Genomic DNA, 57233 nt, shown 5'->3' on the forward strand with positions numbered 1-57233 from the left:
TCGAGCTGGTTCTGATCGACGGGCCAGTGACTCCGGTTCAGCAGCGCAATCTGGAAAAGGCGTGGAAGGTCAAAATCCTCGACCGGACCGGTTTGATTCTGGAAATATTCAGCGACCGTGCGCGTACCCGTGAAGGTGTGCTGCAAGTTGAGATGGCCGCGCTTAGCTATCAGCGTACGCGACTGGTTCGGGCCTGGACCCACCTGGAACGTCAGCGCGGTGGCCTTGGGTTTGTGGGTGGTCCCGGTGAAACTCAGATCGAGGCCGACCGGCGTGCCATTGATGAACAACTGGTCCGCCTGCGCCGCCAATTGCAAAAAGTGGTGAAGACCCGCACCTTACACCGCGCAGCGCGCGCGAAGGTTCCATACCCGATTGTTGCACTTGTTGGCTATACAAACGCCGGGAAATCCACGCTGTTCAACAGCCTAACCGGGGCCGAGGTGATGGCAAAAGACATGCTGTTCGCCACGTTGGACCCAACCATGCGACGGGTTGAGCTGCCGGATGGCCCCGAGGTGATCCTGTCCGATACCGTGGGTTTCATCTCGAACCTGCCCACGGAACTGGTTGCGGCCTTCCGCGCCACGCTGGAAGAGGTTCTGGGGGCTGATCTGGTCGTGCATGTCCGCGATATCAGCCACGAAGAAACCGAGGCACAGGCACGGGATGTTGAGGCGATCCTGAACTCTTTGGGTGTTGAGGACAGTCGCCCCCGGTTGGAGGTTTGGAACAAGATCGATCTGCTGAGCCCGGAAGACCGCGAAGCCGCGCTTGCCCGGGCCGAGCGTGATCCGGCGATCTTTGCCATATCGGCCGTAACGGGCGAAGGTGTTGATCCGCTGCTGTCTGAAATCGCCACGATCCTGCAGGGCGCGCGGCATGAGACTATCCTGAAACTGGGCTTTGCCGATGGTGACAAACGCGCGTGGCTCTATCGTCAGGATGTGGTCAGGTCTGAAGATCAGACCGAAGAGGGGTTCGAGATCACGGTGCTCTGGACTGACAAGCAGGCGTCCCGCTTCGCGGCGTTCTAGGTACCGTCTATCTGGCGCTGGTAATCCTCTGCATCGAACCACCCAAGCGACGATAGCACCTTGTTGTCCTTTGAAAGCTCCCACTCTTCCCAGCCGCGTGTAACGACACGGTTGCCGGTCTCGGCGTGATGGCCTTCGAGGGTCCAGACAAAAATGGCATGCCCTCCGGCCCAACGCATCATATCGCAACGCACCTCAAGATCGGGGAATTCTGCATAGAACCCGCGAGCCATTTCGGCGATTGCGGCATGGCCACGCAAGGGCTCACCGCGATTGATGCTGATCTGACCTTCGGGGGCGAAAAAACTGGCGACCAAGTCGGGATCGCCCGAGCTCCAGGCGATCGCATAATCGCGTGCGAGATTGTTTAAGGTGTCTCGAAAGCTGCCCATGCATTTTCCCCCTTCGTGCAATGCGACGGCCAGACGAGTTTAGGCGATAACGAAGGGGTGCGCCACGCGAGGTTCAAAAAGGGGCGGGGATTTGCCGATCAGATCAGCGCGGGTTCAGGACAGTCGCACCAACCGCCGCTGCACGGGCAAGCCCGATATCCAGCGACATAGGGATGTATTCTCCGCGCCGCCATAGTTGGGCCTGATCGTCATAATAGCGGGATAGGAAATGGCCTGACTGGCCAGTTGCGGTGATGAAAACCGAACTATCGGGGTCCGCAAAATCGTAGACGCCACGATAACCTGCGCCATGCACATTCTGGAACGGGTCCGGTCCTTCGCCTGACGTGCGCCCGCGCAGCAGGGTGTTATCGCCGCCGCTGGTGGATTGGCGGATGTTGACGAAAAACCGCAGCACCGGAACCTGGCCCAGCGCAGGGTGGTCCTGGGTGGCCTGATGCGCATCGCCCCAGCGTAAAGATTCGAGTGCGGGGCCATAGCGCTCGGAAATCCAAATGATCGCGTCATCCAGGGCCAGTCGTGCCATGTCGGTGCAGTTTTCAACGGGCGCGCTCTGAACCACGTCGCACCAGACCGAGGCACCGTCGATATCGCGATACACCCGTTCGATAAACAGCGGCTCGACATGCTTGTATTCGGCAGCCAGCGGGCCAAGTTCGTCCGAGATCAGGCGGATTTGCAGCGCGCGCAACCATGCGGCGTAGATCAGGGGTTCCGGCAGATGCTCGTTCATCTCACCGTTCCAGTTGGCCAGCAGATCCAGCGCGATCTGACGCTGCCGTTCGGGCGTGCCATCGGGTGCCGACTCACCGGTAAACCAGAGGTCGGCGCCGATCAGAGGAAGCAGTGATCGCGCTGTAAAGCTAACCGTGTCCAACTGCGCTTCGATAAAACTGTCACGCGTATGTACCTCGCGCGATTGCATCAGGCGTTCCCAGCGATTGACCCGCTGGGTGTCGCCCCACTCGTACGACACATGGCGCGGGAAGGGCCGGTCGATAATCTTGTTGTTGGTGTTACCCAGAACTCCGCCGACCGGGGCCACGAATTCAGGATTGTCTGAATAGGGCAGGCGGCCCTGCCAACGGTTCCGTTCCAGCCAGCCGGGGGTGGGAATGCGGCCTCGGCTTTGATTGTTCAGATCGCGCCGGGGCATTGCGCCGACCAGTTTCATGCCGATCGTGTCTTTATCGACAAGCGACAAGTTTTGCGAAGGGGCAATATAGTCCTCGGCCGCGTCGATGGCGTGTCGAACTGAATCGGCATTCATCAGCGCCAAAGAGGCGCTCATGGATGTATCGCGGGGGCTTAGCGCGCTCCACGACAGAGACGCGACATGGCCCGGTGGTGTGATGGTTTCCAGATCATAATGCGTGCCCGGCAGAACCGGGCCATTCTCGGTCCAGCGCAGGGTCAGGGTAATTGGGGCGGCGTCTTTGATCTCGATAATCGAAGGGCGGGTCTGAAAGCGTTTGTAGCCGTCTGGGGTAAGGTATTCTTCGGGATTGTCGGGGTTCAGTTGTTCGATGTGAACGTCCTGATCGTCCAGATAGGAGGAGGTAAGGCCCCAGCCCAGGCGCTCACTCCGTCCGGCTGAGATTGCCGGTACGCCTGGAATCGTTGCACCGATAACGCCGCCTTTGGCCAGTTCCAGCCGCGCCAGATACCAGATACCCGGGGCGGTGAGGCCCAGATGCGGATCGTTTGCCAGCAACGTGCCACCGCTGGCCGAGCGGGACGGCGCGGCGGTCCACGCGTTTGACGCACCTGCCAGCCCGCGCTGCGGGAAAGGCGACAGCGGCGTGTCGGGCATCGGGGTGCCTTGGGCATAGCGCGGAAGGTCTGGAAACAGATCAGCATACTCGGGCAGCGCGGCAATACCGGGACCGGGGACGTCGGGCAGAATGTCGGCCAGCCGTGCGGGATTATCCAGCATCAGCGATGTGCGTGCGCGCAACACTTCATCAGCAAGATGGCCGGAAAGCTGCAGGCTCATCAGCTTGATAATCGCTACGCTGTCGCCCGGCTGCCATGGGGGAACGGGGGCGTTGAACAGGAACATCTCGGGGGCGCCACGTCCAAGCGCCTGTTCGTTGATCTCGGTAAGCCGGGCGTTGATCCCTGCGGAATAAGCGCGAAGCGCGGCCTTGGTATAGTCGTCCTGAAACTCGACTGAGCGATGGGCGAGTCCGTAAAGATCGAAACGACGCAGTAATTTGTCGATGGCTACCGTGCGCTGGCCGAACACTTCGGACAAGCGGCCCTGTGCGGTCCGACGCAGAATGGTCATCTGCCACAGCCTGTCTTGTGCATGGGCATAGCCCAGACCAAAGAACACGTCCGGGTCGGACTGGCCCAGTATATGCGGCACATTTGCAGTGTCGCGAACGATCTCGACAGGGGCAGTTATTCCTTCAACTTCAAGGGTTTGATTGTATTCAGGCAGGGATTGGCTGGCCAGAAAGTAGACCAACCCCACAGCAGCGATTGCCAGCAGGATCAGGCCTGTCGTAAGTCTCACCAGCCAGCGAAAAACCAGACCCATCTGTCCCCCGAGAATTCTATGCGGTCATTTGCGCCAAGGTTACTGGAACCTCCGCCCGACCGAAAGAGGAATGCCACTGGAATTTGTGGAAATCCGCGAAAACTCGGAGCCCCGCCACAAGATGTAGCGGGGCTCGTCAGAGGGGGGAGGGTGGTATCTTGGGTCTTAGGGGATGATGCGCGTATATTTGGTGCCTTCGACCGTCGCGCCGAACTTCAGACCCGCTTGTCCAAAGACTGCGGCCAGCACGGGTTTGCGCAACTGAGTGGTGTCGGTCGACAAGGATTCTCCGGTCGCGTCGACGACGTATCCGATATCTGCACCGGCCGTCCAACCGCTGGAGCGGCGGAAATCGTTCAAGGCCTCTTCGGTCATAAAGAACAGAACATGCGCATATTGCTGTGCGCCGATCTGCAGGCCCGCAGTACCGGAGATGGCGGAATAATAGTCGACCGTCGCGCCCTGAATACGCAGTGCACCCTGACCATAGGCGCCACCAAAGATAAATCCGGCATCTGTAATCAGTGGCATGACCAACATTCCGTTGGCCTTGTTGGCAATCTCAACGGTGTTGGGATACTTGCTGTACATCTCGTTCAGCGTCGCGTCGACGCGCGCGTCGAGTGTGACTGCGTTGGAGTTGCCAACGCCGTTGCCGCAGGCGGCGGTCAGCGTCAGTCCGGCCATGCCAAAAGCAAAACCGCGACGGCTAAGTCGGGGGGAGTTTGAACTGCTCATGTTTCTCTGTCTCTGTGTATGTGCCTGAAATGTCGGGTGTTCCCGATCTTGTCTGCAAGAATACGCCGATTGCACCGGCCTGTCACGGGAAAGCTGTGCTGCGCACGCAGCAAATCGGCGAAAAATTGCGACAATCTGAGGTGTTAGCCCTGCAGGATGCGCGCGGCTTCGGGTGCAAAATAGGTCAGGATGCCGTCACACCCTGCGCGCTTGAAGGCCAGTAGGCTTTCCAGCATCACCCTTTCGCCGTCGATCCAACCGTTTTGTGCAGCGGCTTGGATCATCGCATATTCGCCAGACACCTGATAGGCATAGGTCGGCGCACCGAAGCTGTCTTTGACCCGTCGGCAGATATCCAAGTATGGCATCCCCGGTTTGATCATGACCATATCTGCACCCTCGGTCAGATCACGCTCGATCAGACGGAGGGCCTCGTCCGAGTTGGCAGGGTCCATCTGATAGGTCTTCTTGTCACCGGTCAGAGCGCCCGATGCCCCAACGGCGTCGCGGAAAGGGCCGTAGAAAGCGCTGGCATATTTGGCGGCATAACTCAGGATCATGACATTGTGGTGACCCGCCGACTCAAGTGCGCTGCGCATGGCGCCGATACGGCCATCCATCATGTCGGACGGGCCGATGATGTCAGCTCCGGCTTCGGCCTGCGCCAGCGTCATGTTCACCAGCGCCTCAACAGTCTGGTCATTCACAATCTCGCCATCGACCACATAGCCGTCATGGCCGTTGATGTTGTAGGGGTCCAGGGCCACATCCGTCATCACCGCGATTTCGGGCGCAGCAGTCTTAATTGCACGAATGGCGCGGTTGGACAGGTTGTCGGGGTTCCAGGCCTCGGCACAATCTTCGGTTTTCAGGCTCGGATCGGTGTACGGGAAAATACATATTGCAGGAATACCAAGGGCTTGCGCTTCAACCGCGGCTTTGGCGATCAGGTCGACCGAGCGTCGCACGACCCCGGGCATCGACGGGACGGGTTCTTCGATGTTTTCACCGTCGCGCACAAAAACAGGCCAAATAAAGTCATTCACGGTCAATGTGTTCTCGCGCACCAGACCCCGGATCGCCTCAGATTGGCGGGCCCGGCGGAAACGGGTCCGGGGATATGGGGCGATGGTCGGTTTCATGGCGCACTCTCCTTGAACAATTGCGCATTGGGTGGCATGAATTCCCGGTGGTCTCAAGGGTAACAATGGACGCATCGCTACGATGACGGTCCCTGCGGACGTTGAACAAAGGGCAGACGCTTGGACATATACTCTTCGATTTTCGAACTCATCGACATGCGGAGTTTTTCGAATCTGTGGTACTGGATCGGTCTGGCCGTTCTTTGGTCATCTGCCAGCCACTGGACGATGGGGGTGCCCTATGATCTGGTGATGCGCGCCCGTCGTGTAGGTGGTCAATCAGAACAAGACCTTCTCGATGTCGCGCGGATCAACTCGAACAGAGTGTTGTACATCGTCGAAACCTCGGGTCTGGTATTGATGGCAATTTGCTGTTTTGTTTTGACAGGCCTTGCAACGTTGGGATTCTTCTACGACGTGGAATTTGCACAGGCCGTATTCCTTCTTCTGCTCCCGATGTGTTTTGTCATGATGATCAGTATTGCGGCAGCGCGTCGATTGCAGACTCAAGAAGCGACCGTAGAAAATGTTTCCAATACGCTGACGCGCAGTCGGACCTTTACTCAGATCATCGGTATGTTCTCGATCTTGATCACTGCGTTCTGGGGAATGTATCAGAACATTTCGATTGGTGTCCTGGGTTAGTAGTCCCTGAAAGGCAAGGTAATGACGGCTCCGAACCACGTAACAGTCGGCGGCGGCCCCGAGGGGTTTGATGCACAGCTTGTGCTGAATGAGATCGCGCGCTCGGGCGGTCCAGTCTGTCATATCGCCCGCGATGACAAACGGATGGAGGCGATGCGGGCAGCGTTGGCATTCTTTGCGCCGGACATGCCCGTATTTGTATTCCCCGGATGGGACTGCTTGCCCTATGATCGGGTGTCGCCCAACGCCGACATTTCTGCTGCCCGCGTGGCAACACTGGCTGCTTTGGTGCATCAGATGCCGCAGCGGTTCGTGCTGCTGACCACGCTCAATGCCGCGACCCAACGGGTACCCGCGCGTGCAGTATTGCGAGAGGCCGCATTCACCGCTCGCGTAGATCAGCGCATCGACGAAGATGCCCTACGCAACTTTCTGGTGCGCATGGGCTTTACCCAAAGCCCCACGGTGATGGAGCCCGGAGACTACGCTATCCGAGGCGGTATCATCGACATCTTCCCACCCGGTGAGAGCGGTCCCGTGCGGCTGGACTTGTTCGGGGATGTTCTGGATGGTGCACGCCGGTTTGATCCTGTCTCGCAGCGAACGACTGAAAAACTTGATGTGGTCGAGCTTGCCCCGGTGTCCGAGGTCATACTGGACGAAGCCGCCATCACCCGATTCCGTCAGAACTATCGCATCGAATTCGGCGCGGCGGGTACGGATGATCCCTTATACGAAGCTGTCAGCGCAGGTCGCAAGCACCAGGGGATTGAGCATTGGCTGCCGTTTTTCCATGAAAAACTGGAAACCCTGTTCGACTATCTTCCGGGGGCCTCAATCTCGCTTGACGATCAAGTCACGCCTGCTCGGCTGGCGCGCTGGGATACGATTGCGGATCAGTATGAGACGCGAAAGCTCGCTTTGGAAAACCGCTCGCGCATGGATACGGTTTATAAACCGACGCCTCCCGGTCTGCTCTATATGGACGATGCTGCATGGGAAGATGCAGTGGGCGATCGTCGCGTTTTGCAGTTCAGCCCGCTGCCGCAGGCGAGTGGTCCGGGCGTGATCGATGCAGGCGGACGGATCGGGCGCAACTTTGCACCCGAACGTCAGCAGGAAAGCATCAGCCTGTTTGGCGCTCTGGCGGCGCATATCACCGAAAAGATGGACAAGGGGCCGGTCCTCATTGCCTCTTACTCCGAAGGCGCTCGTGAACGACTGACCGGCTTGATCGAAGATGAAGGCCTGGCCGAGGCGATCCCGGTGACCGACGGAACCCGGGTTGGAAAGCGCGGCCTGCATCTTGCGGTTTGGGCATTGGAACACGGGTTTGAAGCGCCCAATCTGACCGTGATCTCGGAACAGGACGTTCTGGGCGACCGTCTGATCCGCCAACCCAAGAAACGCCGCAAGGCCGAGAACTTCCTGACTGAAACGCAGTCGCTGTCGCCCGGTGATCTGGTGGTGCATGTTGACCACGGGATCGGGCGGTATCAGGGGATGGAGGTCGTTACGGCTGCGGGGGCCGCGCATGAATGCCTGCTGCTGGAATATGCTGAACAGTCCAAACTCTACCTGCCGGTCGAAAACATCGAACTGCTTTCGAAATATGGCCATGACGAAGGTCTGCTTGATCGCTTGGGTGGTGGCGCTTGGCAGGCCAAGAAGGCCAAGCTGAAAGAGCGCATCCGCGAAATGGCGGACAAGCTGATCCGCATCGCCGCCGAACGAGCCCTGCGGAAAGCTCCTGTCATGGACCCACCGCCGCATGCATGGGAAGAGTTCAGCGCGCGTTTCCCATATCAGGAGACCGACGATCAGTTGCGCGCCATCTCCGAAGTGATGGAGGATATGCATTCCGGCGCGCCGATGGATCGCCTGATCTGTGGGGATGTAGGCTTTGGCAAGACCGAGGTCGCCATGCGCGCAGCCTTTGTCGCCGCGATGTCGGGCGTACAGGTTGCCATTGTGGCACCGACCACGTTGCTCGCGCGGCAACACGCGGCGTCCTTCAAGGAACGCTTCCGGGGTTTCCCACTTGAAGTCCGGCAACTGTCGCGCTTTGTCTCGGCCAAAGAGGCGCAGCAAACCCGCGATGGGTTGGCGCGAGGCACTGTAGATATCGTGATCGGCACCCATGCGTTGCTGGCGAAAGGGATACGGTTCAATAATCTAGGCCTGCTGATCATCGACGAGGAACAGCATTTCGGCGTGGGCCACAAAGAACGGCTGAAACAGCTGCGTTCAGATGTACACGTCCTGACCCTGACAGCGACACCGATCCCACGAACTCTGCAACTGTCCCTGACAGGCGTGCGTGATCTGTCGATCATAGGCACGCCCCCCATCGACCGGCTTGCGATCCGCACCTATGTCAGCGAATTCGACGCGGTAACGATCCGTGAGGCGCTGCTGCGCGAGCATTATCGTGGCGGGCAGAGCTTCTATGTGGTGCCACGCATCTCTGACCTGCCTGAGATCGAGGAATTCCTGAAAGAGCAGTTGCCTGAATTATCCTACGTGGTCGCACACGGGCAGATGGCTGCGGGTGAGCTTGATGACCGGATGAACGCGTTCTACGACGGTAAATACGACGTTCTGCTGGCCACGACGATTGTGGAAAGCGGGCTGGATATTCCAACTGCCAACACGATGGTTGTGCATCGGGCGGATATGTTTGGCCTAGCGCAGCTCTATCAGATCCGGGGGCGGGTGGGGCGCTCAAAAACCCGCGCCTATGCCTATCTGACCACCAAACCGCGCCAGCGCCTGACGGCGACGGCTGAGAAACGGCTGCGGGTTCTGGGCTCGCTGGATACGCTCGGGGCCGGGTTCACACTGGCATCGCAAGATCTCGACATTCGTGGTGCGGGCAACCTGCTGGGTGAGGAACAGTCCGGCCAGATGCGTGATGTGGGCTACGAACTCTACCAATCGATGCTGGAAGAGGCGATTGCCAAGATCAAAGCCGGCGAGATGGAGGGGCTATCGGATGCCGATGACCAATGGGCGCCGCAGATCAATCTGGGTGTCCCGGTTCTGATCCCCGAGGATTATGTGCCCGATCTGGACGTGCGTCTGGGCCTCTACCGCCGCCTGTCGTCACTGTCGACGAAAGTGGAACTGGAAGGATTCGCTGCCGAGTTGATCGACCGCTTCGGCAGCCTGCCGAAAGAGGTGAATACCCTGATGCTTGTCGTGCGCATTAAGGCGATGTGCAAACGTGCCGGGATCGCCAAGCTGGACGGCGGGCCAAAGGGCGCAACGATACAGTTCCACAATGATAAGTTCGCCTCACCCGAGGGGTTGGTCGAGTTCATTCAGAACCAACGCGGGCTGGCCAAGGTCAAGGACAACAAGATCGTTGTGCGGCGCGACTGGAAGAAGGACAGCGACAAGATCAAAGGTGCGTTTGCCATCGCCCGTGATCTGGCCGAAAAGGTCGTGGCTGTGAAGAAAAAGGCGAAAGCCTAGTCCCCTGTCACAAAAGTGCAGAGCTGCCAGTCACCCGCTTCGGATTTTACAAACGCAGCGCGGTAACCGACCATTGATGCCAGAAAATCGCTGAGTAAGTAGCCCGATGTCCCATCGGTCAGTCTGATTTTCTGGTATTCCTCATCAGGTTGATAGTCAGGGACGATCACGATTTCATGACTGATCAGCGCGAGGATGGGCGCGCCACGAGACGGTGCTTGACGCAGTGTGATGCTTTCGCCCGAAACGTAGAAGGCGGTGAAAGGGTCCACTGTAGCGGGAAGAATGATCCGCCAATAGTGCGGCATCCAGAATTCACCCTGATCGTCAAAATATCCCGGTTGGGAAACCGTTTGCTGCAATTGCGACCAGTAAAAATCACGTAGCTCCGCAGCCTCGTCCTTAAATTCTTCACCAAGCGTTTCCGGAGGCACAGTCAAGTTGGTGCGAAACTCTTCCGGTCCACCTGCTGTACCGTGGCTGAGATAGATGTCGGGACAAGCGGCGGCGACAACTGCATCGGTATCGCGTGCCTCGATTTTCGCCAGCAAGTCAGCTCGGAATGCGACCAGTGATGGATTTTGACCTGCCTCGTCGATAGGTGGAAAGGTCTGGCGCTGTGCCAGCGCTGGAGTGGCAAGCAGCAGGCCTGCCACCAAAAGGAATAGCTTCATTCCGCAGCCCTCATAGCGGCTTGGGCACAGAAGCATGACGCGCCGACGGTGCGGTCCGCGCGCGCCAAGGCAAGATCAAGGCGTTGCTTGATTTGGCGGATTTCTACTGTCTCGCCGCGTGCTTTCAGGCAATCATGCAAACCCTTCAAACTCCAGACATTGTCAGGGTGGATCGAGGCGCGGCTGAGCGTGCCACCCAAGCCTAGATCTTCACGATAGACTGCCTCGGCCTCGTTCACATGCCCTTGTTCGAACAACAACGCACCAAGCGCATGGCGTGTTGGTTGCATCCAACCCCATGGCTCGTCATAGGGCAGCGTGTCATCCAACTCGACCGAGCGGCGTAGATGTGCATAGGCAATCTCGTAGTTGCCTTTGCGATACTCGATTTCTCCGCGCAGCATTTCCGCTGCGATCTCCAGAAGGTCGATGACCCGATTGTTGTGCAGGCGGCGGGTCTCGGGCACGCAGGTTTTTGCGGCAAGGAACAACTGCTCTTCGGCCTCGGCTTGCGCCACCTCATCAGTGGCCGCATGGGCGATGGCGCGAGCATAATGTGTTGTTGCTGTCAAAGTGCGATAAAGGTCAGGGTCGTCTGGCAAATTCAGTGCCTTGGCCTCTTCCCAGCGGCCAAAGCGGATCAGGATATGCGGGCCCATGGACATGTAGCTTTCAAAATAATCCGCCATCGGCGGGCTTTCGATCCGAAGCATATCTTCGGGGGTGGTATCCCACAGGCCCTGATTGGCACGCAGGGCTGGTTCCATCTGACCGAGAAACAGAGCGCCATAGATGGTGAAGTGATAGTTGTGCTGACGATAGCCGGTATAAATGTTGAACGCGCCTTCACGCTCATAATATTTCAGATCGGCCTCGGTGGCCTTTTCGTTCCAGTAGGCAACGTTGTGATAGTGGCCGCACAGCACGTCGATATGGGTCGGCATATGCACCAGGTGACCGGCATCGGGTACGAGTGTACGCAGGATGTCTCCGGCCTGCAGCGCCTTTTCTGGCGTCGGCGACATCTCCATCAGGTGCACATATAGGTGAAGTAGACCGGGATGAGACATCGACGCCGGGTTATTGACCATAGCGCTCTCCAAAGCGTCTTGCGCTTCAAGGGTCGCGGCACCCTCGGCCGGTTGGCCCGTTTTCAGGTCCCACATCTGCCACGGGGTGAGGTTCATCAGCGCCTCAACATGGATCGTGCGCAGGTCCAGATCATCAGGCTGTTCGGCAAATGCGGCGCGCATGGCGTCCGCATAGTCATAGTCCCACTGGTGCATGTTTTCGGTGGGCGCGCGCTGAGGGTATCGGGCGGGTAGGGCGCGGATCAACGCTTGCTCAACCGCTGTGCACCCGTCGAGCAGCGACAGCGCCTTCTGTGTTGCATCATAGGCGATGGCCAGTGATTTGGCCCGGCCCTGATCGTCCCGCAATTCCCAAGGCAGGTTATAGTTTGGGCCTGCTGCATAGGCGACGCCCCAATGGGCCATGGCGCAATCCGGGTCAATCTCGGCAGCTTTCTGAAAGCACGTGACCGCTTCGTCGTGGTTATAGCCATACGTCCAGACCAATCCGCGATCGAACCAAAGCTGTGCTTCGGGTGATGCTGTGGTGACGGCACAGGAATACGTGCCCAGATCATAATAGTCGCTCATGGCGCCCCCCCACGATTTGCGGGAAGGTTAACGTGTTTCAGCGGCTCTGCACAGATCAGGCGGGCAGTCTGTTTTCAATCCGGCCCATATGTAGCATCAGGCCAAAGCCAAGGATGCACATCGTTAGCACACCGGTCGTCAGCGGTGTGATCGACCCGTCAAATAACAGCCCAATAGGGGCCGCGATGGCAGCCGCCAGAATTGTGGCGATCGAGCCAATGACCGAGGCAGCCATTCCCGCGATATGACCCATAGGTTCCATGGCAATGGCGTTCAGGTTGCCCATGGTTACACCGGCCATAAAGAAGATCGAGGTCTGCCATGCCACGAACATAGCAAAGGATGCGCCCGGTGATAGCGGTGTCAAGTTCAGGATTATCACAATGCTTGTTATCAGAATTTGCCCGCCCAAGGCCCAGGTCACCATGCGGCGCATGCCAACGCGCACGACCACGGCAGCGTTCAAAAGGCTGGCCGAACCCGAGATCAGCGCCACGAAGGCGAACCAGAAGGGAAAGCTGTCTGCCCGATCATGGATGACGTCAAAAACCGGCTGAACCATCGTTAGCATGGTGAACAGCAACCCCATGCACAGCGTCTGCACCAGGATCGAGAGGCGCACGGTGGGGTGTGCGAACATCTCATGCACTGCCGCAATCATCAGGGGCAGGCGGAAGGGGCGCCGGTTTTCGGGCGCCAAAGATTCAGGCAGGCGCGTGGCCATCCAGATCACGATGATCGTGGCGAATATGATGAAGGACACAAAGATGCCGCGCCAGCCGACCAGTGCAATAACGCCTGCGCCTAGCAGCGGTGCCACGGCGGGGACCAGAGTAAAGATCATCATCGCAATCGAGATGATGCGCGCCATCTCGCGCCCTGAAAACAAGTCACGAATGATCGCCATAGCCACAACGCGCGGCCCGGCCGCCCCGAGGCCCTGCGCGATGCGCGCAGCCAGCACCAGTTCAAGCGATGAGCTGGACCACGCAACAGCGCAGGCAAGTATATAGAGAGCGGCACCACCATAAATCACCGGCTTGCGCCCGACCGCATCGGAAATTGGCCCGGTAAAGAATGTGCCGATCCCCATGCCCAGCACAAAAGAGGTCAGGATCAACTGTGCTTTGTTCAGATCGTAGGGGCTGAGCTCTGCGCCGATCTCGGGCAGGGCTGGCAGCATTGAATCGATCGAAAAGGCTATCGTGGCGAACATCATCGCGATCAACGCAATGAATTCGCCCCGGGACATGCGGTCGGCCATGGGGAACTCCTTCCCGAATGCGCTATCACGGCGTTTCGGGTTGGACTAGATCAGAAATGCACAGAGGTATGTGCTATTCTGCAGGGGAAGCCTCAATCTGAGACATGATCTCGGAGATCACTTTTGCCCACAATTCAGGAGGTTGCGCGCCCGGAACGGCGTGCTGGTTTGCAACGATGTATGTGGGAACCGAATTTACGCCCATTTCGCGTGAATGGCTGTCGCGGTTACGGATATCTTCGCGGTCGGCGTCTGACTGCAGCAGTTTCAGTACGACCGCTGCGTCCATGCCGACGCTGTCCGCGACATCAGCCAACACCTCATGATCACCAATATCACGCGCCTCGACGAAGTAAGCATTAAAGAGTGCATCGACCACGGCATCCTGCTTGCCCTCAATCCCCGCCCAGTGGATCAGGCGGTGGGCATCCAGCGTGTTGGGCGTGCGTTTCATGCCTTCGAAATCGATATTCAAACCTGCGTTTTCGGCATGTTCGACAACGGGAGCGTATGCGCGAATTGCTCCGTCCTTACCGCCGAACTTCCGTTCAAGGTATTCGCGCCGATCCATGCCCTCGTCGGGCATATCGGGGTTCAGCTGAAAGGGGTGCCACTCGATCATAAAGGGGTGGTCTGGCACTTCGGCGAGCGCTTTGTCCAGATGGGTCTTGCCGATATAGCACCAGGGGCAAATCGGATCGGACATGATGTCGAGCTTTACAGTGTGTGTCATTCGGACGTCGCCTTGAAATAGGCCGGCAGGGCGCGGCGCAGAAGTTTGCCGTTGCCTCCGGTGGGCAAGGCGGGCAGATGGACAAAGGCACGCGGCTGTTTGTAGCGCGCCAACTTGTCAGACACATAGGCGTGCAGGTCCGCCGCGTCCAGTTCTTCGGGGCCAGTGTAGAAGGCAACGATGATCGAACTGTCCTGTTTTACCTCAACCGTAGCCGCCCCGACCTGGGTGATCTCGGGATGGGTGGATAAGGCCGCCTCGACTTCGACCGGTGAAACGCGATATCCGCCCGCATTCATCATGTCGTCATCTCGACCCAGATAGGTGATTTGCCCATCAACGGCCATCGCGCCTTGATCACCGGTCAGGAACCAATCTCCCTGCATCCGAGCAGCGGCCTCGTCGGGGGCATTCAGATAGGTTAGCATCAGGCCCGGATCTTCGCGATGTACGGCTATTGTTCCTTCCTGACCTTGTGGCACAGGGCCATCCGGCCCAAGGATGGCAACCCGACGCCCGGGCTGCGGCTGCCCCAACGCTGTGCCGCGTGCCGGGTGGCTTGGGCTGGATGAGATGAAGGTCGAGCATTCGGACATGCCGTAAGCCTCATAAAGCTCGGTGCCGGTGGACTGGACCCATTGTTCATGCAGGTGTCGCGACAGCTTTTCCCCGGCGCAAAGGCCGTGGCGCAGATCGGGATGGCCGGGATGCGCGTCACTTTGCATCATCTTCCGAAAGACCCCCGGTGCGGCTGCAAAGATGGTGGCGCGATGTTGTTTCAACAGGGCAGGCAGATCGCGTATGTCTGTCCCGGGTTCAGGGATCAGAGCCGTTGCACCAATGGCCCAGGGGTCCATCAAGCCGGTGCCCAGCGTGTAGGTCCAATTGAATGCCCCCGCATGGCACAGCCGGTCCGAGGATTTCAGGCCATACCAGCCGTCGACCATCATCTGCCGAGCCCAGATGGCGCGGTGTGCATGCGCAACCGCACGGGGTTTGCCCGAAGTGCCCGAAGTGTAGACCACGTAGGCAAGCCGCTCGGGATCACCCATGGCAAAACTTGCAGGCGGCAATGATCGCATCCGGGCCAGTTCAGGCAGCATGATCTGATCCGGGTGCGGCGCGCAGCCGACCTGAGGATCTCGCAAAATGGCGGCTGGTTTCAGATCGTCGATGATCTTTGCGGTCTCTTGCTCGGTCAGTTGTGATGAGGTGGGCACGGGGACCAGCCCCACGGCGATTGCGCCCAGATAGGCGATCGGAAAATCGACGGTATTGCCCAATCGCATGAGAACAATGTCTTCGGCGCGAAGGCCGCTCTGCAGCAATCCTGAACCGGTGCCCATTATCGCCGAATGCAGATCGCCATAGGTCCAGTCTGTAGCACCATCCGATCTCAGCACTGAAAGCGCGGTCTTCTCAGCTGAACTTTGCGCATGGCGCAGCACATGCGCGGCAAGATTGAACGGGCACGGGCAGGGCGCGGGCGGCCCCTGATCAAAGATCGACAACATGAGAACTGGCTATCGCCGTGCGAGGCGCGTTGCAAGCAGGGCATGCTCGCCCTATAGAAAGACCCATGGCCACCAATGATCATAAATCTATCGTCAGAATTGCCCGCGACAATGGTGTCAACACCGAGTTGGAGCCGGTCGATCTGGGCGCGCGCGTGCGCGAACTGCGTAAAGCCCGCAACTGGACGCTGGAACAGGCGGCGAGTCAGGCGGGTCTGGCCCGGTCGACACTCAGCAAGATCGAAAATGGTCAGATGTCTCCGACCTATGATGCTTTGAAAAAGCTGGCGACCGGATTGGAGATTTCGGTGCCTCAGCTTTTTACGCCGCCACAACGCGATCAGGTGATCGGTCGAATGGCAGTGACCAAGATGGGCGGGGGGGCGGCCCATGCGACCACCACCTACGAACATGAGTTGCTGGCAGAAACGCTGACCAAAAAGCAGATGCTGCCCTATCGCGCCCGTGTACGTGCACGCTCGATGGAAGAATTTGACGGCTGGGTGCGTCACGATGGTGAGGAATTTCTGTATGTCCTGACCGGAGTGGTGCGGTTGTTTACCGAGTTCTATGAGCCGGTCGAAATGCGCCGCGGCGACAGCGCTTATTACGACGGCAGCATGGGGCATAACGTCATTTCGGTCAGTGATGAGGATGCGACGATCCTGTGGGTGACGTCACTTGCTTAGGGCTTGGGCCGCTTCGCGGTTCAATGCTTCGGTGAACAGGAAATCCTCAAGCTCTTCGCGCGCCTCGTTTACGGTCAGGTGGTGACGCTCGGCCAGGTAAGCTTCGAACTGTTTGCGATCTTCGCCAACGCGCGCCATATCCCTATCGCGCAGGTTCGGAAACCTACGTTTTGCACGCGCATATGACGCGTCCCAGTCTTGCGTCAGATCAGCCCAGTTTAGCATCTGCGAGCCTTCCTTAGTTGGTGTTTCAGGATTGCTCTCCCCCAAGTCAGCCTACGGAGCGCCGTGCGTTGCTGCAGACATGACAAAATGTCGCAGCCGGAGTCGGGAGATAAGATGCAAAAAACCCGCTGCGGAGATACCGCAACGGGCCCACGGACCTGCTGTAAAGTGAGTGGCGGCCGGTCCGTTATTCTGCTGGTTCGAATAACCAGTTCAGTATTTTGTGTCCGATAAATACAGCAATTAACTGCATAATTATGAACATCGGAATGTGCGCAGGGTATATCCCCGCAAAGGTATCCGTAAAGCCCCTTGCGATCGTAACGGCCGGATTAGCAAAACTTGTGGAAGACGTATACCAGTAGGCGCCGGTAATATAGAGGCCCACAAGGGCTGGTACCGTGTCCGGCTTGTGCCGAATTCCGCCGAAAATCACAAACAGCAAACCCAAAGTGGCGACAATTTCCGAAAACCACTGATGTGCCCCGGTACGATGCATCGTTTCCGAAGTTTGCAGAATCGGCAGGTCAAACATGTAATGGCTGGCCCAGACCCCCGCGATACCTCCGGCAATCTGAACAAGCATGTAAGGGGTGACCGCACGCCAGGGATGTTCACCGCGCAGCGCAAAGGCCAATGTCACTGCAGGGTTGAAGTGAGCGCCCGAGACAGGGCCGAGCGTAGTGATGATAGCGTAAAGGATGCAGCCGGTCGCAATTGCATTGGCCAGCAACGCCAGCGCGATGTTCCCGTCGGACAAGGTTTGCGCCATGATGCCTGATCCGACAACGCCGATCAGCAGGAAGGCGGTTCCGAGGAATTCGGCAAAGTATTGGCGGGCGCTCACAGCAGGGCTCCTATACGTTTGAGATGGGCCGAGAGTTCAACGCTGTCCATGGTTTCAATGGGCAGCTCCAGAAGTGCTTCGGCGCGGCGCCCAAGAATGTCATATGCGGTCCTAAAGGCGGTTTCCCAGTCTGACTGAGACGCGGCAGCTGGGTCCTCGACACCCCAATGCGCGCGTACAGGGGCGCCGGGCCAGACGGGGCATGTCTCTTCGGCGGCTGAGCCGCAAACCGTGATCACTATGTCCATTTCCGGAGCATCTTCTGCTGCAAACTCATCCCAGCTTTTAGAGCGGGAATCGCGGATGTCATGGCCTTCGGCACCAAGCAGCGTCAAGGATTGCGGATGCACCTTCCCGGTCGGGTTGGAGCCTGCTGAATAGGCGCGTACACGCCCTTCGCCGGTGTGATTGAAGAGCGACTCCAGCAGAATCGACCGAGCCGAGTTGCCGGTGCATAGAACCAGTATGTTCATGGGGGTATCCTTGGATTGATCGAGGACTATTCGGCCATTCGACCGATATCATCCACCTTGTGCTGTAGTGAGATGCGGTCGAGCGTTTCGAACGGGAGGCTTGCAAAGGCGGTGATACGGTTGCGCAGCAATCCGTAGGCCTGCTGGAATGCCAGCTGCTTTTGCGCGTCGGTTCCTTCAACTTTGACCGGATCGGGCAGACCCCAATGCGCGCTTATCGGTTGTCCTGGCCAAGCGGCGCAGGCCTCGTTCGCCGCGTGGTCGCAGACGGTAAAGACAAAATCCATCTTTGGGGCATCAGCAGCGGCAAATTCTTCCAGTGATTTTGAGCGGAGCGAGGTCGTGTCGTAGTCTTTTTGCTTCAAGAGTTCCAAAACGATTGAATTTGGTCCGTCCGATGGTGCCGTTCCTGCCGAATAAGCGCGAAACAAGCCGTTACCTTCATTGTTCAGGATGGCCTCCGCCATGATCGAACGGGCCGAGTTTCCGGTGCAGAGGAAAAGCGCATTCATTACGCGGTCAGGGGACGCCATAACGGGGTCATCCGAGGGTTGCATGCACAAATCAGGACGATTTTGACAGCAACCGCCCAGCAACTCATCAAACAGCCCGCGCACCGCTGGTAAGTTGGCGGCATATTGCAATGATGTCCCGCTGCGCGACTGCTGGATCAGCCCGGCGGATTTCAATGCATTCAGGTAGGTTGACGCAGTATTGGGTTTCAGCGCTAAAGCCTCGGCAATCTGACCCGCAGCTACGGAATCTGGATAGCGACGCATCAACAGCCGGAACAGATCCAGCCGCTTGGGATGTGCGAGTGCGTTCAGCCTGTCATGAATCTCTATTTCCATAATTCATGAAATATGGAAATAGAGAGGATTCGTCAATCCTGAAACCACCAGACCTGTGGCATATATTCTGGCCCATCGCCATAAATTGGCAGAGTGTCGGGTTGTTTCAGCTCTTTGACATGGGCGATACGGCCGACATCAAAGCTCCAGATAGGAATGACATAGCGACCCGCTGTCAGAACACGATCCAGCGCGCGCGTTGCCGCAACAAAATCCTCGTGGCTTTCCGAGGCCAGCATCGCGTCGATCAGCCCGTCCACGGCGGGCGAGGTCAGGCCCATAACATTCCGCGTCCCGGGAGCATTTGCGTTTTCGCTGCCCCAATACAGGCGTTGTTCGTTGCCTGGCGAGAGCGACAGCGCACGACGGAACGGGGTCATGTCAAAATCTTGCGCATCGATGCGTGAAGTATATTGCGCGTCATCTACTTTCTCGACTGTCAACTGGATACCCAGGCGTTCGAGGGCGCGGGCGTAGATTTCCGCGATCACGCCGACATCCTGCACCACATTCAGGCTGCCCTGGCTGATGACCAGATCAATCACAAACGGCTCACCGCTGGCGTTGCGAAGCTGGCCGTCCTGAATTGTCCATCCGGCCTCTTCCAGCAGTTTAAGCGCTTTGCGGATATTGCGACGGTTGCGTTCGGTTCCATCGCTTTGAGGCAATTCATATCCATCCAGCGTGCCCGGTGCCAACTCGGCGGTGTAAGGTTGAAGCAATTCCTCGACACGACCAGTGGCCGGTCCGGGTTGCATCCCCAATTCCGATCCCGAGAAATAGGAGGTGATCCTGGGCTGCGCGCCGCCTGTAATGGTGTCGTTGATGAACTCGAAGTTGAAGGCCAGCGTTAGTGCCTCGCGTACGCGCCAGTCATCGAATGGGGCCTTGCGCGTGTTCATGACAAAGCCGGTCATGCCTGACGGCTTTTGATGGGGAATTTCCGTCTTCACAACATCACCGCGCTGAACCGCTGGGAAGTTGTACTGCGTGTTCCATTTATCCGCGTTGAATTCACGAACGGCCGAAAGCTCGCCAGCTTTGAACGCTTCAAACGCGACTGTGCCGTCTCCGTAGAACTCAACCCGCATGTCATCCAGATTCATCGTGCCCTTGCGGAAGGGGATATCGGCACCCCAATAGTCAGGATTGCGACGCAGGTTCACATAGCGGCCAGCCTCATAGTCATCGATTACGTATGGTCCGGAACCGATGGGTATATCGTGTAGTTGAGCGTCAGCGAACGACTTTCCCTCCCACTGCGCTTTTTGCAGGATCGGGCGCATTCCGGCGATCAGGGCCAGTTCGCGATCCGGTTCGTTAAAAGTGATCCGAACGCTGCGCGGTCCAGTCTTTTCAATGCTATCAATCTTGCCCCACAGCCCGCGATATCGCAGGTGGCCTTCGGTGCCCAGTGTCTCATACGACCAGATCACGTCATCGACAGTGACCGGCGATCCATCCGAGAATTCAGCATTTTCGCGCAGCGTGAATTCGACCCAGGTTCGGTCCGAATCCGTCTCAACTGATTCGGCTAACAACCCGTAAAGAGTGAAAGGTTCGTCCCAGGAGCGGCCCATCAGGCTTTCATGAGTCCAAAATCGCAACTGCCACGGCGCGGTGCCTTTTTGCACAAACGGGTTCAGACTGTTATAGCCGCCGGTATTGCCAAATACGACCTTGCCGCCCTTGGGCGCGTCAGGATTTGCGTAGGGTAGCGACACAAAATCCGGTGGTAGGGCCGGGTCACCATACATAGCTATGCCATGGGCCGATTCTGCTGACGCCATTGAGGCGGCGAAAATACAGGTGATTCCCACAATCGCGGGACGAAGGGGGCGGAGATAATCGGGGCTCATTTTGGAAACAATCCTGCTCTGGCCTTATTTTGTTTGGGATTCACCGTAGCCATGATTTTTCTTATTATCAAACTTTTAGCTTGGACGAGGGCGTGGAATTGCTTATAAAGGTTCTACTGCTCGATAGGTTTCTTGCCTGTATGAAACCTGCCTCAATAACTTAACGCCCGCTTCGTGCGGGCGTTTTTTTTGGCAAAACTCGTGCGGGTGCGCGGATCAGATCATTCCCCGTTTTCTTTGCAGGTGCAGCATGGCACTGTGTTTGAGAAACAAAAACTCATAAGGAGAGTGCCATGAGTCTGTCGGGCAAAACAGCCGTCGTCACGGGGTCGAATTCGGGGATTGGGCTGGGCATCGCGCGTGAGCTGGCGAAGGCCGGGGCGGATGTGGTGCTGAATTCGTTCACCGACCGTGATGAAGATCATGCGCTGGCCACCGAGATTGGCAAAGAGACGGGAACCAACGCGCGCTATATCAAGGCAGATATGTCCAAGGGCGATGAATGCCGTGCACTGATCGAACAGGCAGGTGCTTGTGACATTCTGGTGAACAACGCCGGCATTCAGCATGTGGCTCCGATCGATCAGTTTCCGTCGGACAAATGGGATGCGATCATCGCGATCAACATGAATTCGGTCTTTCATACGATGGCGGCAGCGCTTCCGATGATGCGCGCGGCGGGCTGGGGGCGGATCGTGAATATTGCCTCGGCTCACGGTCTGACGGCCTCGCCCTACAAGGCGGCTTACATCGCGGCAAAGCATGGTGTCGTCGGCATGAGCAAGACCGTGGCGCTGGAGACTGCGCAGGAGCCGATTACCTGCAATGCTATTTGTCCGGGATACGTACTGACTCCATTGGTTGAGGCGCAAATTCCCAACACGATGAAAGAGTACAATATGAGCCGCGAGGATGTGGTGAAGAACATCCTGCTGGAGCGGCAGCCGTCGAAGGAGTTTGCCACGGTCGAGCAGCTGGGCGGAACTACGATCTTCTTGTGCTCGGATGCAGCGGCACAGATCACAGGAACGACGATATCCGTGGATGGGGGATGGACGGCATTGTGAGGGACCATGGGGGCTCTGCCCCCATACCCCCGAGGTATTTCTGGCCAGATGAAGAGGCGGAACCATGAAACGGATCAATCTGGCATTGCAGGGCGGTGGGGCGCATGGCGCGTTTACCTGGGGTGTACTGGATCGATTGCTGGATGAAGAGGATATCGAGGTTGCCGCGATCACTGGGACTTCGGCCGGCGCTTTGAACGGGGCAGCGTTCAAATCAGGGATGGTGCATGCAGGGCGCGAAGGGGCGCGGGCGTGTCTGGATGGGCTTTGGAAACGCATGGGTGCCGTCGGCGATATGCGAATTGCCCATTGGATGCGGGGCATTGAGCCTGCTCATGTTGCACAAGCGTTGGAGTACTCCGTTCCGTTCTCGATGGCCGAAGCATGGTCGCGGCTGGTATCGCCTTACGCCTATGGGCCGTTTTATCGCAATCCGCTCACCCCGGTTGTGGATCGGTTCAACTTTGATGAGATTTGTGCAGACGAAGGGCCCGCGCTGTTTGTCTGCGCCACCTGTGTGCGCAGCGGCAAGATTCGCGTGTTCACAGGCGAGGAGATTTCGACCGATGCGATTCTGGCCTCGGCCTGCTTGCCGAACCTGTTTCAGGCGGTTGAAATCTATGACCCGAAATCCGAGCGGACCGAAGCGTATTGGGATGGCGGCTATACCGGAAACCCGGCGCTTTATCCGTTGTTCGGTGGGGATTTGCCAGATGATGTGGTGATTGTGAACATCAACCCGCTGGAACGCGATGAGGTGCCTAAAACGCCGCAGCAGATTCAGAACCGGATCAATGAGATCAGCTTTAACTCATCGTTGTTTCGCGAGCTGCGTGCGATCAATTTCGTTCAACGGCTTCTGGCCGAAGGCAAGCTGAAGGCTGGTGAGATGAGCCGGGTGCTGGTGCATATGATCGCTGATGACGCCTTGATGAACGACCTTTCAGCGGCCACCAAGATCGTGCCAAACCCGGTTGTGCTGAACCGGCTGAAACAGTCCGGGCGCGATGCGGTGGATCAGTTTCTGAGCGTGCATAAGGACGATCTGGGTCAGCGGAGCACGGTCGATTTGCCCGCAATGTTTGGTTGATTATTCAGGCGGCTGGGTTGGGTCTTTGTCATTCGGGTAAACCAGACCCGCTGAGATCACCAGCTTGGCTGCATCCTCGATGGACATATCCAGCAGGATCACATCCTCTGCGGGGAAAAACAACAGGAACCCGGATGTGGGGTTTGGGGTTGTCGGGACAAACACGCTTAGCAACTCGCCCCCGGTTTCGGCGCGATCGCTCACTTCACCGCGCGCTGTTGTCGAGACGAAGCCGATTGCCCAGATGCCCCGGCGCGGATACTGGATCAGGCAGGCTTTTTCGAAAGACCGCTCGGTCTGGGCGAACACAGTTTCCGAGATTTGCTTGATCCCGGAATAAACCGAACGGACCACGGGCATGCGGTCGACGACACTTTCGGCGAAATGGATCAGCGAACGGCCCAGGATGCCCTTTGCGATCCAGCCGACGATAATCGTGAACAGCAGGAATATGACCACGCCAACGCCGCGCAGGTTGATGCCGACATATTCCGAGGGTTGGAACCGTTGCGGGATCAGTGGCAGGACGGCACTGTCGATCCAGCCAACCACAGACCAGATCAACCAGATGGTCAGCCACACCGGAGCAATGACGACGATACCAGTCAGAAAGGACGCGCGTAGCCGGGAGAACAGGCCGGGGCGTCGGTGGGGTTCTTCGTCAAACGGAGTGTTCATTGCGGTCCTGAGTGGTTTGCGGAATTAGGTAAGCAGTCCGGGCGCTTGGTGCAATAGCTGGGGTCAGTGGGCTGATTCCGTTAGCGCACGCGCGATGACCGCTGCCAGTCGGGCGTTGTTGCGTACCAAAGCGATGTTGGCGGTAAGCGAACGGCCTTCGGTCTGTTCATAGATACGCTGTAGCAGATAAGGTGTGACGCCTTTGCCAGTGATCCGGTGAGTTTCTGCATCGGCCTGTGCGGACGCGATGATCGGGGCCAGCTCCTCGGACGGGATCTGGTCGGCTTGCGGGATCGGGTTAGCGACCAACTGACCACCCGGCAGCCCCAACGCACGCCGTGCTGCGTGGGCTTTTGCTATGTCAGCGGCATCATCCATGCGCAGCGGGGCTGCCAAGGGTGATTTTGCGGACCAGAAGGCTGGGAACTCGTCCTGTCCGTGGGCGATGACGGGGACGCCGAGCGTTTCCAGAACTTCAAGCGTTTTGGCGAGGTCGAGGATGGCTTTGGCCCCGGCCGCGACCACAGTCACCGGGGTCTGCGCGAGCTCGTGCAGGTCAGCGGAGATGTCGAAGGAGGTTTCGGCCCCCTGATGCACCCCACCGATGCCTCCGGTGGCGAAGACCTCAATGCCTGCATAATGTGCGGCGATCATTGTTGCGGCGACGGTGGTGGCCCCGGTGCCGCCTGTAGCGAGGCAGGCGGCCATGTCAGCGCGTGACAGTTTGGCGACGCCTTGCGCCTGACCCAGTGCGCTCAGCTGGTCGGCTTCGAGGCCGACGTGCAAAACTCCGTCAATAACGGCAATCGTTGCTGGAACGGCGCCCGCATCGCGGATGTCTTGTTCAACCTGTGCCGCGACCTCGATGTTCTGGGGGTAGGGCATGCCATGGGTGATGATGGTGCTTTCCAATGCCACGATTGGTTGGCCCGCATCCTTGGCGGCGCGGACCTCTGCGGAATAGTGAATGGTGATCACAGTGGGGTTTCTCCGGAAACATAGGTTGCAGCGGCGCGCAGCGCGCGGCTGAGTGCCGCGTCGCTGTCGGCACCATTCGCCTCGGCGGCGATATGGGCGGCCATGAAAGTGTCACCCGCGCCGGTCACGCGGGTGACCAGAACGGACGGGGGTGTTTGGGTCAAGACAGCATCAGCATCCCCGACGGTGGCCGAGTTGCCGCCATCGGTCACAAGAACCCGCAACGCGCCACGGTCCAGCAGGCCTTTGGCGGCGCTCTCGGAATCGGTGAACTCGCGTTGGCAAAGCAGTCCGGCCTCTTCGAGATTCACATAGAGCGTTGCACGGGCGTGTTTGAGGAAGGGCAGCAGCCGTTCTGCCTTGCCGGGCGACGCCGGGGCGACGCGCAGGTCGGCTTTGGCGAAGGCGGGGCTTTGGGCGATCTCTTCAAGCAAGGTAAGCGTCAGGTTACCGTCCAGCGCGATGGGCCCTTCGAATGGCGTATTTTCATAGCCCAGCGGACCATGCATCAAGGGACGCAGGATTTTGGCTCCGGCAGCTTCAAGCGAATGGGCGTCGGCAATGGCGGCGATCAGCCCGTTGGCCCCTTCGACCGCCATGTAACGGTCGGTCGGCAGGTCTTGCGAGCGATAGATGTGATCGGTGACCATCCCCAAACGCGCGCAGGACCGGACCAATTCGTCGCCTTCGGGATCGCGGCCAATTGCGGTCAGTAGAGTTGGGCTCATTCCGAACCGCACCAGCGTCATGGCGATGTTCATGGCGACGCCACCCGGCAGGCGAGTAATGCGGCCGGGTACATCCGAGCCCTGTCGCATGGCGCTGGCCGAGCGTCCGATCACGTCCCAAAGGACCGAGCCGATGCACAAAATTTCGCTGTTCTTGTTCATGCCTTGTGTCATGCCGCAGCCCCGACGCGGGTGCAAGGGTTAACGCTCGCATCCCTCAGCGCATTGCGGCAATCAGAGAGTTCAGCGCCTCCAACGGGTTATCTTGCGACCAGATTTCCTCTCCGATGCCGAAGAAATCGGTGCAGGGGGTGAGGTCTCGGATCAGATCGGACGTCAGGCCGCCCTCGGCCACGACGGGAACCTCGATCATTTCGGACCACCATTGGAACAGGTCCTTTTCGGCCTGAGTACCATCGCCCAGCGTGGCTGAACCAACCGGGCCAAAGGCCACGTAATCCGCGCCACTTTCACCAGCAGTCATCCCGTCATGACTGGAAGACCCGCAAAAACTGCCGACAATCGCATCCGTGCCCAGCTCCTTGCGGGCTGCCCTGACAGACCGCGCGCCGTCATCCAGATGCACCCCGTCCAGACCCAACCGCTGCGCCAGCAATACATGGTTGGAAATCACGATGGCTACATCGCGCGCATGCGCAACTTCGCGGCAAGCATCGGCGGCGCGCGCGATGGTATCTTCGTCGCTTCCAGCCAAGGCGAGGCGGATACATGCAATTTCAGACCCGTCCAATACGTGGCCCAATTGATCAGGGAATGTACTCAGCGCGATGGTAGGAGGCGTGATCAGGTAAATCTGCGGCTGCTCGGGGGTGTCCATGGCGCGTCCTTCGGGTTTGTCATCTTTCGCGCGGTTTAGCGGATTGCGCGGGGGAAGCAAACTTTTATGCCGGCTACGTACCCTTTTGCGAACAGAAGACGCCGGGCCGACTTGCCCTCGACCCATGCGGCCATTAGAGCAAGCGGAGTTTTTCGGAGTTAGCCATGCCCAGCGATACATCACAGCCGTCTTTTGTTCTGGTGCGCCCTCAGATGGGTGAGAACATCGGTGCTGCCGCGCGGGCGATGTGGAACTTTGGGCTGGATCGGATGCGGATCGTGGCACCGCGCGACGGCTGGCCCAACCCCAAGGCGGTGGCGATGTCCAGCGGGGCCGGGCGGCTTTTGGATGAGGCGCAGTTATTTGACGATCTGGCGGGCGCGCTGGAGGACACCACCTTTGTCTTCGCCACCACAGCGCGGCAACGTGGGTTGACCAAGCCTGTCTATAGCCCGGAGCGCGCAATGCAGCTTGCATCGCAGAAAGTGGCGGCGGGCGAAAAGGTCGCTGTTCTGTTTGGCCCGGAACGGGCAGGGCTTGAGAATGAGGATATCGCCAAGGCCAATGCGATTATCTCGGTGCCAGTGAATCCGGAATATGGGTCGTTGAACCTCGGGCAGTGCGTTCTGCTGACCGCCTACGAATGGATGCGCCAGACCGGGGATGTCGTGCATGAGGCAACTGATCTGGGCAAGGGCGATTGGGCGACCGGGATCGAGGTTGAAAAGTTGGTCGAGCATTATGAGGACCGTCTGGAACAGGCCGGGTTCTTCTATCCGCCGGAAAAAGCTGAAGGAATGAAGGTGAACCTGCGCAATCTGTGGTCGCGGATGCGGATGACACGGGCCGATGTACAGATGCTTCACGGGATCATGCGGCAGATGGTCCGCTGGAAAGACAAAAGCTGAGGCTGGACCTATCTTCCGCCAAACCATAGCTTGCGACGAAAACAGGACATGAGGACAGCATGAGCGGTAAGCGCAGCATCTTCGAAGAGGTCTCGGACAGCGAAAAACAACAGGCCGTCCAACCCGGTATGATCGACCGGGGGCGTGGCGGTGCGCGGGCCGCGATCCGGGTTTGGCTGATGATCCTGTTCGCGCTGGTCGTGATCATGATTGCCGTGGGCGGGCTCACGCGGCTGACCGACAGTGGTCTATCGATCACCGAATGGCGACCTATTACGGGTGCGATCCCGCCGATGAACGCTGCCGACTGGCAAGCCGAATTCGATAAATACAAGCAGATTGACCAGTGGCGCATTCAGAACCAATGGATGGAGCTGGATGATTTCAAAACCATCTATTGGTGGGAATGGGGCCATCGCCAGTTGGGCCGCGTGATAGGATTGGTTTGGGCCGTTGGATTTATCGGTTTCCTTGTGACCCGCAAGATTCCTACAGGATGGGCTGGTAAGCTGCTGATCCCCGGCTTGCTTGGCGGTGTTCAGGGTGCTGTAGGCTGGTGGATGGTCGCCTCGGGCGTCACACAGGGTGAAGGCATGACCGCCGTTGCCAGCTATCGTCTGGCAACGCATCTTGGCTTGGCCTTCGTGATCCTCGGCTTTCTTGCCTGGTACATCTTTGAACTTGGCCGTGACGAACGTGACCTGATGCAGGCCCGCCGCGCGAAAGAGGCTAAGCTTTTCTCGATATCGACCGGACTGCTGCACTTCACCTTCCTGCAAATCCTCATCGGTGCGCTGGTGGCCGGGATCGACGCGGGGAGGTCCTACACTGACTGGCCTCTGATTGGCGGTCAGTTGCTGCCGCCCGATGCGGCCATGCTGGAACCGATGTGGCGTAACTTCTTTGAAAGTCCCGGTCTGGTGCAGTTTATCCACCGTTGCGTCGGCTATCTGCTCTTTATTTTCGCCATCATAGTCTGGCGGCGCGGTGGCAGCAGCGCGCACCCACAGACCCGCTTTGCCTTCAACGCCATGTTCGCGGCTTTGTCACTGCAAGTGGTCGTGGGCATCATCACAGTCGTCTATGCGGCACCTTGGCAGATCGCCATTTTCCACCAGTTCATGGCCGTGGTCGTCTGGACACTGATCCTGCGCGCCCGCTTCCTGACAGCTTACCCTATCGCAACATCTGTGCGCGGAGCATGATCCCATGACAGCATACAATGACCTGATGGCCTTTCAGCGCGAAACCTCGGCCCTGGGCCAGATTGCCGGTAGGCTCGGCTGGGACCAGGAAACGGTGATGCCGCGCGGTGCCGCGCCGCAACGGGCCGAGGAAATGGCAGCGATCGAGGCTGTATTGCATGCTCGCCGCTCTGACCCTCGCGTTGCCGAATGGTTGGAGCAGGCCGCACCGCAAGATGAGGTCGGCAAGGCACAACTGCGTGAGATACGCCGCGCCTATGACCGCGCGGTGAAGGTGCCCGCCGATCTGGCGACGGCGATTGCACGCGTGACATCCGCCGCGCAGGGCACATGGGCCCAGGCGCGAGCGGACGAAGATGTCTCAGCCTTCCTGCCGGTGCTGGAAGAAGTTGTCTCGCTGAAACGGCAAGAAGGTGAAGCGCTGGCACAGGGTGGCGACGTTTATGATGCGATGGTTGAGGATTACGAGCCCTACACAACCGGCGCTCAGATCGCTGCGATCTTTGACGAAATGCGCCCACGTCTGGTGGCTCTTCGCGCCGCCGTTCTGGATCGCCCGGAACCTGTCGCACTGACCGGCAGCTTTGACGAACTGACCCAGATGCGCCTGACGCAGAAACTGGCCACGACATTCGGCTATGACCTCAACAATGGCCGCGTCGACAAAGCGGTGCATCCGTTCAGCTCGGGCAGTGGGCTGGACGTTCGGATCACCACCCGCACCAGCGAGACCGATCCGTTCAACTGCTTTTACTCGACCATTCACGAGGTTGGACACGCCGCCTATGAGCAGGGCATCGACCGCGATTACCTGCTGACCCCGCTGGGACGTGGTGTGTCGATGGGTGTGCATGAAAGCCAAAGCCGGATTTACGAAAACCAGCTGGGCCGCTCGCGCGCCTTTACCGGATGGCTGTTTGACCAGATGAAAGAGGCGTTCGGTGATTTTGGCATCGCCGATGCAGATGCGTTCTATGCCACCGTCAACCGCGTCCACAACGGCTATATCCGGACCGAGGCGGATGAGGTGCAGTACAATCTGCACATCATGCTGCGGTTTGATTTGGAACGCGCACTGATGGCCGGTGACTTGCAGGTCGGCGACCTTGAAGCCGCCTGGAACAACCGCTTCAAAGCAGATTTTGGTTATGCGGTCGACAAGCCCTCGAATGGATGCTTGCAGGACGTACACTGGTCGGTTGGCCTGTTTGGCTATTTCCCGACCTATTCGCTGGGTAATGTCTATGCGGGATGCCTGTATCAAACACTGCGCGCGGCAATTCCCGGACTTGAGGGGCAGTTGGCAGCTGGCGATACTTCCGGGGCGACCGGTTGGCTTCGAGAGCATGTGCAGCAGCATGGAGGACTGTACGCGCCCCGCGAAATCATTCAGCGCGCCAGTGGGGTGGAACCAGGGCCGGAGCCGCTGTTGGCTTATCTGGAGCAGAAGTTCGGGGCGTTGTACGGGCTTTGAGGCGTGTTCGTGGCGCTCCGGCGTTACACTGGTCCTGACGGTACCATTTCGATACGCAAGGCAACAGCGGCGAAGAAAAGGCCGCTTCCTGCCAATACAAATACGTGCCAGATGGTGTTGTGGTAGGGCAGCCAGTCCAGAAGGTAGAATACCACGCCTGCGGTATAGATGAGGCCTCCGGCGATCATCAAAGTAAGGGTAAGGGGTGAAAGTTCGGCCAACATGGATTGTCCGGCCCAAACCGCGGCCCATCCCATCAGAAGATACAGCGCCAGCCCGAACCAGCGGAAGCGGTTCGGGTCGATCATCTTCAGAACAGAGCCCAGCGTCGCAGAAGACCACAGCCCCAGCAAAAGCCCCGGAGGTTGCGAAGCCGAGAGCAGCAGGAACGGCGTATAAGTTCCTGCGATCTTCACGTAGATACCCGAGTGATCAAGGCGGCGCAGAAACTCTGCCCATTCATCATGCTCGATCATGTTGTAGAGCGCCGAGAACGTCAGCATCAAAACCAGAGTTATTCCATAGATCGAGGCGCCCAAAACCGCCGCCGGGTCTGACCGATAGAAGACTGTCATGATGATTAGCATAGGCGCTGCGATCACCGCCGAAGAAACACCCAGCACATGAACAACACCGTCACTTATTCGTTCAGCACGGCTGTAGGCAGGTCGGATATGGGCGAATGACCACATATCGAAATGCTAGGCGCGCCGGGTCTGCTGGGGCAAGCCCAGCCCCGTGCCGTTGGCAGGAACGTGACCCTGAGTAACAAAAACGCCCGCAATACGGGCGTTTTGTTACACTTCTGTAGTGCTTTGTTATTCCTCGGCTTCTTCGTCACCCTGGTCGGCGATCCAAGCCACACTAACGACTTCTTCGCCTTTGCCGGTGTTGAATACCCGCACACCACCCGCGCTGCGGGAGCGGAACGAGATTCCCTCGACCGGCACCCGGATCGATTGGCCTTTCGAGGTAGCCAGCATGATCTGATCGTCGATTTCTACGGGGAAGGAGGCAACCAGCTCGCCACCGCGCATGGCTTTGTCCATCGCCGCCACACCCATGCCACCGCGACCGCGGACAGGGTAGTCGTGACTGGAGCTCAGCTTGCCCGCGCCGCCCGACGTGATGGTCAAGATCAGGTTCTCGGCTGCCGACATCTCGGCATAGCGTTCCTGCGTGATACTGCCAGGCGCGGCTTCGTCCTCGTCCGTTTCGCCGTCATCCGCAATGCCCGCGACTGCGCGGCGCATCTTGAGGTAGGCGGCGCGCTCGTCCGGGTCGGCCTCGAAATGGCGAATTACGGACATCGAGACGACACGGTCGCCATTGCTCAGCCTGATGCCGCGCACACCGGTAGATTCGCGTGAGTTGAAGACACGTACATCAGTGGTCCGGAAGCGGATCGCACGGCCCGAATTGGTGACCAGCATCACGTCTTCATCTTCTGAACAGATGCGAGCGTTTACCAGTTCCACATCCTCGGGCAGTTTCATCGCGATCTTGCCATTGCGGCGGACGTTCGTGAAATCTGACAGACGATTGCGGCGGACGTCACCTGCACTGGTGGCGAAGACGATTTGCAGGTTCTCCCACTCTTCATCCGGCACATCCACGGGCATGATCGCCGCGATCGAGACACCGGTCGGGATCGGAAGAATGTTGACGATCGCCTTACCCTTACCGGTCCGGCTGGATTGCGGCAGACGCCAGGTCTTGAGCTTGTAGACCATGCCTTCGGTGGTGAAGAACAGCAGTTGCGTATGCGTGTTCGCCACGAAGAGATTGGTGACAACATCCTCTTCCTTGGTCTGCATACCCGACAGGCCTTTGCCGCCACGCTTTTGAGCCCGGAAATCGGCCAGAGGGGTGCGTTTGATGTAGCCGCCTGAGGTGACAGTCACGACCATATCTTCGCGTTCGATCAGGTCTTCGTCTTCCATATCACCGGACCAGTCAACGATCTCGGTGCGGCGGTCGACGGCGAACTGCTCGCGCACGCTGCGTAGCTCATCGGCGATGATGCCCATGATGCGCTCACGCGAAGACAGAATATCCAAGTATTCCTTGATCTTGTCGGCCAGTTCTTCCAGTTCGTCCGTGACTTCCTTTACACCCAGTTGGGTCAGACGCTGCAGCCGCAGTTCGAGAATGGCGCGGGCCTGTACCTCGGTCAGGTTATAGGTGCCGTCGTCATTCATCTTGGACAGCGGATCGTCGATCAGGCGTAGATAGCCTTCGATCTCGGATGCAGGCCAGCGGCGGGTCATCAGTTTCTCGCGCGCTTCAGCAGCGTCTGCCGACGAGCGGATCGTGGCAACTACTTCGTCAACATTCGAAACGGCCACGGCCAGACCACACAGGATGTGACTGCGCTCACGCGCCTTACGCAAGTCATAGGCTGTGCGGCGGGCAACAACATCTTCGCGGAAGTCGATGAACGAGGTCAGGAAGCGGCGCAGGGTCAGCTGTTCAGGCCGACCACCGTTCAACGCCAGCATGTTGCAACCAAATGAGGTCTGCATCGGCGAGAAGCGGTAGAGCTGGTTCAGCACCACTTCGGGCGTTGCATCGCGTTTCAGTTCGACCACGACACGCACACCATTGCGGTCGGATTCGTCCTGTACGTGGCTGACGCCTTCGATGCGTTTTTCGCGCACGGCTTCGGCGATCTTTTCGATCATCGAGGCTTTGTTCACCTGATAGGGGATCTCGTCGACAACGATGGCATACCGATCCTTGCGCAGCTCTTCTACGCGGGTCTTGGCGCGGATGATAACGCTGCCACGGCCTTCAAGGTAGGCTTTGCGCGCACCTGAGCGGCCCAGCATCACACCGCCAGTCGGGAAGTCGGGGCCGGGCACATACTCGATCAGTTGTTCTGATGTCAGATCCGGGTCGTCGATCAGCGCCAGCGTGGCATCGACCACTTCGCCTAAGTTATGCGGTGGGATGTTGGTTGCCATACCCACGGCGATACCACCGGCACCATTGACCAGCATGTTCGGGAAACGGGCGGGTAGGACGGTCGGCTCTTTGTCTTTGCCGTCATAGTTGTCCTGAAAATCGACAGTCTCTTTTTCGATATCGGCCAGCAGGGACGCGGCGGGTTTGTCCATCCGTACTTCGGTGTAACGCATCGCCGCCGGGTTATCGCCGTCCATTGAGCCAAAGTTGCCCTGACCATCAAGCAGCGGCAGCGACATCGAGAAATCCTGCGCCATCCGCACCAGCGCGTCATAGATCGCACTATCACCATGCGGGTGATACTTACCCATCACGTCGCCAACCGGACGGGCCGACTTACGATAGGACTTGTCATGAGTGTTCCCGGTCTCATGCATCGCGTAGAGAATACGCCGATGCACCGGTTTCAGCCCATCGCGCAGATCGGGGATCGCACGGCTGACAATGACCGACATCGCATAGTCCAGATAGGACGTGCGCATTTCGGATTCGATGGATACCGTCGGGCCGTCATAAACGGGGCGCTCGGGCGGGGTTTCGTCCATGTTTTCAGGGATTTCTGGCGTATCGCTCACGTAGGCTGCCCGTGTCTTGTTCTTGATCTATATCTTGTGGATACACTTTATCAGACCCGGCATATAAGGTGCAAGCAAGCAACCGTTCCCCGGCCAAATTAGGTCGGTAACACCTGAGTAACATATTGTTATCTAAGTATTAGGACAGTTCCGTGTTACTCTGACTAGACCTTGTAACAAATTTGGAGGTCTGCATGGCGCAAAGTGAAACTGAACTCATGCTTAAGGGGTACGGGCTGACCACGGCGGAATTTTTCTACCACATGCCCGACTATATTCACGTACTGAACACGTTTATTTGGCAGGATTACGACCTTGCTCCGGACCATCCGAAGCTGTTCGAATTCGTAGAATTCTGGCAGAAAGAGATCGAAGGTCCGCTGCACTCGGTCAGGTTCACGCACCGTAAAATGATCGCGCCTGGGGAATGGCGCAACATGGTGGGTGAGTTTCGGGTGAACTGAAACAAGGTTCAATTTATCCACAGCACTTCAAGGCTTGCTTCCAAATGAGGTGAAATGGGCTAAGGTCATGGCCGATCTGACGGTTTAATTCGGATGCATGCGATGCCCAGAATTCTGCTCCTTACCGCTGCGCTTTGTCTAAGTGGCCCTGTTTTCGCCGAAGGGCTGTTAGGAAAGATCAAGAAAGGTGCGGAAAACACAGCAACTGCGATCGGCCAAGGGGCTGAGGCCGTGGGAACGAAGATTGAAAAGGGTGCAGCTGCCGTTGACGAAACCATTGATTCGACAGCGGATTTGCTGAAGAACGAAACCACGCCGGAAGAGACTCGCGCTAAGCTGGACGCAATGGCTGGCGAAATTCTTGATCAGTTATTTGCCGAAGATCCACAGGCGCAGGCGCTTTATGAGTTTAGTGCGGGATATGCGGTGTTCGACTCGCGAAAAGTAACTGTGTTCCCAGTTTCAGCTGGGTATGGGCGCGGTGTGGCGGTTTCAAAGGACACCGGACAACACACATACATGAATATGGGGACCGGGGGCGTCGGCGCCGCCATTGGTATCGGCGGATTTGAAACCAAGTTCGTGATCATGTTCGAAACACCCGCCGATTTGGACAAGTTTATCAACGAAGGTTACGACGCGACCGCAGAAACGGACGCGATGTATGGTGAAGAGCGATCTGGCGATACGCTTCACTTCACCGATGGCCGGTCATTCTTTGTGTTGGGCAAGAAAGGTTGGCGTGTCTCAGCAGGTGCGTCCGGAACCAAATTCTGGAAATCACTGGAGCTGAACTGACTAACCGGAACAACTCGCCCCACCGAGCACACAGAATTTGGCGCAATGTGGATGGTTCAGATGCACGTCGGCCTCGGCTTCGGCGAGCGTTTCGCCGAGTTCAAATTCCGGCGAATAGGGCAGTAGGGTGCAGGCCAACACAGCTGGCCGTTTTGCCCCTTTGCGTTTGACCACCATACGTGAGCTGGCGCACATAACTGCATCGGGGGACTTATTCAGAATACCCCAGCATGCGGTTGTAATCTCTGGAACTTCTACGGTGTCGTCCATCTCGGGGAACAGCACGGTCTGCGCTGGATTATGCGCATCAATGTCAAAGCCGTGCTTGGCAAAGAATGCTGCATACCCCGCGCGGCTTTCAGCGTCGCTATCCCCCCAGACTGAGCGCCCGGCAATTGCCATCCTAAAGCCGTTATCCCGCAACCACTCCATCCCCGTCAGAGTTTTGGCAAAACTGCCTTTGCCGCGTTCTTCGTCATGCAGATCGTGGCGGTAGTGGTCGACGGAGACACGCAGCGTCAGTTTTTCTGCGTAGTCGCGCTGTAATTCCAGCAAACCCTCGCGCATTTTGCGGCGCATCATCGGCCGCATTGCATTGGTCAGGATCAAAACTTCGTACCCGCGCTCTAGCGCGACGCGCGTCATCTCGATCATCTCGGGGTTCATGAAGGGCTCGCCACCTGTAAAGCCTATCTCGCGGATCGGCCATTGGCGCTGTTCGATCTGATCCAGATAGTCGCGGACTTCGTCGGCGGTGATGTAAACCAGAGCATCGTTGGTTGGGCTGCTGGCGATATAGCAGTTTACGCACTCGATGTTGCACAGCGTTCCGGTGTTGAACCAAAGGGTTTCGGGATGAGTCAGCGCGACGGACGCGCGCGTTTGCCCGTCTGCTGTCACTAAACTGTTCTGAAACTTCCCGATATTCGCAGCCTGTAGGGCGTTGTCTTTCATTCCGGCATCCGGTTCTGTGCTTGTGCCAAACCGATTTAACCGTTTGCGCCGGTTTAGTTAAGAGTATCTACCCCTCGCTGACAGAGTTTTGATGTGGGAAGAAAGTTGCTGATTGGTTGCGCTAACATTGGACATGCCCCAAGCGGCAAGGTAAGGAAAAGCCATGGTTTCTCGTGTCATACCTGTTGACCCATTTGATCTGGTCATATTCGGCGGAACCGGCGATCTGGCACAGCGCAAGATCGTTCCGGCCCTGTTTCGGCGTTACTGCGCCGGGCAGTGGCCCGAGGCCACCCGGATCATCGGCGCAGCGCGGGGCGCTCTGACCGTTGATGGCTTTCGCGAGATGGTGGCCGAATCGTTGCGCCAGCACGCACCGAAACGGGCAAAAGATCAGGAGGCTGTGAACGGTTTTCTGCAGCGCGTGGAGTATGTTCCGCTTGACGCATTGTCCGAAGATGGTTGGGCCCAGTTGGCTGAAATGCTGAATGCGGATCGTATCAGGGCCTTCTATTTCTCGGTAGGCCCCCGTTTGTTTGGCCCGCTGGCCGAACAGATCAGGGCGCACAATCTGGCCACCCCGCAAACCCGTATCGTCGTCGAAAAGCCTTTTGGGCACGATCTGGAAAGTGCTCGCGCGTTGAATGCGACACTGGCGGCGCATTTTGACGAAGGGCAAATCTATCGGATCGATCATTATCTGGGTAAGGAAACCGTTCAGAATCTTATGGCCGTTCGGTTCGGCAACATGCTGTTCGAACCGCTTTGGAACAGCCAGTATGTCGATCACATTCAGATCACTGTGGCCGAGACCGTCGGCATTGACGGTCGTGAAGAGTATTACGAGCGCGCTGGCGCCATGCGCGACATGATGCAGAACCATCTGATGCAGCTTTTGTGTCTGATCGCGATGGAACCACCCGCAAAATTTGATCCGGACGCGGTGCGCGATGAGAAACTCAAGGTCATACGCGCGTTGGATTCGGTTGAGCCGCACCATATCGTACGAGGTCAGTTTGCAGGCGGTGCCGATGGCCGGGGGTATCGTGAAGTTGTCGGCAATCAAAGGTCGACGACGGAAAGCTACATCGCATTGCGCGCGCATATCAGCAATTGGCGTTGGGCGGGCACACCGTTCTATCTGCGCACGGGCAAAGAGCTGGTGGCGCGGTCCTCGGTCATCAATGTGATGTTCAAGGATGCTCCGCATTCGATTTTTGGCGAAGAGGCCGGGCGTCATGCGAATGCCCTGTCGATCCGGTTGCAGCCCAATGAAGGCATCACTTTGAAAGTGACAATCAAAGAGCCGGGGCAGGGAGGCATGCGTCTGGTTGACGTTCCGCTGGACATGAGCTTTGCCGAAGCGCTTGGGCCTGAAAACCAGGATCCACCCGACGCTTATGAGCGGCTGGTGATGGATGTCATTCGCGGCAACCAAACCCTGTTCATGCGCGGCGATGAGGTAGAAGCCGCATGGGCCTGGACCGATCCGATTATCGCGGGCTGGGAGGCGCGCGGTGATGTTCCCAAACCCTATGAAAACGGCAGCACCGGCCCGGGCGACGCTGAGTTGCTGATGAAACGAGACCACCGCCGCTGGCAAGGAATAAATCCATGAATATCAAAGAATATGCCGATCGCGACATGCTGGCGATTGATGTCGCGAATGCATTGGCCGGAGACCTTGAGGCCGCATTGCTACATCATGATACTGTCTCGTTGGCCGTTCCGGGCGGAACCACACCGGGGCCGATCTTTGATGGATTGTGCGCTGCGGATCTGGAATGGGATCGTGTGCACATACTGCCGACCGATGAAAGATGCGTGCCGGGTGATCACGAGCGTTCGAACGAGAGGTTGATCCGGGAACGGTTGCTGACCAGTCGCGCATCCATTGCACAATACATGCCGCTCTATGTTGCGGAACATGAGCCTGAGGCGGTTTTGCCCGAGATCGAAAGCCTGATTAACCCGCATCTGCCGCTATCGGTTCTGGTGCTGGGTATGGGTGAGGACATGCATACCGCCTCGCTCTTTCCGGGGATGCAGGGCTTGTCTGCTGCTCTGAACAACAACGCCCCGACACTGGCGGTAGCGCGGACCGATGTGCAGCCCGAAGCGCGTATCACGCTGACGGGTCAGGTTCTGGACGGCGCTCTGTCCAAGCATCTCGTCATATTCGGAGAAACTAAACGGAATGCCCTGGATCGTGCCATGTCACTGCCACCCGAGGAAGCTCCGATCGCGGCCGTGCTCAGCGGCATGACCGTACATTGGGCGGAGTAATCACGATGCAGCTGGATCAATTGAACTCACTCGCAGCCACACAGACGGGCCGTCGGATACTCGATCTGTTTGACGCCGATCCAAACCGGGCGCAGGGTTTCTCTGCTTCGACCGGAGATCTGCTGTTTGACTATTCGAAGACACAAATCGACGAAGATATCCGCGCGGCACTGATCCAGCTTTGCGATCAAGTCGAATTGGCAGAGCGTCGGGCCGCGATGTTCTCCGGTGAAAAGATCAACGAAACCGAAGGCCGGGCTGTATTGCATACCGCGCTACGCAATCTCGACGGAGGCCCGGTCGAGGTCGATGGTCAGGATGTAATGCCGGACGTACTGGGCACTTTGCAGCGAATGCGCGTCTTTGCCGAAGAAGTGCGTGGCGGAGCGATCAAAGGGGCAGGGGGCGGCTTTACGGATGTTGTCAATATTGGCATCGGCGGCTCGGACCTTGGGCCGGTGATGGCGACGCATGCCTTGGCACCTTATCACGACGGGCCAAGGCTGCATTATGTCTCAAACGTGGATGGTGCGCATATTGCGGATACGCTGCGCCCGCTTGATCCGACACGGACTCTGGTGATTGTCGCGTCGAAGACCTTTACGACCATCGAGACGATGACCAATGCGCGCACGGCGCGGGCTTGGATGGTCGATGGTGGTGGTGATCCGGCGCGGCAATTCGCAGCGGTCTCCAGCGCTGTTGACAAGACTCAGGCCTTCGGGATTCCCGAGTCGCGGGTGTTTGGCTTCGCGGATTGGGTCGGCGGGCGGTACTCGGTCTGGGGGCCGGTCGGACTGCCGGTAATGATCGCCGTTGGCTCGAACGCGTTTGACGCGTTTCTGCGGGGCGGTCAGGCGATGGATCTGCACTTTCAATCCGCCGAATGGGCAGAAAATCTGCCAGTTATGCTGGCGCTTGTGGGGGTCTGGCATCGTCAGGTGCTTGGGCATGCCAGCCGCGCAGTTCTGCCATATGATCAGCGTCTGCTGCGCCTGCCTGCCTATTTCCAACAACTTGAGATGGAATCGAACGGTAAATCCGTCGCGATGGATGGCAGCGCGCTGACCATGCCTTCAGGACCGGTCGTCTGGGGCGAACCGGGCACCAATGGACAGCACGCCTTTTATCAGTTGATCCATCAGGGCACCGATGTGATCCCCTGCGAATTCATGGTGGCGGCAAACGGGCATGAGCCGGAACTGGCCCATCATCATCGCCTTCTATTGGCCAATTGCTTGGCCCAGTCCGAAGCGCTAATGCGGGGTCGGTCGCTGGATGTTGCACGCGCACGCATGGCCGAAAAAGGCCTGACAGGCGACGAGTTGGAGCGTCAGGCACGCCATCGTGTGTTTTCGGGCGACCGCCCGTCAACCACGCTGATCTATCCGCAGCTTACCCCGTTTGTGCTGGGTCAAATCATTGCGCTTTATGAACACCGTGTGTTTGTCGAAGGCGTGCTGCTTGGAATCAACTCGTTCGATCAGTGGGGTGTTGAGCTGGGCAAGGAACTGGCAACGTCTCTGGGACCGATCGTGGACGGTGAGGTTAGCGCCGAAGGCAAAGATGGCTCGACCTCGGCGCTGGTTGGATACGCATTGCGACATCGCGGTTGACGCGGCACCCTGCCGCACTCTCTTATTGTCAGACAATTGAATTCTTGGCAGGGTTGTTGCCAAGACATAACGGCGCGGCCAAGCGCTGACGATGGGAGGAATGTCCATGCTGGGACAGATGATGACGCAGCCTTTGCTGATTTCGTCGCTGATTGAACATGCTGAACGTTATCACGGGCAGACCGAGATCATCTCGGTCGAGACCGACGGAACCGTCACCGAGACCAACTGGTCCGGGATCGCGCAAAACGCCCGACGGATGGCTTCGGCGTTAGAGAAACTGGGGCTGCAACCGCAGGATCGCGTGGGCACGCTGGCCTGGAATAACCGCCGCCACCTTGAGATCTACTATGCAGTGTCCGGCGCGGGCTTTGTCTGCCACACGATAAACCCGCGTCTGTTTCCCGAACAACTAACCTATATAATCAACCACGCGCAGGACCGGGTCCTGTTCTTCGATGCGACCTTCCTGCCTTTGGTCGCCGCGCTGCAAGAGCATCTGACCGAGGTGCAGTACTATGTGCTGATGGGTGCGCGGGACGAGGCTGCGCTGTCTCAGGTGCCGGGGTTGGTTTTTTATGACGAGCTCATTGAAACCGGTGATACAGACTACGCGTGGCCCAGCTTTGATGAAAACACTGCCTCCAGCCTCTGTTATACTTCGGGTACCACTGGGAACCCCAAAGGCGTTCTCTATTCCCACCGCTCTACAGTTCTGCACAGCTTCGCGTCGAACACGCGCGACGTAATCGGCTATTCCGCCATGGATGTGGTGATGCCGGTGGTGCCAATGTTCCACGTCAACGCTTGGGGCTCGCCCTATGCCAGCGCTATGTCTGGTTCGCGAATGGTGATGCCGGGGCCGGGATTGCATGGCGAGGCATTGGTCAATCTGATCGACACATATGGCGTCACGCTGGCGATGGGCGTACCGACCATTTGGCAAGGTCTGCTGGCCCATGCCGCGACATGCGGGACCAAGTTGAAAAGCCTCAATCGTACTGTAATCGGTGGTGCGGCATGCCCGCCCTCAATGATTGAAACGTTCCGCGAAACTTATGGAGTCGATACCGTCCACGCCTGGGGCATGAGCGAAATGAGCCCGCTGGGCACGACGAACTATCCGATGGCCAAACATCTGGACATGCCCATGGAGGCACAGCACAAGCTGCGCGAAAACCAAGGCCGCCCGCCCTTTGGGGTTGAACTAAAAATCGTCGATGATGATGGCAGAGATCTTCCCCATGACGGTGAAACGCAGGGCGATCTGATGGTGCGCGGCCATTGGGTGCTGGACAGCTACTTCCACATGCAGGATGAGGCCTTGTTGCAAGAAGGCTGGTTCGCGACTGGCGACGTTGCAACACTGGACCCGGATGGGTTCATGACCATCCGCGACCGGTCGAAAGATATCATCAAATCGGGGGGCGAATGGATCAGCTCTGTCGAGTTGGAGAACATCGCGGTCGCACACCCTCAGCTAGCGACGGCTGCCGTTGTGGGCGTGCCGCATCCGAAATGGGACGAACGCCCGCTTTTAGTAGCAGTGAAGGCCGAGGGCGAAGAACCGACCGAGCAGGATTTGTTGGCATTCTTCGACGGCAAAATCGCAAATTGGCAGGTACCCGACAAGGTCGTGTTCGTTGATGCCTTGCCCCTTAACGCGACCGGAAAGGTCCTGAAACGCACGTTGCGCTCGGATTTCAGTGATGCGCTGATGGGATAAGTGCCAGTCTGGGAAGAATGGCTCCGGCGGTAGGGATCGAACCTACGACCAATTGATTAACAGTCAACTGCTCTACCGCTGAGCTACGCCGGAACGGTCCGCGCCGTATAGCAACCTCAAATTGCGGCGTCCAGTGGGGTAGTGGAGTTTTTTCTGCGAAAAAACTTCGCCGTGGCTCACGCAGCTAATTATGAAGAATTTGGTGTGATTTGGCTCCGGCGGTAGGGATCGAACCTACGACCAATTGATTAACAGTCAACTGCTCTACCGCTGAGCTACGCCGGAACTGAGGGGCGTATAACAACCCGTATTTTCGGCGTCCAGAGGGGAAGCGCACGGGCCGCCAATTTTTTCCGATTCACGCGATGCGCTTGAAACGAGACGCAACTGACAGATCCCCCAAGGGCGCTACACGGGATCTGCCGGTCAGATCAACCAGATGGGCGAAGACATTACGCTCGGCCGCGGGAAGCAGCGCGGCGGGGGTTTCGATATAGATTCGTTGGGCAAGCTGTTGGGCCGTTTCAGGGCCATTTTCCAGGGCGTCGAGTATCTGTGATTCTCGCTGCAATCGGTGGTCTATCAGCCAATCCAGGCGTTTGTCAGGACCCGTAATGGGGGCACCATGCCCGGGGTGAAAAACCGACCATTTGCGCGCGCGCAGGCGGCGACAGGCTGCCATGAAATCCGTCAGGTCCCCGTCCGGGGGCGAGACCAGAGAGCTGGCCCAGCCCATGACGTGATCAGCCGTAAAGCAGACATCCCCCCAGGCCAACGCGATATGGTTGCCCAGATGGCCGGGTGTGTGGATCACTTCGAGTTGCCAGCCTTCTGCCGCGACGCGTTCACCGTCTTCAAGCTCGATATCAGGGCGGAAATCGGCATCGATTCCCTCACCACCTCCGGCAAGCCCGTTCTGGGCCAGCTCGGTCATGACTTCGCTGCGTCCAGCTTGCGGACCACCAAAAGCCAGAACCGGAGCGCCGGTGCGGGATGCGAGCGGGGCGGCCAAAGGCGAGTGATCCAGATGGGTGTGCGTAACAAATATGTGGCTGATCCGCTGCCCGGGTTCCAGCGCATCAACGATGGCTTGCAAATGCGCTTCACTCAATGGCCCAGGGTCGATGACAGCAATGTCCTCATCGCCCAGAAGGTAGGTATTCGTACCACGATAAGTCATTGGCGAGGGATTGGGCGCAAGAATGCGCCTTAGCCCCGGGGCAAGCACGGCAACCTGTCCAGGGAGAGGGTTGAAATCGTCGGGGGCTTGCATTCTGACCTCTTCCTCTTGCCCGGGCAGCCCGCTAGGTTTAGCGCATGTCGACCCAATGGCTCAAACCCTATATGCCGCGCAGCCTATATGCGCGTGCCGCACTCATTCTGGTACTGCCGGTCATTGTCGTGCTTTTGGTGGTGGCGATTGCCTTTTTGCAAAAACATCTTGAAGAAGTGACCGCCCAGATGACCCGCACGGCGGCGCGCGAGGTGACACTGGTGCTGGACGTGATGGAGGGTGCGGAAACCCAGCAGCAGGCATTGGCAGCTGCGCGGCAGGACTTGTCGGTCTTGAACATGACCGCCCGTTTTCTGCCGCCGAATGAAGAGCCGAAAAACAGTCCGCGTCGATGGTACGATTTCATTGCCCCGCAGGTGGATGCGGAAATGCGCAGCTTGTTGCCTGAAACCCAGTATGTGGCTCTGCCAAATGGACAGGAAGTGAGTCTTTTTCTGGCAACCAATCTGGGCATGCTTGAGCTAGAGTTTGATCGCCGACGCCTGTCGCCGACTGCACCGCATCAGCTGATTGTGACGATGGTGTTCTTTGCGGCTCTGATGACAACGATCTCGTTTCTCTACATGCGCAATCAGTTGCGCCCGATCACGCGCCTTGCGGACGCGGCGCAGGCCTTTGGTCGCGGGCGGGTCGTGCCTTATTCACCCGGTGGCGCAATCGAGGTACGCGCTGCGGGCAATGCCTTCGTTGACATGCGCGCCCGAATCGAGCGGCAGATTGAGCAGCGCACGTTCATGTTGTCGGGGGTCAGCCACGATCTGCGCACACCTCTGACGCGTCTGAAACTTGGATTAGCTATGTTGCCCGAGGACGAGGCCGCACCGTTGTTGCAAGACGTGGACGAGATGCAATCGCTGCTGGATGCATTCTTGGACTTCTCGCGTGGCGCTGCAGAGAGCGCACCCGAAGAGATTGAACCCGAAAACTGGCTGAGCCAAATCGTTGACGATGCACAGCGCGCGGGCCAGCACGTTGAACTAATCTCGGTCGAGGGGCGTGGAACGGCAATGCTGCGCCCATCGGCCATGCGCAGGGCAGTAGAGAATCTGATTGGAAACGCGAATCGCTATGGTTCACGCGCCGAGGTCAGCCTTTCGATGACGCCAAAGTCACTACGCATTCGGGTTGAAGATGACGGCCCCGGTATCCCGATCGAACAACGCACCGAGGCCGTCAAACCCTTCACGCGACTTGATCCGGCGCGAAACCAGAATCAGGGCACCGGCGTGGGTTTGGGCCTTGCGATTGTTGCCGATATCGCCCGCGTACATGGTGGTATTCTGCGACTGGGCAGCAGCGAAAGGCTGGGCGGATTAAGCGCGGATATCGTGATTGGACGGTGATTTGGTAGGCCCGGAGGGACTCGAACCCCCAACCAAAGCGTTATGAGCGCTCTGCTCTAACCAATTGAGCTACAGGCCCGCCTGAGGGCTTTGCCTATCACGATGGCAGCCCGCGTCAAGCCTGACCGTTGCAACATGGCCCACAATCGAATAACCCGCGCGCAAAGCACTCATGAGGGATTGGCCATGACAGCGGGCAAGAACGGAATCACCTATGCCGACGCAGGTGTAGATATCGATGCAGGCAACGCTCTGGTCGATCGGATCAAGCCTGCGGCCAAGCGCACCAACCGTTCGGGCGTGATGAGCGGGCTAGGCGGATTTGGCGCTCTGTTCGACCTGAAAGCGGCTGGCTATCAAGACCCGGTTCTGGTGGGCGCAACCGATGGTGTGGGCACCAAGCTGCGGATCGCAATTGATACCGGCGTTGTCGATGGCGTGGGAATCGATCTGGTGGCGATGTGCGTCAACGATCTGATCTGCCAAGGTGCTGAGCCGCTGTTTTTCCTGGATTATTTTGCCACCGGTAAGCTGGACACCGATACTGCCGCGCGGATTATCGAAGGAATTGCCGAGGGGTGTGTCCAATCTGGCTGCGCCCTGATTGGTGGTGAAACCGCCGAAATGCCGGGTATGTACCCTGACGGCGATTTCGATCTGGCCGGTTTCTCGGTTGGTGCCATGGAACGCGGGGCCGCATTGCCCGAGGGCGTTGAACAGGGTGATGTCCTGCTGGGGCTGGCTTCGAACGGGGTGCATTCCAACGGCTATTCGCTGGTGCGCAAACTGGTTGAAATGTCCGGGCTGGGCTGGGAGGAAGAGTCGCCTTTCGGTGGCGGAACATTGGGTGAGGCTCTGCTGACCCCCACGCGGCTGTATGTGAAACCAGCGCTGCAGGCGATCCGGGCTGGCGGCGTTCGCGCGCTTGCCCATATAACCGGCGGCGGCCTCACCGAAAATCTGCCGCGCGTATTGCCCGAAGGGCTCGGGGCCGAGATTGATTTGAGTGCTTGGGACTTGCCGCCTGTGTTCAAATGGATGGCCGAGACCGGGGGGATCGCCGAATCCGAGATGTTGAAGACATTCAACTGCGGCATCGGCATGATTGTTGTCTGCGCTGCAGATCAGGCGGATGAGCTTACAACACTGCTTGCAGAGGCAGGCGAATCCGTTGCGCGCATCGGAACGGTCACCGCAGCGTCGGGTATGGCCTATTCAGGCAAACTGCTGTGAGCCACAAGCGCGTCGCGATCCTGATCTCCGGGGGCGGATCGAACATGCTGTCGCTGGTCGACAGCATGAATGGCGATCATCCAGGCCGACCATGTCTGGTATTGTCGAACGACACAAATGCCGGAGGGCTGAAGAAAGCTGCACAGCGCGGAATTCCGACCGCAGCCGTCGACCACAAGCCCTTTGGCAAAGATCGCGCTGCGTTTGAGGCAGAACTGCTTAAACCGCTTATGGCAGCCCGGCCGGATGTTGTCTGTCTGGCCGGTTTCATGCGTGTATTGACGGGTGAATTTGTATCGCGTTTCCAGGGCCGGATGCTGAACATCCACCCATCGCTTTTGCCTAAGTACAAGGGTTTGAACACCCATGCACGCGCAATTGAAGCAGGCGACGCCGAACATGGCTGCACCGTTCACGAAGTTACTGCCGCGTTAGATGACGGGCCGATTCTGGGTCAGGCGCGCGTGGGTGTACGGGTAGGGGACACGCCTGAGGAGCTCGCCGCCCGCGTGTTGACCTGGGAGCACAAACTCTACCCTGCCGTGCTTCGCCGTTATTGTATGGGTAACAAAGACCCAGTTCTTCTGCCCTAACGCGGCGGGGTGATTTACACGCAAAGGTTATTCGTCTTATGGTCGCATATCGCTCGGGACGAGGACGGCACGGGCAGTCACAATAACCAAAAGCAAGAACAGCACCGCGCATGAAAACCCTGACGACGACGCAAGAGCTGGCCGCATTCTGCTCGGCTGCTGCACAATATCCTTATGTCACTGTAGATACCGAATTTCTGCGCGAACGGACCTATTATTCGAAACTCTGTCTGGTGCAGCTTGCGGTGCCATCGGAAGATGAAGACAGCGCCGTTCTGGTTGATCCATTGGCTGACGGCATGTCGCTGGAGCCTTTGTACCAGCTGTTCAGCGACGAAAGCGTGGTCAAGGTTTTCCACGCCGCGCGGCAGGATCTTGAAATTTTTTGGGTCGACGCGGGCGTCTTTCCGACTCCGTTGTTTGATACTCAGGTCGCTGCGATGGTCTGCGGTTTTGGTGAACAGGTTGGCTATGAGACTCTGGTCCGGAAGATTTGCAAGGAAGGGGTCGATAAAACTTCTCGCTTCACCGATTGGTCACGGCGCCCTCTGACGGATGCGCAGAAAACATACGCACTGGCAGATGTAACCCATCTTCGGAAAATCTATGAGCAACTGGCTGCAGAACTTAAGAAGTCGCGCCGGGATCACTGGGTCGCAGAAGAGCTTCGCATACTGACCCGACCCGAGACATATGACATTCGCCCGGAAGAGGCGTGGCGGCGGGTCAAAACGCGGACCAACTCTGCCAAATTTCTGGCCGTGGTTCGAGAGCTGGCGCAGTTCCGTGAGGCCTATGCGCAAGAGAACAATGTGCCACGAAGCCGTGTGTTCAAAGACGATGCGTTGATCGAGATGGCCTCGACCAAGCCCAAGACGCCCTCTGATCTGGGCGGATCGCGCTTGTTGCTGCGCGAAGCGCGCAAAGGGGCGATCGCAGAAGGCATTCTGGAGGCGGTAAAACGGGGCGTAGGTTGCCCGCAAGACCGATTGCCGAAAATTGACAACAGCCGCGACAAGCTGAAGGTCAACCCTGCACTTGCAGATTTGCTGCGCGTTCTTTTGAAATCAAAGACCGAAAGCGCAGGCGTTGCCGCAAAATTGATCGCCTCCAGCGCGGAATTGGATCAGATCGCTGCAGGCGAACGAGAAGTTCCCGCCATGTCTGGTTGGCGGTTCGAGGTTTTTGGCGAGGACGCGCTGAAGCTTTGCGAAGGCAAGATTGCTTTGGCCGCCAAGGGACAGGCCGTGCAGGTTGTCTCGCTTTAACGGCGACGGGATTCCAACGCGTTCTGCTGGCCTTTGACCCGAACTAAACGAATACCTTCCAGTTCTTTCCGGCTTACATTGACGGCCTCTGAAACCATCCGCGACCGTTCGGTGCCCTGCGCAGTGGCGTAGTCCGGGTAATCCACGCGGAAGGTGAATTCCATAACGCCATTTTTGCTGAGTTCTTCAGATCTTACGCGCGCGAGCTGTGCGTTGAACGCACCCTGTCGAATGGCTGTGCCAGCCGCATAGATGATTGCGCCCGTCGAGGTTGGGTCGATCCGCAATTCGTTGATCACGGCGATTGGAACGCTGTTATCCTCGGCGTCCGGACGCTCGAACAGGCCTTTTTTGTCGGCATTTTCGGGAACCAATGCATTGGCGTCATCGGCTGATACTTCGGATGGGCTGGGTGTGCTGCTGCCAAACCAGTTCGATGGATTCGCGCTTGAGTTGCTCCAGTTGCTACAAGCGGACAGAGCCATTGTGAAGATCATCAGAACAGGCAGAGTTTTGTGCATGGACCCAGTACTTTGTGCAACTTTACCTGCATCGGGTTAACGCAAATTCGATCGTTTGAAAAGCCACGCTGGGGACTGGACAGTCGGTAGCGCTGAGCATAGTTCACAATTGTGAATGCGTAACGCAAGGACGGACCCGATATGGCAACGCCAGCCTTCGAAGAGATAGTCGAGGATTTCGAGTTCCTGGAGGACTGGGAAGACCGCTATCGCCATGTGATCGAGCAGGGCAAAGCGATGGAGCCTCTGGATGATGCATTCAAAGTCCCTGCGACCAAGGTGAATGGTTGCGCCAGTCAGGTCTGGCTGCATCCAACCATTGAGGGCGGTCAATTCCGCTTTGACGGTGACAGCGATGCCCTGATTGTTCGGGGCCTGATTGCGGTTCTGCGTAGCCTGTATAACGGCTTGCCGGTGGCCGAGGTGCCCGGTGTTGATGCCGGTGGAGAACTCGCGCGTCTGGGGTTGCAGGATCATTTGTCTGCCCAACGTTCAAACGGGTTACGCGCTATGATAGAACGTATTCGCGAAGTGGCATTGGCCAGCGCCTGACTTTTAGGTGGATTTGCGCGCTGCCCAGTCAGCAAGCGTGGTTTCCAAATCGCCATAGCCGGTTTGCCGACGCTCGAACTCCAGCCCCATCCGATCAGCGCACTCCTGCGCGCGACGGGTCAAGTCGGGATCATCGGTTTGCGCCTGATAAACGAGCTTGGTGTAATTGCCGAAATACATCTCACGCAATTCAGGATGCCGGTCCAGACCCAGCGGTTTCCAGACAAACGCATCAAACTGCCGCGCAAGGAAATCTGTCAGATAAAAAGCGGTGGTTTCATCGTCGCCATGCGCGGCAAAGGCCAAATTGCCCTCGAAGAAAGAATAGCAATGGGGCCCTTGGATCATCTCGACCCCCAGCCGCTCGCATGCTGTCTGTAACAAGCCACCGGTTCCACAATCGGCATAGACAACGTAGATGCGGTCGTATGAGCCCCGATGCTTGGCAACCGCATCCTCGACCGCCTGTGTGATCTTTTCCGGGTGCACATGCAAAATGGCGGGCAGGCAAGTCAGGGCCATGTGATCCCAGCCGTTCCGTTCTTTCAGGTCCAGAATCTCGCGGGCCAGTGCACCGCATGCGATCAGAAGAATCGACTCGGCGCTGTGCGGTGCGACATAGCCTTGACGGGTCAGGCTGTCATCGTCTGGGATCTGTGAGCCGGTCATCTGATCTCTCTGGCTGGTCTTTAGCTATATATGTGCCCGAGGTTCGGACAAAAAAGGCCGCCCCAAAAAGGACGGCCTGTCTCACGATATGATCTCGCACCTTAGCCGGCCAGTTGGTTGTGCTTGCGCGACATGAAGTCCTTGGCCATTTCCACCGCCACGGCTGCGTCGCGGCAATAGCCGTCAGCGCCGATCGCCTTGCCGAACTCTTCGTTCAGCGGAGCGCCGCCAACCAGAACGGTGTACTCATCACGCAGGCCTTGTTCGACCAACGTGTCGATTACGACCTTCATATAAGGCATCGTCGTCGTCAGCAGAGCGGACATGCCCAGAATGTCGGGCTGTTCGTTTTCCAGCGCTTCGAGGTAGTTCTCGACCGGGTTGTTGATGCCGATATCGACAACTTCGAACCCGGCGCCTTCCATCATCATCGCAACAAGGTTCTTGCCGATGTCATGGATGTCACCCTTTACGGTGCCGATCACCATCTTGCCAACGCGCGGAGCACCAGTTTCAGCCAGCAGAGGCTTCAGGATCGCCATACCGCCTTTCATGGCGTTGGCCGCCAGCAGAACCTCAGGCACGAACAGGATGCCGTCGCGGAAGTCATGGCCGACAATTGTCATGCCGCCAACCAGCGCTTTGGTCAGGATGTCATAGGGTTGCCATCCGCGCTCGAGCAGGATGTTCACACCTTCTTCGATCTCTTCCTTCAGGCCGTCATAAAGGTCATCGAACATCTGTTCGACGAGTTCGTCATCATTCAGTTCGGACAGGACGATGTCTTCTTCATCAGACATGGGTATTTCCCTGAGCTGTGCGGGCCTGCGGCCCGTGGTGGCATTTTCTCCGTTTTGGCCATTTCGTCGCAGGTGTACTGTGACGATTGCGACCTAGGTCGTTCTGAGACCGACCTATAGGCCGAATATTCGCACTCAGCGACATCGAATTTTGCAAGATCATCCTGCATTGGTTTCATTAGCCACGGTAAATTCACCTGCAGTCTAATGGGTCGCCTGTTTCGAGCATCTGATGATTTTTGGGAATCGAAACATGAATCTTGCCAGTGAAACTGGTTTTTATTACATCTAGTGATGGGAACAAAAGGAGAACAAATGACTTCTGCCATCAAAAGCCCTGGGCGCGGAGCAACCTCAAACGAAGCAGGTCGATTCGAGAGGTTTACAACCGAGTTGACCGAAGATGGCTGGGATTTGCCAGACGAACTGCCCCCTTTGCGGACCGAAGTTCGGGAAGAAATAGCGCGCAATCTGATTACCTATAACAAGTCGCCGGACCTACCTTTTGACCGATCCATAAACCCATATCGGGGCTGCGAGCATGGATGCGTGTATTGCTTTGCTCGGCCAACGCATGCGTATCTGGGGCTGTCTCCGGGTTTGGACTTCGAAACCCGCCTTGTTGCGCGACCCAATGCGGCTGAGCTATTGCGTCGCGAACTCTCGGCACGTTCTTACAAGGTGGCCACGATTGCACTGGGCACCAACACCGATCCCTATCAACCCATCGAAAAAAACCGCAAGATAACAAGAAGCTGTCTAAAGGTTCTGAGAGATTTTCAACATCCGGTCGGTATTGTGACCAAAGGGACTCTGATCGAGCGTGATCTTGATATTCTGGCACCGATGGCCAGCGATGGTCTTGTCCGGGTTGGCATTTCGCTGACCACATTGGACCGGGATATTTCCCGGCGGATGGAACCACGAGCACCTTCGCCGCAGCGCAGGCTCGGAATGATCCGCAACCTGACCGAGGCTGGCGTGCCTGTGCGCGTTATGACGTCTCCAATCCTGCCCGGATTAACCGATCATGAGCTGGAAAATCTGCTGGAGGCCGGAAAGCAGGCTGGCGCCGATGCTGCAAGCTGGATCATGCTGCGGCTTCCCCGTGAAGTATCCGCGCTCTGGCGCGAGTGGCTGATCGAACATCAGCCGGGCAGGGCTGAGAAGGTGATGGCACGGCTGCGCGAAATGCATGGGGGCAGGGAATATGATCCCCGATGGGGCCACCGCATGCGGGGCGAAGGGACCTATGCCGAGATGATTGCGCAACGGTTCAAGGCCGCAGTCAAACGTCTCGGACTGTCGACAGACATGCCGCCTCTGAACTGTGCGGCGTTTGCACCTCCACCCCAGCCCGGTGATCAACTGGCTTTGTTTTGAAGCCTTGGTTCAGAAACTAATGCCAATACCGGCCGAGAATCCGTTGACGGTATCGCTGCCGTAGTAGCGGACCATAAACCGTGTCGTTGATACCCAAGGCACCCATGTGTCAGACAGATCGACCTCGATCCCACCACCTACGCGGGCCAGCCAGTCGGTGCCCAATACAAGTGACTGATCCCCGATCAGATAGGACAGGGACAGATCGCCCACCCAGCGGACCGGGCGACCGAACATGCGTTTTCCAGTTGGAAAGCGGTAGCGTGACCACAGAACTGCATTTGCGGCAGTTGATTCAACCAACAAGTCCTCGTTGTCTCCGATAGGCCAGTATTCGATATGGGTATAGCGCAGGCTTGCCTCGAATTCCCGGTCGTTGGACAGAGCTTTCTCGTACGAGACCGTCATCGATCCGCCTGCGCCACCAGCCCAGATGCCGCCGCTTTCGAGAAAGTCTCGATCAAGCCCCAGGCGGTTGGCGATGGCTTGCGCACCGACAGATGCGTCGGATTGCGTACGTCCGACCGAGATATGGGCCATCGGGGTCATTTTCCAATACTCGCCGATGTCGAACTGATAGCCGACACCGCCGGTCAGGGCGAGGCTGGTCCATTTCAGCGGAATACGCGTGGTATCTCCGGTGCCGCTGAAGGTCAGAACGGGGTCATAGCGCGCGTAGCCTATATACCCCTCAAGATAGATCGGCACGCCCTCAGCAAGGCGAAACCCGCCGCCCAGCTGGGCGGATTTGAAATCGTAATCGCGATTGTCTGTATTTGACTGCAGCGAGATTGCGCTGGCAGAATCGTCCGGGATGCCTGCTAGCCCTAAGATTGCCAACGACCCGGCGGCGTTTTCCTGCTGCTGCTTCTCAAAAGCACGTTCCAGCACGCTTTGAGCGGATGCCGATTGCGCAAGTAGCAACATAATGAGCAAGAGGATTAAACGCATGAGAACCAAACACTATTCGCCGGACGCGGCAACATTAGGCGGACTAACGCAGTGCGGAAAGATGCATCGAAACAGTCATTTACGTTTGGTTTCGAACGGTCTCATTTTGGTAACGCTACGGAAAAAAAGACCCCGGATAACCGGGGTCTTAACATCGATATTGTGTGTGGATCAGCGGTTTTCGATGTCCACGTAATCGCGGTTGGTCGCGCCCAGATAAAGCTGACGTGGGCGTCCGATCTTATTCTGTGGATCGGCAATCATTTCTTTCCACTGGCTAACCCAGCCAACGGTACGTGACAACGCGAAGATTGGCGTGAACATCGAGGTCGGGAAGCCCATCGCTTCCATCACGATGCCCGAATAAAAGTCGACATTCGGGAACAGTTTCTTTTCGATGAAATACGGATCTTCCAGAGCCTGTTTTTCCAGCGCCTTCGCGACCTGTAGTTTGGGATTGTTTTCTACGCCCAGCAGGTCAAGTACTTCGTCTGCCGATTGCTTCATCACTTTCGCGCGTGGATCGAAGTTCTTGTAGACGCGGTGGCCAAAGCCCATCAGACGGAACGGGTCATCTTTGTCTTTGGCGCGCTCGATAAACTCGGGGATGCGGTCCACGCTGCCGATCTCTTCCAGCATTTCAAGGCAAGCCTGGTTCGCACCACCATGGGCCGGACCCCAGAGACAGGCGATACCGGCCGCGATACAGGCGAACGGGTTTGCACCCGAAGAAGATGCCAGACGCACCGTCGAAGTCGAGGCGTTCTGTTCGTGATCCGCCTGCAGCATGAAGATACGATCCATGGCGCGTGCCAGAATCGGGTTCACCTCGTAATCTTCGGCAGGAACGGCAAAACACATGCGCAGGAAGTTTGACGCATAGTCCAGGTCGTTGCGCGGATACACGAAGGGCTGACCGATATGGTATTTGTAGGCCCAGGCCGCGATGGTCGGCATTTTTGCGATCAAACGGTGCGAAGCTACTTCACGCTGACGCGGGTCCGCGATGTCGGTCGAATCGTGATAGAACGCAGACATGGCACCGACAACACCCACCATGATGGCCATCGGATGCGCATCCCGGCGGAATCCGCGATAGAAATACTGCATCTGCTCGTGCAGCATCGTGTGGCGGGTGATTGTGGTCTCGAAGTTCTCCAGATCCTTTGCCGAAGGCAGCTCGCCATACAGCAGCAGATAGCTGAGTTCGAGGAAATGCGACTTCGAGGCGATCTGTTCGATCGGATAACCGCGATGCAGCAACTCGCCCTTGTCACCGTCGATGAATGTAATGGTGCTGTCACAGCTTGCGGTGGACGTGAAACCCGGATCATAAGTAAAGACGCCAGCCTGACCATAGAGCTTGCGGATATCGATCACATCGGGCCCAGCGGTCGGAGAAAACACCGGCAGATCATAGCTTTCGCCGTGGACAGTCAGTTTGGCTGATTTTTTGCTCTCGGTCATGTTTGTCCCTTCTTCATTCGTGCGCATGCCGGATCGCTGTCCGACAAAGCAGGCAACGACTGCGTTCCGTCGCGCAGTCCGTTCTTAACGGAGCAGCGTTACCCTTATGTGAAATCAGGCCGGGTTCGCTGCATCAGAAAGCCGCGCCAGGGTTTCATCGCGCCCAAGCACAAGCATCATGTCAAATACCGAAGGTGTAACTGCCCGGCCCGCTAGTGCCGCCCGCAGCGGACCAGCCAATTTGCCGAACTTAACCCCATTCGCCTCTGCGAACGAATTCAGGGTCTCCTCCAGTTCGTTCCGGGACCAGCTAGCATTTTGCAGCTGCGGCGTCAATTCTTTCAGTATACCGTCGGATACAGATGCCAGCGCCTTTGCGGCCTTTTCATCTGGCTGGATAGGTCGCGACGTAAGCACAAAATGAGCTTTTTCAATGAGTTCCGGGAACGTGCGTGCGCGGTCCTTGAGGCAATACATCGCACGGACCAAATCACTGGATTGTGTTTCGGAAAGCGGCGGCAAACCAGCTGACTTCAGATATCCCTGAATTTCATGCTGCAGCGCGGCATCTTCCCCGACGGCAATATGTTGTCCACAAAGGTTTTCAAGCTTCTTCACATCAAACCGCGCCGGGCTTTTGCCAATGCCATCCAGATCGAACCACTCTTTAGCTTGGGCATCGGTAAAGAACTCATCATCCCCATGGCTCCAGCCCAGCCGAGCCAGATAGTTGCGCATTCCGGATGCCGGATATCCCATGGCCTGATATTCTTGCGCCCCCAACGCACCGTGACGTTTGCTGAGCTTTTTCCCATCGGGTCCATGGATCAAAGGGATATGCGCCCAGACTGGTACATCCCAACCCATCGCCTCGTAGATCATCATCTGACGGGCGGCGTTGTTGAGGTGATCGTCGCCCCGGATCACATGAGTCACGCCCATATCATGATCGTCAACCACAACGGCCAGCATATAGACCGGAGTCCCATCCGAACGCAGCAGGATCATGTCATCCAACTGATCGTTGCGAATGGTGACATCGCCCTGCACCTGATCGCGGATCACAGTGGCACCGTCTTGCGGAGCCTTGATGCGGATCACGTAAGGTGCGTCGGGATGTGTGGCAGGGTCAGCCTCGCGCCACGGGCTGCGAAACAGGGTCGACTGCCCCTCGGCCCGCGCCTGTTCACGGAATGCAGCGATTTCTTCCTGCGTCGAAAAGCACTTGTATGCCTTGCCGTCGGACAGCAATTGATGCGCGACCTCTGCATGTCGAGGGGCACCCTCGAATTGGCTGACGACCTCACCGTCATGATCAAGCCCTAGCCAGTCCATGCCTTGCAGTATGGCCGCTGTTGCTTCCGGCGTGGAACGTTCCCGATCGGTATCCTCGATCCGCAACAGGAACTGGCCGCCGCGACCCCGCGCATAAAGCCAGTTGAACAGAGCAGTGCGGGCGCCACCGATATGCAGAAATCCGGTGGGAGAGGGGGCAAAACGGGTGACGACCTGATCGGACATGGTGTGGATTAACCTTTTGGTAACCTTAGCGGGCATAGTTTGGCGACTATCTACCCAGCCCGAAGGACGGGGGCAACCATGCGTGTTCTGACACGGGTCGAGACCGCATTGCTGACCCAGCGGGTACACTTGTTTCCGTGGTCCCCGATCTGCCTGGCGGTCGGGATTGGTTGGTATTTCAGCCTCAGGTTCGAACCCGAGGTTGAGCTCTATGTCGGCGTTCTGGCGCTTGCCTTGCTGGCGCTTGCCTCCACCCGTTGGATGGGGGCCGCCGCGTGGTCACCGCTGGCCACTGGCTTAGCCCTGATCGCGATGGGGTTCGCTCTGGCCGGGGCGCGGGCACATATGGTTGCGGAGCCGGTCCTGCAATGGCGTTACTATGGCCCGGTCGAGGGGAGGGTCGTAGCGCTGGACCGCTCTGCGTCGGATGCGCTGAGGGTGACATTGGATCAGGTGCGGATCGGGGACGTTCCTGCTGATCAAAGACCCCGGCGCATCCGGCTGTCTATTCACGGGGAGTCAGTTGCGCTGTCCCCGGGTCAGCGGATTATGACCACAGCACATCTTTCGCCGCCGCAAGGGCCAGTTGAACCCGGAGGTTTTGATTTTCGCCGCCACGCCTGGTTCCAGCAACTTGGCGCTGTTGGATACACTCGGGTTCCGGTCCTGACGTCGGCTGCGGCGCAAGATGGTTTGGACGGAGTGCGTATCACGGCCTTGCGCATGGAGATCTCGGATCGGGTGCGCACGATCCTGCCGGGCGAAGTCGGGGGCTTTGCCGCCGCCGTAACTACCGGTGATCGCAGCGGGATGGGGCAGGCCTCGTTAGAGGCGTTGCGCGCGTCCAACCTGGCTCATCTTCTGGCGATTTCGGGCCTGCACATGGGTTTGCTGACCGGTTTCGTTTTTGTGGCGTGCCGCATGGGGTTCTCAATGGTACCTGTCATCGCGCTTCGCATGCCCGTACGCAAGGTGGCAGCGCTCTGCGCGTTATTCGCGTCGACAATCTACCTGCTTCTGTCTGGTGGGAACGTCGCGACTGAGCGCGCCTTTGTGATGGTCTGCGTTATGCTGGGGGCCGTATTGCTGGACCGGCGCGCGATTTCGTTGCGGGCGGTGGCCGTGGCTGCGCTGATTGTTCTTACCTTTCGTCCAGAAACTCTTTTGAGCCCCGGATTTCAGATGTCTTTTGCAGCCACAACCGCCTTGGTCGCAGGGTTTGGCGCGTTGCGGGGCTATGGCCCAATGCCAGGCCCAAAATGGCTGCGGCTTATGCTGGCCTTGTTGACATCCTCGGCGATCGCGGGGATCGCGACAGCTCCGATCGGGGCGGCGCATTTCAACGCTATTTCACACTACGGGTTGTTGGCAAATCTCGTCTCCGTGCCCGTCATGGGAACGCTGGTCGTTCCAAGTGCGGTGGTCGCCGCCCTTCTTGCACCTTTTGGGCTTGAAGCGATTGCATTGCACGTAATGGGTCTTGGGCTGAGATGGATCCTTACCGTTGCCAATTGGGTCGCGGGACTGGAGGGCGCGCGCGGGTACGTGGTAAGCCCAGACTATTTCGTATTGCCTGTTCTGGCTCTGTCTCTTCTGTGGCTAATGCTGTGGCAAGGGCACGCACGGTGGCTCGGCATCGCCCCGGCGGCATTGGCGATAGCGCTGTGGGGTCAGGGAAGCCGCCCAGACGTGCTGATCGCCGATACCGGCGGGCTGGTCGGAGTGATGACTGAACACGGGCGCGCGCTGAGCAAACCGAAAGGCAGCGGATTTGTCGCGTCGGTTTGGCTGGAAAATGACGGGGACGGGGCAGATCAACCAAAGGCCGCTTTGCGATGGCCAGAGGCACCAGCGGGAATTCAACGTTTTCTTCTGGGAGACAAAGAGCTTGTCCACTTGACTAGCAAGCGGGCTGCGAGCGCCTTTCAGGAATGCAGGAAAGATCAGATCATTGTCGCCCCGGTGTCGTTGACTTTGACCGGTGAATGCAGCGTTTACGATACGGAATTTCTGCGGAAGACAGGCAGTCTTGCGTTATCCAAGGGGCGTTTGTTCGCGAGTTCTGATATCTCAGGCCGCCGCCTATGGTCCCCCAAGCTGCCTCAGTAGCTTCGGATCAAGCCTACCAGGCGGCCCTGAACTTTCACCTTGTCCTCTGGCAGCACGCGGGTCTCATAGGCCGGATTCGCCGCTTCCAGCGCAATGGCCTGACCTCGGCGGAAAAACCGTTTCAGCGTGGCTTCCTGATCTTCCACCAATGCCACCACGATGTCACCGTTGTCAGCGGCCGTTGTTTCGCGGATCACCACGACATCGCCATCGTTGATACCGGCGTCGATCATCGAGTCGCCACGAACCTCAAGCGCATAATGTTCACCACGGCCCGAAACCATCGAGCCCGGTACCGCAACGCGGTGCGACACATGGCTGATCGCTTCGATCGGTACACCGGCAGCAATCCGGCCCATAACAGGCAATTCCATTGCATCAACTGTGATG

51 protein-coding genes and 3 tRNA genes (2 of these 54 cut by a window edge) are annotated in these 57233 nt (G+C 57.9%); 22 read left to right on the forward strand and 32 right to left on the reverse strand.

The window, feature by feature from the left end; all coding sequences use genetic code 11:
* Positions 1-1037, forward strand: the 3' portion of a protein-coding gene (gene hflX / locus ACR0AU_RS02280; RefSeq protein ID WP_170406099.1) for a GTPase HflX. The gene continues 235 nt to the left of window position 1, outside the view; 1037 of the gene's 1272 nt are visible here — the last part of the coding sequence; the start codon falls outside the window, past its left edge; the stop codon is at positions 1035-1037.
* Here the strand turns inward: hflX and ACR0AU_RS02285 are convergent.
* From ACR0AU_RS02285 to hemB, 4 genes are all read right to left on the reverse strand, one after another.
* Complete coding sequence (locus ACR0AU_RS02285) at positions 1034-1429, reverse strand: nuclear transport factor 2 family protein (protein ID WP_170567134.1); 396 nt, start codon at positions 1427-1429, stop codon at positions 1034-1036. The genes hflX and ACR0AU_RS02285 overlap by 4 nt on opposite strands.
* A 103-nt stretch (positions 1430-1532) precedes the next feature.
* Positions 1533-3995, reverse strand: a complete 2463-nt coding sequence (locus tag ACR0AU_RS02290; RefSeq protein WP_480795208.1) for a penicillin acylase family protein — start codon at positions 3993-3995, stop codon at positions 1533-1535.
* A 165-nt stretch (positions 3996-4160) separates the two neighbouring features.
* Complete coding sequence (locus ACR0AU_RS02295) at positions 4161-4733, reverse strand: lipid-binding SYLF domain-containing protein (protein ID WP_170396874.1); 573 nt, start codon at positions 4731-4733, stop codon at positions 4161-4163.
* A gap of 143 nt (positions 4734-4876) precedes the next feature.
* Entirely contained in the window at positions 4877-5875 is a 999-nt protein-coding gene (gene hemB / locus ACR0AU_RS02300) for a porphobilinogen synthase (protein ID WP_170732341.1), read from the reverse strand.
* 120 nt (positions 5876-5995) lie between these two features.
* Between hemB and ACR0AU_RS02305 the strand changes: the two genes are divergently transcribed.
* Together ACR0AU_RS02305 and mfd are read left to right on the forward strand one after the other, a co-directional pair.
* Entirely contained in the window at positions 5996-6520 is a 525-nt protein-coding gene (locus ACR0AU_RS02305; RefSeq protein WP_170732339.1) for a component of SufBCD complex, read from the forward strand.
* 21 nt (positions 6521-6541) lie between these two features.
* Complete coding sequence (gene mfd, locus ACR0AU_RS02310; RefSeq protein ID WP_170732338.1) at positions 6542-9997, forward strand: transcription-repair coupling factor; 3456 nt, start codon at positions 6542-6544, stop codon at positions 9995-9997.
* Here the strand turns inward: mfd and ACR0AU_RS02315 are convergent.
* The 5 genes from ACR0AU_RS02315 to ACR0AU_RS02335 all read right to left on the reverse strand — a co-directional run bounded on the left by ACR0AU_RS02315 (position 9994) and on the right by ACR0AU_RS02335 (position 15843).
* The gene (locus tag ACR0AU_RS02315; RefSeq protein WP_170567142.1) at positions 9994-10671 is read right to left on the reverse strand and encodes an SH3 domain-containing protein; all 678 of its coding nucleotides are present in this window, start codon (positions 10669-10671) and stop codon (positions 9994-9996) included. The two genes, mfd and ACR0AU_RS02315, sit on opposite strands and share 4 nt — an antisense overlap.
* Positions 10668-12332, reverse strand: a complete 1665-nt coding sequence (locus ACR0AU_RS02320) for a hypothetical protein (RefSeq protein WP_480795209.1) — start codon at positions 12330-12332, stop codon at positions 10668-10670. The genes ACR0AU_RS02315 and ACR0AU_RS02320 overlap by 4 nt, the downstream gene beginning before the upstream one ends.
* Before the next feature lie 55 nt (positions 12333-12387).
* On the reverse strand, positions 12388-13596 hold the full coding sequence (locus ACR0AU_RS02325; RefSeq protein WP_480795210.1) for a multidrug effflux MFS transporter: 1209 nt from the start codon (positions 13594-13596) through the stop codon (positions 12388-12390).
* 73 nt (positions 13597-13669) lie between these two features.
* A complete protein-coding gene (locus ACR0AU_RS02330) occupies positions 13670-14329 on the reverse strand; it encodes a DsbA family oxidoreductase (protein ID WP_480795211.1) in 660 nt (219 codons plus the stop codon).
* Positions 14326-15843: a class I adenylate-forming enzyme family protein gene (locus ACR0AU_RS02335; RefSeq protein WP_480795212.1), complete on the reverse strand. Its 1518-nt coding sequence runs from the start codon at positions 15841-15843 to the stop codon at positions 14326-14328. The genes ACR0AU_RS02330 and ACR0AU_RS02335 overlap by 4 nt, the downstream gene beginning before the upstream one ends.
* A gap of 65 nt (positions 15844-15908) precedes the next feature.
* On the opposite strand from ACR0AU_RS02335, the gene ACR0AU_RS02340 reads away from it, so the two are divergent.
* Positions 15909-16532: an XRE family transcriptional regulator gene (locus ACR0AU_RS02340; protein ID WP_170396891.1), complete on the forward strand. Its 624-nt coding sequence runs from the start codon at positions 15909-15911 to the stop codon at positions 16530-16532.
* Here ACR0AU_RS02340 and ACR0AU_RS02345 read toward each other — a convergent pair.
* The 5 genes from ACR0AU_RS02345 to ACR0AU_RS02365 all read right to left on the reverse strand — a co-directional run bounded on the left by ACR0AU_RS02345 (position 16521) and on the right by ACR0AU_RS02365 (position 20787).
* Complete coding sequence (locus ACR0AU_RS02345) at positions 16521-16757, reverse strand: hypothetical protein (RefSeq protein WP_170396893.1); 237 nt, start codon at positions 16755-16757, stop codon at positions 16521-16523. The two genes, ACR0AU_RS02340 and ACR0AU_RS02345, sit on opposite strands and share 12 nt — an antisense overlap.
* A gap of 187 nt (positions 16758-16944) precedes the next feature.
* Complete coding sequence (locus ACR0AU_RS02350; RefSeq protein WP_170465314.1) at positions 16945-17604, reverse strand: aquaporin; 660 nt, start codon at positions 17602-17604, stop codon at positions 16945-16947.
* On the reverse strand, positions 17601-18077 hold the full coding sequence (locus ACR0AU_RS02355) for an arsenate reductase ArsC (protein ID WP_170626896.1): 477 nt from the start codon (positions 18075-18077) through the stop codon (positions 17601-17603). The genes ACR0AU_RS02350 and ACR0AU_RS02355 overlap by 4 nt, the downstream gene beginning before the upstream one ends.
* Positions 18078-18103: 26 nt before the next feature.
* Positions 18104-18928: an arsenate reductase/protein-tyrosine-phosphatase family protein gene (locus ACR0AU_RS02360; protein WP_480795213.1), complete on the reverse strand. Its 825-nt coding sequence runs from the start codon at positions 18926-18928 to the stop codon at positions 18104-18106.
* A 32-nt stretch (positions 18929-18960) separates the two neighbouring features.
* Positions 18961-20787 carry an extracellular solute-binding protein gene (locus ACR0AU_RS02365; RefSeq protein ID WP_480795214.1) on the reverse strand — a complete coding sequence of 609 codons (1827 nt, stop codon included), beginning with the start codon at positions 20785-20787 and terminating at the stop codon, positions 18961-18963.
* Positions 20788-21080: 293 nt separating this feature from the next.
* On the opposite strand from ACR0AU_RS02365, the gene ACR0AU_RS02370 reads away from it, so the two are divergent.
* Positions 21081-21854 (forward strand): 3-hydroxybutyrate dehydrogenase, encoded by a 774-nt coding sequence (locus ACR0AU_RS02370; RefSeq protein WP_170421879.1) that lies wholly within the window; start codon positions 21081-21083, stop codon positions 21852-21854.
* A 64-nt stretch (positions 21855-21918) separates the two neighbouring features.
* Complete coding sequence (locus ACR0AU_RS02375; RefSeq protein WP_480795215.1) at positions 21919-22944, forward strand: patatin-like phospholipase family protein; 1026 nt, start codon at positions 21919-21921, stop codon at positions 22942-22944.
* Here the strand turns inward: ACR0AU_RS02375 and ACR0AU_RS02380 are convergent, their stop codons facing one another.
* The 4 genes from ACR0AU_RS02380 to ACR0AU_RS02395 all read right to left on the reverse strand — a co-directional run bounded on the left by ACR0AU_RS02380 (position 22945) and on the right by ACR0AU_RS02395 (position 26166).
* Positions 22945-23622, reverse strand: a complete 678-nt coding sequence (locus tag ACR0AU_RS02380; protein WP_170396909.1) for a DUF502 domain-containing protein — start codon at positions 23620-23622, stop codon at positions 22945-22947.
* Positions 23623-23685: 63 nt separating this feature from the next.
* Positions 23686-24600 (reverse strand): pseudouridine-5'-phosphate glycosidase, encoded by a 915-nt coding sequence (locus tag ACR0AU_RS02385; RefSeq protein ID WP_170406047.1) that lies wholly within the window; start codon positions 24598-24600, stop codon positions 23686-23688.
* Entirely contained in the window at positions 24597-25490 is an 894-nt protein-coding gene (locus ACR0AU_RS02390) for a PfkB family carbohydrate kinase (protein WP_480795216.1), read from the reverse strand. Before ACR0AU_RS02390 ends, ACR0AU_RS02385 begins: the two co-directional genes overlap by 4 nt.
* Positions 25491-25545: 55 nt before the next feature.
* The gene (locus ACR0AU_RS02395; RefSeq protein WP_480704952.1) at positions 25546-26166 is read right to left on the reverse strand and encodes a thiamine phosphate synthase; all 621 of its coding nucleotides are present in this window, start codon (positions 26164-26166) and stop codon (positions 25546-25548) included.
* A gap of 164 nt (positions 26167-26330) precedes the next feature.
* Here ACR0AU_RS02395 and ACR0AU_RS02400 point away from each other — a divergent pair, with 164 nt between their 5' ends.
* From ACR0AU_RS02400 to ACR0AU_RS02410, 3 genes are read left to right on the forward strand one after another with little or no spacing between them, the layout of a single operon-like run.
* Complete coding sequence (locus ACR0AU_RS02400) at positions 26331-27074, forward strand: RNA methyltransferase (protein ID WP_480795217.1); 744 nt, start codon at positions 26331-26333, stop codon at positions 27072-27074.
* Positions 27075-27133: 59 nt separating this feature from the next.
* Positions 27134-28279 (forward strand): heme A synthase, encoded by a 1146-nt coding sequence (ctaA, locus tag ACR0AU_RS02405; protein ID WP_170817822.1) that lies wholly within the window; start codon positions 27134-27136, stop codon positions 28277-28279.
* A 4-nt stretch (positions 28280-28283) separates the two neighbouring features.
* Positions 28284-29753: a carboxypeptidase M32 gene (locus ACR0AU_RS02410; protein ID WP_480795218.1), complete on the forward strand. Its 1470-nt coding sequence runs from the start codon at positions 28284-28286 to the stop codon at positions 29751-29753.
* A gap of 23 nt (positions 29754-29776) precedes the next feature.
* On the opposite strand, the gene trhA is transcribed toward ACR0AU_RS02410, so the two are convergent.
* Positions 29777-30445 carry a PAQR family membrane homeostasis protein TrhA gene (gene trhA, locus ACR0AU_RS02415; protein ID WP_170406032.1) on the reverse strand — a complete coding sequence of 223 codons (669 nt, stop codon included), beginning with the start codon at positions 30443-30445 and terminating at the stop codon, positions 29777-29779.
* A gap of 126 nt (positions 30446-30571) precedes the next feature.
* Positions 30572-33295 carry a DNA gyrase subunit A gene (gyrA, locus tag ACR0AU_RS02420; RefSeq protein ID WP_170396932.1) on the reverse strand — a complete coding sequence of 908 codons (2724 nt, stop codon included), beginning with the start codon at positions 33293-33295 and terminating at the stop codon, positions 30572-30574.
* A gap of 194 nt (positions 33296-33489) precedes the next feature.
* Between gyrA and ACR0AU_RS02425 the strand changes: the two genes are divergently transcribed.
* The gene (locus ACR0AU_RS02425; RefSeq protein WP_039535770.1) at positions 33490-33759 is read left to right on the forward strand and encodes an usg protein; all 270 of its coding nucleotides are present in this window, start codon (positions 33490-33492) and stop codon (positions 33757-33759) included.
* 102 nt (positions 33760-33861) lie between these two features.
* Positions 33862-34557 (forward strand): lipid-binding SYLF domain-containing protein, encoded by a 696-nt coding sequence (locus ACR0AU_RS02430; RefSeq protein ID WP_480795219.1) that lies wholly within the window; start codon positions 33862-33864, stop codon positions 34555-34557.
* On the opposite strand, the gene ACR0AU_RS02435 is transcribed toward ACR0AU_RS02430, so the two are convergent.
* Positions 34558-35511, reverse strand: a complete 954-nt coding sequence (locus tag ACR0AU_RS02435) for a radical SAM protein (RefSeq protein WP_480795220.1) — start codon at positions 35509-35511, stop codon at positions 34558-34560. It lies immediately after the preceding gene.
* Between the two features lie 163 nt (positions 35512-35674).
* On the opposite strand from ACR0AU_RS02435, the gene zwf reads away from it, so the two are divergent.
* From zwf to ACR0AU_RS02455, 4 genes are all read left to right on the forward strand, one after another.
* On the forward strand, positions 35675-37129 hold the full coding sequence (gene zwf, locus ACR0AU_RS02440) for a glucose-6-phosphate dehydrogenase (RefSeq protein WP_480795221.1): 1455 nt from the start codon (positions 35675-35677) through the stop codon (positions 37127-37129).
* Positions 37126-37797 (forward strand): 6-phosphogluconolactonase, encoded by a 672-nt coding sequence (gene pgl, locus ACR0AU_RS02445; protein ID WP_170595492.1) that lies wholly within the window; start codon positions 37126-37128, stop codon positions 37795-37797. Before zwf ends, pgl begins: the two co-directional genes overlap by 4 nt.
* Before the next feature lie 5 nt (positions 37798-37802).
* Positions 37803-39413: a glucose-6-phosphate isomerase gene (gene pgi / locus ACR0AU_RS02450; RefSeq protein WP_170595494.1), complete on the forward strand. Its 1611-nt coding sequence runs from the start codon at positions 37803-37805 to the stop codon at positions 39411-39413.
* A gap of 106 nt (positions 39414-39519) precedes the next feature.
* Positions 39520-41139, forward strand: coding sequence for a long-chain-fatty-acid--CoA ligase (locus tag ACR0AU_RS02455; protein ID WP_480795222.1), 1620 nt, complete (start codon positions 39520-39522; stop codon positions 41137-41139).
* A gap of 18 nt (positions 41140-41157) precedes the next feature.
* Here the strand turns inward: ACR0AU_RS02455 and ACR0AU_RS02460 are convergent.
* The 3 genes from ACR0AU_RS02460 to ACR0AU_RS02470 all read right to left on the reverse strand — a co-directional run bounded on the left by ACR0AU_RS02460 (position 41158) and on the right by ACR0AU_RS02470 (position 42412).
* Positions 41158-41232: transfer RNA gene (locus tag ACR0AU_RS02460), tRNA-Asn, on the reverse strand.
* A gap of 117 nt (positions 41233-41349) precedes the next feature.
* Positions 41350-41424, reverse strand: a tRNA-Asn gene (locus tag ACR0AU_RS02465).
* A 73-nt stretch (positions 41425-41497) separates the two neighbouring features.
* Complete coding sequence (locus tag ACR0AU_RS02470; RefSeq protein ID WP_480795223.1) at positions 41498-42412, reverse strand: MBL fold metallo-hydrolase; 915 nt, start codon at positions 42410-42412, stop codon at positions 41498-41500.
* Positions 42413-42456: 44 nt separating this feature from the next.
* On the opposite strand from ACR0AU_RS02470, the gene ACR0AU_RS02475 reads away from it, so the two are divergent.
* Positions 42457-43776, forward strand: coding sequence for an ATP-binding protein (locus ACR0AU_RS02475; RefSeq protein ID WP_480795224.1), 1320 nt, complete (start codon positions 42457-42459; stop codon positions 43774-43776).
* A gap of 2 nt (positions 43777-43778) precedes the next feature.
* Here the strand turns inward: ACR0AU_RS02475 and ACR0AU_RS02480 are convergent.
* Positions 43779-43855 (reverse strand) — tRNA-Ile (locus tag ACR0AU_RS02480).
* 107 nt (positions 43856-43962) lie between these two features.
* On the opposite strand from ACR0AU_RS02480, the gene purM reads away from it, so the two are divergent.
* The 3 genes from purM (at position 43963) to rnd (ending at position 46870) form a co-directional block, all read left to right on the forward strand.
* Entirely contained in the window at positions 43963-45009 is a 1047-nt protein-coding gene (gene purM, locus ACR0AU_RS02485) for a phosphoribosylformylglycinamidine cyclo-ligase (protein ID WP_170732448.1), read from the forward strand.
* The gene (gene purN, locus ACR0AU_RS02490; RefSeq protein ID WP_170732312.1) at positions 45006-45602 is read left to right on the forward strand and encodes a phosphoribosylglycinamide formyltransferase; all 597 of its coding nucleotides are present in this window, start codon (positions 45006-45008) and stop codon (positions 45600-45602) included. Before purM ends, purN begins: the two co-directional genes overlap by 4 nt.
* Before the next feature lie 110 nt (positions 45603-45712).
* On the forward strand, positions 45713-46870 hold the full coding sequence (gene rnd / locus ACR0AU_RS02495) for a ribonuclease D (RefSeq protein WP_170646165.1): 1158 nt from the start codon (positions 45713-45715) through the stop codon (positions 46868-46870).
* Here rnd and ACR0AU_RS02500 read toward each other — a convergent pair.
* On the reverse strand, positions 46867-47391 hold the full coding sequence (locus tag ACR0AU_RS02500) for a hypothetical protein (RefSeq protein ID WP_170392961.1): 525 nt from the start codon (positions 47389-47391) through the stop codon (positions 46867-46869). The genes rnd and ACR0AU_RS02500 overlap by 4 nt on opposite strands.
* 141 nt (positions 47392-47532) lie before the next feature.
* Here ACR0AU_RS02500 and ACR0AU_RS02505 point away from each other — a divergent pair, with 141 nt between their 5' ends.
* Positions 47533-47943 (forward strand): SufE family protein, encoded by a 411-nt coding sequence (locus ACR0AU_RS02505; protein ID WP_170595504.1) that lies wholly within the window; start codon positions 47533-47535, stop codon positions 47941-47943.
* 3 nt (positions 47944-47946) lie between these two features.
* On the opposite strand, the gene ACR0AU_RS02510 is transcribed toward ACR0AU_RS02505, so the two are convergent.
* Both ACR0AU_RS02510 and ACR0AU_RS02515 read right to left on the reverse strand, forming a co-directional pair.
* Positions 47947-48612 carry a DUF1638 domain-containing protein gene (locus tag ACR0AU_RS02510; protein ID WP_480795225.1) on the reverse strand — a complete coding sequence of 222 codons (666 nt, stop codon included), beginning with the start codon at positions 48610-48612 and terminating at the stop codon, positions 47947-47949.
* A gap of 101 nt (positions 48613-48713) precedes the next feature.
* The gene (locus tag ACR0AU_RS02515; protein ID WP_170392964.1) at positions 48714-49412 is read right to left on the reverse strand and encodes a corrinoid protein; all 699 of its coding nucleotides are present in this window, start codon (positions 49410-49412) and stop codon (positions 48714-48716) included.
* Positions 49413-49727: 315 nt separating this feature from the next.
* Between ACR0AU_RS02515 and ACR0AU_RS02520 the strand changes: the two genes are divergently transcribed.
* Positions 49728-50795: a PA0069 family radical SAM protein gene (locus tag ACR0AU_RS02520; protein WP_480795226.1), complete on the forward strand. Its 1068-nt coding sequence runs from the start codon at positions 49728-49730 to the stop codon at positions 50793-50795.
* A gap of 9 nt (positions 50796-50804) precedes the next feature.
* Here ACR0AU_RS02520 and ACR0AU_RS02525 read toward each other — a convergent pair whose 3' ends face one another.
* The 3 genes from ACR0AU_RS02525 to gltX all read right to left on the reverse strand — a co-directional run bounded on the left by ACR0AU_RS02525 (position 50805) and on the right by gltX (position 54734).
* Positions 50805-51746, reverse strand: a complete 942-nt coding sequence (locus ACR0AU_RS02525) for an autotransporter domain-containing protein (RefSeq protein WP_170732309.1) — start codon at positions 51744-51746, stop codon at positions 50805-50807.
* Positions 51747-51917: 171 nt separating this feature from the next.
* Positions 51918-53213 (reverse strand): citrate synthase, encoded by a 1296-nt coding sequence (gene gltA, locus ACR0AU_RS02530; RefSeq protein WP_170392967.1) that lies wholly within the window; start codon positions 53211-53213, stop codon positions 51918-51920.
* 114 nt (positions 53214-53327) lie between these two features.
* Complete coding sequence (gltX, locus tag ACR0AU_RS02535) at positions 53328-54734, reverse strand: glutamate--tRNA ligase (protein WP_170732307.1); 1407 nt, start codon at positions 54732-54734, stop codon at positions 53328-53330.
* 78 nt (positions 54735-54812) lie between these two features.
* Between gltX and ACR0AU_RS02540 the strand changes: the two genes are divergently transcribed.
* The gene (locus ACR0AU_RS02540) at positions 54813-56843 is read left to right on the forward strand and encodes a ComEC/Rec2 family competence protein (RefSeq protein ID WP_480795227.1); all 2031 of its coding nucleotides are present in this window, start codon (positions 54813-54815) and stop codon (positions 56841-56843) included.
* On the opposite strand, the gene lexA is transcribed toward ACR0AU_RS02540, so the two are convergent.
* Positions 56837-57233, reverse strand: partial view of a transcriptional repressor LexA gene (gene lexA, locus ACR0AU_RS02545; protein WP_170465326.1) — the 3' portion only. 302 nt of this gene lie beyond the right edge of the window; only the last 397 of its 699 coding nucleotides appear in the window; its start codon lies off the right edge, out of view; the stop codon is at positions 56837-56839. The two genes, ACR0AU_RS02540 and lexA, sit on opposite strands and share 7 nt — an antisense overlap.

This window comes from Ruegeria sp. CG1 (genome assembly GCF_056537265.1).

What these genes read in the sequence shown, in the direction of transcription:
- ACR0AU_RS02400 (WP_480795217.1), top strand. Translation starts at nt 26,331, where the DNA reads ATGCCCAGCGATACATCACAGCCGTCTTTTGTTCTGGTGCGCCCTCAG.
- ACR0AU_RS02390 (WP_480795216.1), bottom strand. Translation starts at nt 25,490, where the DNA reads ATGAACAAGAACAGCGAAATTTTGTGCATCGGCTCGGTCCTTTGGGAC.
- rnd (WP_170646165.1), top strand. Translation starts at nt 45,713, where the DNA reads ATGAAAACCCTGACGACGACGCAAGAGCTGGCCGCATTCTGCTCGGCT.
- ACR0AU_RS02340 (WP_170396891.1), top strand. Translation starts at nt 15,909, where the DNA reads ATGGCCACCAATGATCATAAATCTATCGTCAGAATTGCCCGCGACAAT.
- ACR0AU_RS02360 (WP_480795213.1), bottom strand. Translation starts at nt 18,928, where the DNA reads ATGGAAATAGAGATTCATGACAGGCTGAACGCACTCGCACATCCCAAG.
- gltX (WP_170732307.1), bottom strand. Translation starts at nt 54,734, where the DNA reads ATGTCCGATCAGGTCGTCACCCGTTTTGCCCCCTCTCCCACCGGATTT.
- ACR0AU_RS02395 (WP_480704952.1), bottom strand. Translation starts at nt 26,166, where the DNA reads ATGGACACCCCCGAGCAGCCGCAGATTTACCTGATCACGCCTCCTACC.
- purM (WP_170732448.1), top strand. Translation starts at nt 43,963, where the DNA reads ATGACAGCGGGCAAGAACGGAATCACCTATGCCGACGCAGGTGTAGAT.
- ACR0AU_RS02500 (WP_170392961.1), bottom strand. Translation starts at nt 47,391, where the DNA reads ATGCACAAAACTCTGCCTGTTCTGATGATCTTCACAATGGCTCTGTCC.
- ACR0AU_RS02425 (WP_039535770.1), top strand. Translation starts at nt 33,490, where the DNA reads ATGGCGCAAAGTGAAACTGAACTCATGCTTAAGGGGTACGGGCTGACC.
- ACR0AU_RS02410 (WP_480795218.1), top strand. Translation starts at nt 28,284, where the DNA reads ATGACAGCATACAATGACCTGATGGCCTTTCAGCGCGAAACCTCGGCC.
- trhA (WP_170406032.1), bottom strand. Translation starts at nt 30,445, where the DNA reads ATGTGGTCATTCGCCCATATCCGACCTGCCTACAGCCGTGCTGAACGA.
- pgi (WP_170595494.1), top strand. Translation starts at nt 37,803, where the DNA reads ATGCAGCTGGATCAATTGAACTCACTCGCAGCCACACAGACGGGCCGT.
- ACR0AU_RS02295 (WP_170396874.1), bottom strand. Translation starts at nt 4,733, where the DNA reads ATGAGCAGTTCAAACTCCCCCCGACTTAGCCGTCGCGGTTTTGCTTTT.
- ACR0AU_RS02365 (WP_480795214.1), bottom strand. Translation starts at nt 20,787, where the DNA reads ATGAGCCCCGATTATCTCCGCCCCCTTCGTCCCGCGATTGTGGGAATC.
- gltA (WP_170392967.1), bottom strand. Translation starts at nt 53,213, where the DNA reads ATGACCGAGAGCAAAAAATCAGCCAAACTGACTGTCCACGGCGAAAGC.
- ACR0AU_RS02515 (WP_170392964.1), bottom strand. Translation starts at nt 49,412, where the DNA reads ATGTCTGATGAAGAAGACATCGTCCTGTCCGAACTGAATGATGACGAA.
- ACR0AU_RS02510 (WP_480795225.1), bottom strand. Translation starts at nt 48,612, where the DNA reads ATGACCGGCTCACAGATCCCAGACGATGACAGCCTGACCCGTCAAGGC.
- ACR0AU_RS02315 (WP_170567142.1), bottom strand. Translation starts at nt 10,671, where the DNA reads ATGAAGCTATTCCTTTTGGTGGCAGGCCTGCTGCTTGCCACTCCAGCG.
- ACR0AU_RS02320 (WP_480795209.1), bottom strand. Translation starts at nt 12,332, where the DNA reads ATGAGCGACTATTATGATCTGGGCACGTATTCCTGTGCCGTCACCACA.
- mfd (WP_170732338.1), top strand. Translation starts at nt 6,542, where the DNA reads ATGACGGCTCCGAACCACGTAACAGTCGGCGGCGGCCCCGAGGGGTTT.
- ACR0AU_RS02430 (WP_480795219.1), top strand. Translation starts at nt 33,862, where the DNA reads ATGCCCAGAATTCTGCTCCTTACCGCTGCGCTTTGTCTAAGTGGCCCT.
- ACR0AU_RS02505 (WP_170595504.1), top strand. Translation starts at nt 47,533, where the DNA reads ATGGCAACGCCAGCCTTCGAAGAGATAGTCGAGGATTTCGAGTTCCTG.
- ACR0AU_RS02525 (WP_170732309.1), bottom strand. Translation starts at nt 51,746, where the DNA reads ATGCGTTTAATCCTCTTGCTCATTATGTTGCTACTTGCGCAATCGGCA.
- ACR0AU_RS02330 (WP_480795211.1), bottom strand. Translation starts at nt 14,329, where the DNA reads ATGACACACACTGTAAAGCTCGACATCATGTCCGATCCGATTTGCCCC.
- ACR0AU_RS02355 (WP_170626896.1), bottom strand. Translation starts at nt 18,077, where the DNA reads ATGAACATACTGGTTCTATGCACCGGCAACTCGGCTCGGTCGATTCTG.
- pgl (WP_170595492.1), top strand. Translation starts at nt 37,126, where the DNA reads ATGAATATCAAAGAATATGCCGATCGCGACATGCTGGCGATTGATGTC.
- ACR0AU_RS02470 (WP_480795223.1), bottom strand. Translation starts at nt 42,412, where the DNA reads ATGCAAGCCCCCGACGATTTCAACCCTCTCCCTGGACAGGTTGCCGTG.
- hemB (WP_170732341.1), bottom strand. Translation starts at nt 5,875, where the DNA reads ATGAAACCGACCATCGCCCCATATCCCCGGACCCGTTTCCGCCGGGCC.
- ACR0AU_RS02455 (WP_480795222.1), top strand. Translation starts at nt 39,520, where the DNA reads ATGCTGGGACAGATGATGACGCAGCCTTTGCTGATTTCGTCGCTGATT.
- ACR0AU_RS02335 (WP_480795212.1), bottom strand. Translation starts at nt 15,843, where the DNA reads ATGTTGTCGATCTTTGATCAGGGGCCGCCCGCGCCCTGCCCGTGCCCG.
- ACR0AU_RS02345 (WP_170396893.1), bottom strand. Translation starts at nt 16,757, where the DNA reads ATGCTAAACTGGGCTGATCTGACGCAAGACTGGGACGCGTCATATGCG.
- ACR0AU_RS02325 (WP_480795210.1), bottom strand. Translation starts at nt 13,596, where the DNA reads ATGGCCGACCGCATGTCCCGGGGCGAATTCATTGCGTTGATCGCGATG.
- ACR0AU_RS02475 (WP_480795224.1), top strand. Translation starts at nt 42,457, where the DNA reads ATGTCGACCCAATGGCTCAAACCCTATATGCCGCGCAGCCTATATGCG.
- ACR0AU_RS02540 (WP_480795227.1), top strand. Translation starts at nt 54,813, where the DNA reads ATGCGTGTTCTGACACGGGTCGAGACCGCATTGCTGACCCAGCGGGTA.
- ctaA (WP_170817822.1), top strand. Translation starts at nt 27,134, where the DNA reads ATGAGCGGTAAGCGCAGCATCTTCGAAGAGGTCTCGGACAGCGAAAAA.
- ACR0AU_RS02370 (WP_170421879.1), top strand. Translation starts at nt 21,081, where the DNA reads ATGAGTCTGTCGGGCAAAACAGCCGTCGTCACGGGGTCGAATTCGGGG.
- ACR0AU_RS02285 (WP_170567134.1), bottom strand. Translation starts at nt 1,429, where the DNA reads ATGGGCAGCTTTCGAGACACCTTAAACAATCTCGCACGCGATTATGCG.
- ACR0AU_RS02380 (WP_170396909.1), bottom strand. Translation starts at nt 23,622, where the DNA reads ATGAACACTCCGTTTGACGAAGAACCCCACCGACGCCCCGGCCTGTTC.
- ACR0AU_RS02375 (WP_480795215.1), top strand. Translation starts at nt 21,919, where the DNA reads ATGAAACGGATCAATCTGGCATTGCAGGGCGGTGGGGCGCATGGCGCG.
- ACR0AU_RS02520 (WP_480795226.1), top strand. Translation starts at nt 49,728, where the DNA reads ATGACTTCTGCCATCAAAAGCCCTGGGCGCGGAGCAACCTCAAACGAA.
- ACR0AU_RS02435 (WP_480795220.1), bottom strand. Translation starts at nt 35,511, where the DNA reads ATGAAAGACAACGCCCTACAGGCTGCGAATATCGGGAAGTTTCAGAAC.
- ACR0AU_RS02290 (WP_480795208.1), bottom strand. Translation starts at nt 3,995, where the DNA reads ATGGGTCTGGTTTTTCGCTGGCTGGTGAGACTTACGACAGGCCTGATC.
- zwf (WP_480795221.1), top strand. Translation starts at nt 35,675, where the DNA reads ATGGTTTCTCGTGTCATACCTGTTGACCCATTTGATCTGGTCATATTC.